This is a genomic window from Phyllobacterium sp. LjRoot231 (assembly GCF_964253365.1).
In the GTDB taxonomy this organism is placed as follows: Bacteria; Pseudomonadota; Alphaproteobacteria; order Rhizobiales; family Rhizobiaceae; genus Phyllobacterium.
In genome coordinates, this window is record NZ_CAXUQT020000004.1 from 342,040 (window position 1) to 397,213 (window position 55,174).

A 55,174-nucleotide genomic window follows, 5' to 3' on the forward strand; every position below is an offset into this window, starting at 1 on the left:
CTCTCATGACTGTCATGGGGATGAGAAAGCATAGAGGCACATCGCCGACTTTACATCGGCGTCATCTGATTTCAACCTGACCGGTGTGCCGCGATCCGATCGGACGACGATTGATCATGCTCTCATCCACGGATTGGTTACCGCATTTCCCATTTTCGTCGCGGGCCTTCCTCTGTCTAAGGGACGGGCATGAGCTACAAAGAGCTCGCCCTATCGTACGGCGAGGGTTTCCCATCATGCCTGGATACCGCGGCACGCCGGTCAGGTTACTTTCGCAAAAGGTCGGCTCTCCTTTCAATTCCTTCCAGACGTTACGAGCTTTTATCCCTGAACATATGTTGGCCTAACCCGCCTGCTGACGTCCCAAACAAATCCGGCCAGTTCGCGAGCAATGGCGGTGATCACCTTCGGCTGCGGTTTGCCAAGGGCCGACAACCGTCGGTAGCGCTGGCAGAGTCGGGCTTGCGCCTTCCATGCTATAGCGCGGATCTCCTCGGGGAGACCCTCGGCCCGCGTCCTGTAACGCTTTGCTCTCATGACTGTCATGGGGATGAGAGCATGATCAATCGTCGTCCGATCGGATCGCGGCACACCGGTCAGGTTGAAATCAGATGACGCCGATGTAAAGTCGGCGATGTGCCTCTATGCTTTCTCATCCCCATGACAGTCATGAGAGCGTATGATTTGGCACAGTTCTTGTCGTCGCCCCTTTAGGGAGAGTAGTGGCTGAACACAAAATCTTTTGAGCTATCGAGCTTCTTGTGACACGCAAAACAGGAGTTCAAAAGCGGCTGGCTCTGGTTCGCGATGCCGTTCTCGAACTGTCCGTAGCCCCAGCCGCCACTATGTGCATACTTCTTCGAGTCTTTCACACTGATCTGGACATTCGTCGGATTTCCGGCCACGAAGGATTGCGGCGCCGGGAACAGGGTGTCGTTTTCCGCGGATGATTGATATACGTAGGCCAAGCGCGCGATCACCGATCCATCGGGAAAGGGTCGGGTTCGCTCGCGGAAAGCCTTCACGGCGACGTCATTTCCAAGGATCGCGCGTATGTCGTTATTCTTTCCCGCTTCGTGGGCCACCGTTATCATCTGCCAGGCGCGGTATTCTCCCGGGAGGCCGACGCCGTAAATCGGTGAGACGCTGTCGGTCACGCCACCGGTGGCGGTGACGGAGAGGTAAATCGCCGTGATGCCTAATGATAGCAAACGGAAATCAGTGAGTTTTCGCATTTTTAACTCCCGTAGAAGACCGCGTTGCGGGACCCTGAATTCACATTGCTGCCGCTGATCGTCGGTCCGACTTGGCCGCCTGCTTCAGGGGCGCTTTCGTTGGTGTAGATGATCGATACGGTCCGAGCGGCAAGGCTCCGCCACCGACGATCTGGACGACCACGAACGTGGATAAGGCAACCAGCGAAGTGCTCCTGGGCGTGTCCAGCAGGCCGGTCGCGACTGCAGGGTTTGCGATCGACCGGTCGGCGTTGAAACGATGGCAGCTATCAACCAGAGTCCGACGGCGAACGGCCCTACCAGCTTGCTGGCAGTCCAGTCGACTTTCCCCGTCGCCACTGCATGATGATGTTGTAGGATTGTAGTGGCCGCTCGAGACCGCGCCGAAAGCCAGGGTCAGGCTGATCAAACTGCCGGCTATCGCCATCGCCGATGACAATTGCAAGCTGCTGTCGTGGCGGCCTGAACCGACTACGGCTACCATAAGCATCGTCCCGACGCCCTCCGCCAGCGCTCGCTATGCTACAGGTATCGTGCCGTCGTCCTCGACGAAGCACCTTTGCGAGGCTCTGCCGACTGTCCTCAGATGTGCGCGGCCCATCTTGCCTCCACGGTGTCCATCTTCACTGCGAGTTCCTCGGGGGTTATCAGCCCTTTCTGGAATGCGATGTTCGCGAAGGCCGTGATCCATCTCTCGTAGTAGGAAAGCTTACCAACCAAGTCCGAACCCAATGACTCGACGCCGCGTCGTTTCTCTTCGGTGTTGATGATCTTGTGAAAGTCGAGGACGTCCGCCAGCGCGTGGCAACGTTTCTCCCAGGGCAGAAGTTCGTGCTCGACCCTTTCGATCTTCGATGCCTCGAGCCCGCCGATGTCGTTTGGCAGACGCCTCACGAATTGTTCGCTGCCGTTCATGCCGCAACTCCCGCAGTTGGCGTTTTGATCTGGATGACGCCGATCATCGCATCGCGGGTGACGAGGGAAGCGAGCTGTTCCTCGTCAAGATCGTCGGTTCCAGCCGGACGCATCGGTAGAACCAGATATCTCTGGATGGCGGTGGAATCGCTGACGTGGATTTCGACCTCGCTGGGAATAATCGTGTCGAATTCTTCGAGCACCTTCCGAGGCTCGTAGACCGCGCGTGCCCTATAGGGCTTCAGCTTGTACCAGTCGGGCGGGAGTCCAAGGACCGGCCGCGGGTAGCACGAACACAGGGTGCAGACGATGAGGTTGTGGACCTTCGGCGTGTTCTCCAGCACGATCAGCTCGGTATTGTCGTAGAAGGTGATCCCCAGCTCTTCACAGGCGGTTCGGCCGTTTTGAAGGAGACGTCTTTTGAACTCCCTATCCGTCCAGGCTCTCGCAATAACCTTCGCACCGAGTGCCGGGTTTCTGGAATCGAGCACTTCGATCTGCCGCCGCATTTCGCCCGCAGTAAAGTAGCCCTTTTCGATCATGAGCTCCTGAAACGCCGTCTCCATGGCGTCGTAATAGCCGGGCGCTTCCGGCGCAACGATCGGAGCATGATCGTGGTCATGTCCATGGTCGGGGTCTTCATGTTCGGTCATACTGAAACTCCCTCCAGCCATGTCTCGAACACTTCGATCCGAAGACTGTCATGCGACGAACCCGCGTAGTCGCTCCAGATCGAAGTCATCGGCACGGCAATTCGATAGTAGTGACGGACGCCGCCAGCGTTTCGGCCGAACGCCTCTTCCTCGTTGTTAACCGCCTTCGGCTCCATGACCGCCTCGACGACCGCCGTCTTGCCGCGCAGGTAGGTCGGCACCCGGTAGTGCCCCACCGGTGCACGGTCTGAAACCTTGACCGACTGCCCGACCACAAATACGGGCAGCTCGCCGAAGGCCGGCACGACGCTCTCTATCTTCCTTGTGGGTGTAGGGGCGGACTTCATCCGATCCTCCAAAAAGTTCTCAAGAGAGACTACGGGGACGACGCCAGGCGATATTTCGAATTCGTGCGATGGCGTGGTGGACGACGACCATCGCGCTAAACCACGCGCTCACGATGTTGCTGATGACGAGGATATTCATGTCTCACGGAGGAATGAGCAGATGACCAAGTCGTCCATCCAGCACCTGGACCGGCGCCGATTGCGCCTCAGGAACTGCTCCATGGTCCGTCCTCCTCTTCTTCTGATGACGCTCTACTTCGTACGCGCGGAAGCAGGGCGCGACCCCGTTCATCCAGGGAGACGCCGTTCACGACGGCCGGCGCCTGCTCGGCTTTCTGTGCCATTGAGGTGGACGCCATAGAGACTTTTGCTCGCAGGAATGCGGTCCGGACTGGTCTTCGCGCTGCACGCCTTTTCGTTCCCATGCGTCTACTTCGAAGCTTCAGCAGGTCCTCCTAAACCTCATGCTCAATAGGCCGAAGCGATGACGGACAACGAACATGGAGCACCATCAGCGTGATCAGCGAGAACCGCGGCTTCCGTTCCGTGGTCGTCCGCGTCGAGGACGACAACGGTCTTGGCCTCGACTCCATTGCATCGGAGCGTATTTTCGAAGCATTCTACCAAGCCGGAGGGGACCGGCATGGGCCTAGCGACCTGCCGGGTCTATCATACGAGGCGCATGCGGGACTCTGTCGGCTCGACCGCTGGGGTCTGGAGGACGGCTCCGAATTCGCAATGCCGAACGCAAGGGGGGCAAATGAACCGTAAGCAACGTGAGGACACCTCCGCGCAAGTCGTCATCATCGAAGACGACGACGGCGTCCGTGAATCGCTAGTCGGTCTGCTGCGTTCCATGAAGTTCAACGCCATCGCATTCGCCTCGGCAACGGAGTTCTCGTCGAGGGGACAGTTGGCATCTGTCGGCTGCATGATCCTCGATGTCCGGCTCCCTGGCCAGAGCGGCATCGAGTTCTACGAGGAAGTGCGCGCCCGCGGTTTCCACAGGCCAGTAATTTTCATGAGCGGCCATGCCGACGTGCCTATCGCCGTACGGGCAATGAAGGCAGGCGCTGTCGAATTCCTGACGAAACCGGTACGCGAGCAGGATCTTCTGGACGCAGTCCACGCGGCGATGAAGCGGGACAGCCGCTCCACGATGAAGGAGGAAGCTGCCTTGAGGGCCCGCGCCGACTTCGCGACGCTGACGAAACGTGAGCAGGAAGTTTTGGTCCGCGTGGTGGAGGGGCAGCGCAACAAGCAGATCTCAGCAGCGCTCGGAATTACCGAGGCCACGGTCAAACTGCACCGGGGGAACGTGATGCAGAAGATGCACGTGCAAACGCTACCAGAGCTGGTGCGTCATTACGATCTATTGGAGCTGGGCGAGCGGATCCATACCTCCACCAAAGGCTAGGTTTGATAGAAGATTTCCAGACGTTAGTCGCATTGCGAGCGCCCAACCCCGGTCATAGGATTACAGCGATAGGATCGATTGATGATTGATGCGTCGAACACCTCCCTAGTGGTTTGCGTCGAGGACGACGAGCCCGTCCGCGACGCGCTCAGGGGACTACTGCGCGCGTCCGGCATGCGGGTGGCCGCCTTCGCCTCGGCCGAAGAATTCCTCGCTTCCACGGAGTTGCAGACGGCAGCCTGCCTAGTCACGGACATCCAGCTCGGAGGAATTTCTGGTCTGGACCTGCTCGACAAGTTGTCGGGGATGACCAGAAGGATTCCATCGATCCTTATCACCGCGCACTCTGACGTCGCAATTGGCGATCGTGCCAGGAGTTCAGGGGCGCTTAGGATCTTTCTGAAGCCCGTCAGTCCGACGGACTTGCTGGAGGCCATCCGGACTGCTCTGGCAAGCGACCCGGCTCCAACGGTGTGAGAGTTCTCACGCCACCGGCGATCGCACCAGTATCTCACGACAACTAACTCGACTTGATCGCCCCTCCAGCGGAAAGTTGTCTGCGCGATGAATGACGTCACGCGAATGTCCGGGCGGCAGACCATCGAAGCAATCCAGCTTGGAGGGGCTGCCATGACGGACGCCGTCGACATGATCCATCTGGCCTTGACCGGAGGAGCTGGCATTAATTACGCACTTCAATACCTGGCCGTCGCGGCGACGGCAGGAAGGATGCCTGCCGAAGGCGCCTCGGCCCAGACCGCTCGGGACATCAAGGGGCCATCTCCCCTGATCGCCATCGAGAATGAGCCGACGCCGAAACTTATCGTCGATCCGCCCCTGCCGGAGCCCCTGTCGCGCGGTCTGGTCTTTATCCAGTACCGGACGGAAAACATTCGTGTAGTCCCGGTCTTCGGAAAGGGTGCGCTTGAGATCTCGCCTCGCATCGGGCACGTCCACGTGACCGTCGACGATCTGCCGTGGCATTTCGTGGATGCGAGTGGAGAGACGCTGATCGTTGTCGGTTTGCCGGCCGGGGAACATAAGGTTCTTGTCCAATTGGCCGATCCCACGCATCGCGTGATCACGGAGAAGACGGTCAGCTTCCTTGTGCCGGAGAAGAAAATAGCCTGAAAAAATCAAGCTTCCAAAGGCAATCGCATTTGTACGCGCCGTGCCCGCAGTAGGCCTGGCTCCTCTCAGATCGGCGATCTCAGAAGAACAGGCCTCGTGCTCGCGAGGGCGTGTTCTTCTGAAACAGTGGGTACGAACATGGCATGGCGAATCCCTAGGTTGCCGGATTGCCTTCCAGGGATCTAGATCTTCTCAAGCGGCTTCGCGCTCGACTTTCGGGAAGTCGACGTCGGTCTTAAAGACCTCGTTCATGTAGTTGGTGAAGGTGTTCGCGGCGACGTGCGCGACGATCTCCAGGAGTTCGCCGTCATCGAAGCCAGCGGCCTTGAGGGCCTCCACTTCCTGTTCGTAGACGCCGCCCCTGGCTTCCGCGACCTTGACCGCGAACTTCACTGCAGCGTCGGCCCTTGCCTCGGACGACCCGCCGCGGCGGGCTGCGGCAATCTCTTCGAGACTAAGTTTGGTCACGTGAGTGCCAGTGTATGTATGCGCGGCAAGACAATACTCGCAGCCGTTCTTCTGGGCGATCGCCAGCGCGATCCGCTCGCGGATCTTCTTGTCCAGCTTGCCCTTGCCGAGTGCTCCATTGAGTGCTGCGTAGGCCTCGAGGACGGCCGGGCTGTTAGACATCATACGGAAGACGTTAGGCAGGGCGCCGATCTGTTTCTTGATAGCCTCCAGCGTCGGCTTGGAAGCTTCCGGCGCCGCCTCGAGTGTTGCGGGAATTGGAATTCGAGCCATTTTGCAATCTCCTTGGTTGCATCGGTTACTGTAATCGGGCTGCACCGAGCCCGTCGTCAATGCAGATCGTGCGGAAGGAATCATTCCGGCTAGTGCGGCAGGTGTTCGATGACGGTAGAGCCGTTGACCATCCGCTCTGCGCTGCATGGCACCACGGCAGAGCGATGGAAGTCCCGCCATTTCCGCGGCGTGACCGCAGTGATCCTTTTGAAGACGGTCGTAAAGTGCGGCTGGTTCTGGAAACCCGTCTGCAAGGCGATCTCAACGAGAGCCAGATCGGTGCAAATCAGCAGCTTGGCCGCGGCCTGAATCCGCGTCCGTAAAAGGAACTCGTGGGCGCTCATCGAGGTGGCCGCCTTAAACGTGGCCGCGAAATGCGCTCGCGAGAACCCCGCGACATCCGCGAGCTCCTCCAGCGACATCCTCTGATCGAGGCGCGATTGCGCGTAGCGTCTGACACGGTTTAGTCGCCATGCGGAAAGAGGATGTACGCGCGGAAGGCACCGATAGCGTTCGAACGCCAACCTTGAGAAGTCCCGAGTGAGCTCGCTTCTCCTCGCGGGCGAACTTTCGGAAATCTCACCGACGAGTTCCACCAGGCGGATGTCGCGGATGTTGAAACGTCCTCCAACAACCGAGCAGGGACCTCGACAAGGCTCCTTTAGAAAGGTGAGCACATACAGACAGGCGTCGGACGGCAGCTCGACGGCGATAGGATCCGGGCCTTCGACAAAGGTGATGCTGTCCTCAACCATCAGTCCTTGAAAAAGCACGCGGCCCTTCTGCTCGAGGCGCAGCTCTGAGTCGCGGGCTGCGACGACGAACGTCCCGACGCCGGAACCCAGCGAGGTAGTGATGGCCCGGTTTCCGTTTTCCCGGGTCAGCTTGGCTAGAGAGACGTTCGGGTCGGCGACGCTATAGTGCTCGACTTGCAGACAGTCGTCGATGTTTTTGAAGACATCACGGGTCCTTCCCACGCACACCTTAGGGGCGATATCGGTCTGCATACGGTTGCTCCTCATGAAAAAGGGCGCGAATTATTGGCTGTCGTATTGCCGGGCTACTTGTCGGCGGCGGCCCTCTCGATCATCGCGGACACCAAATCGGGATGGGAGATCATCACCACATGTGACGCGCCCTTAACCCCGAGGGTTTCCTTGGCGCCCGCACGCTTCGCCATGAACTCATGAAGCTCGGCCGGGATGTTCTTGTCGGCGGTGCCGTAGATGAAGTGCGAGGGCAGTTTCTTCCAAGAGGGGTCTCCCGAAGGATCGTTCAGGGCCTCGGCCGTGACCGGACGCTGTTCCGCGCCCATAAGCGCGGCTTGCGATTCCGGAACGTCAGCGGCGAACTGCTTCCAGAACTTGCTCTGCAAAATGTAGAGATCGTGCTTCCCATCCGGCTGGACGACCGGGAGTGCCAAAGCGTCGCCCAGCGTGCCCGTGGGAAATTTCTTGCCAAGCCCGCTCGCGCTTTCCCCGGTGTCAGGCGCAAGGCCGGCCACGAAGACCAAAGACTTGACGTTCGTGCCTTCGACGACGACGTCAGTGATGACAGAGCCACCGTACGAATGGCCTACCAGGATGACTGGGCCATCGATGGACTTCAGGACTGCCGAGACGTAGTCGGCGTCATACTGCAACCCGCGCAACGGGTTCGCCACGGCTACGACAGGATAGCCGTCCTTAACCAGCTTGGCCGCGACGCCGTCCCAGCTCGCCGATTCCGCGAAAGCGCCGTGGACGAGAACGATCGTCGGCTTCGATGCCGCGATCGCGCTCTGGCTCAAGAAGAGAGCCGCGACTATTGCCGAACTGGACAACCACTTGTTCATGGGAAGTCACCTGACTTGGCGCTTCGCGACCGTGGGGCGAAGGCGCTCGGGTTACGTTCTCTAAAACCTACTATGCGGTGGCCTACGCATGTTGTGAGATGTCGAGATGTGTTGTGAGAAGTGGTGGGGAGTTCGACGCGACTGTCACAAGGCTATTATATTTTGCTCCTACGAGAAGATGCTGCGACGTCATCTGCTTGTCCTGCTCCTGCTTTCCCTTACCCAGATCACAGGCTGGGGCGTGGTCGGCGTTGTGCCCGTGATCGCAACGCAAGTTGCACCGCTATCGCTTTGCCAATGAACCTTATCAACGCGCTGGCCCCGCCGGTTCTCGCGTCGCTACTGGGGGGATCGGTGCGCAGGGCGTTTTCCGCCGCTCTCGGCATCTTGAGCGTGGCAGCCCTCGCGGTTCTATTGTTACTGAGCGGCATGAGGATGCGTCCAGCGAATCGCTCAACTAGACATCACACGCCCCGATCGCCTGATCCACCGCATTGAGCAGATCCTGATGCCGCACCGGCTTCGTCAAGAACTCGACCGCGCCCGCCTTCATCGCCCGGACTGACATTTGTATGTCAGCATGGCCGCTGATGAAGATGATCGGGTAGCGCATTCCGGTCTTCAACAGATCGGCCTGAAAGTCCAAGCCACTTCTACCGGGCAGGCATACGTCGAGAATAAGGCAATCGGGCTGATCGGCGTGTGCGCTTTCTTGATAGACCTTCACGGATTCGAAAGACGCGACCCCGAGGCCGACCGATCGTAGTAGCGTGGATATCGAGCGCCGGACGCTTTCGTCGTCCTCGATCAGGACGATGTACGGCGCCGTAGTCTTTGTCATCGCGGGGGTGTCGATCTTCGAAAATTCCTTTGACTGTATCGCTTCGAACCGCACCTCGCTTTCAAGCAAGACGTCGTCCCTGATCAGCATGTACCCCCTCCTGACGATGGTCTTGATCATGTGGCCTTGACTACCCAACGCTCGCCTCAAGGACTTCACCTGGAAACGGAGATTGCACTCCTCGACCACCATCGACGGCCAGACCTCGTCAAGGATCTCGTCCTTGCTGACGATTCCGCCGTTGGACTTCAACAGGACCATCAGAAGATCGAACGCCCGCCCGCCGATTTCCTGCGGACGTCCGTCCATCAAGAGCTGTCGGGAATGAGGGATGGCGCAGAACCGGCCGAAGCGAATGGCATGGTCCGCGGCTCCAGGCTTCGTCTGGCTTGAGGATGGCGATGTGAAGGCATCTAATGAATTCGGATGTTCGAGCGTATCATTGAACTGTACTTGCATGGCTGACTCCCCGTCGGCTGCAATTGGTCATCGCGTTGCTGAAGATCGGCGTCTTACAAATCTGTTCCCGCATCTTGCGGGAGGGGATCCTCAAATGCTTGCGATTGAAACGAAAGTCTAGCTCCGGCCCTGCAAGCAAACAATCCGACCTATGGCCAGTCCGACCCCGACAAAGTCGTGAAGAACTAGACCAAGGTCTAGGAATGCGAACGACTTGGCGAAGTTCGTTGGCATGAGACCTCACGCAAACTCACGACGCCTTACGACAACTAGCTCGTCGTTTGTGTTCGTCGAGCGTAGCAATGATTTGGAAAATCAGCGACGTAACGAGCGGCCGCACTCGCGTCCTCATTTGGAAGAACCGGAGGCTGAAATGAACAGATTCATGAGCAGGACGGCATTTGTCATAGCGATCGCGTTGTCCGCGTCGACGGCTCTGCCGGCCACGTCCTATGCAGCGAAGAAGGTCGTTGCCGCACATAAGCTCGTCGTCCCGCAGATCACCTACCATACGGTGGACGTCGACGGCACGACCGTCTTCTACCGCGAGGCCGGCCCCGCCGACGCACCCGTCGTGCTCCTCCTTCACGGGTTCCCGACGTCTTCCCACATGTTCAGGAACTTGATCCCGATCCTCGCTGACAAATATCACGTCATCGCGCCGGACTATCCAGGCTTCGGACAGAGCGCGGCGCCCGACCACACCAAGTTCGCCTACACGTTCGGGCATTACGCCGATATCGTCGACGGCCTTCTGGGCAAGCTGAACGTCAGTGAATACGCGATGTACGTCATGGACTACGGCGCTCCGGTCGGATACCGCCTCGCGCTCAAGCATCCCGACCGCGTGTCGGCGCTGATCGTCCAGAACGGCAACGCCTACGACGAGGGTCTCAAGGAATTCTGGGATCCGATCAAAGTTTACTGGAAGAGCGACACACCCGCCAACCGCGAAGCGTTGTCGGTCCTCGTCGCTCCTGAGACGACGAAGTTCCAGTACACCGACGGCATGAGTGACATCGCGTACATCGATCCCGATAACTGGGGCCACGACCAGCCGCTGCTCGACCGTACCGGCAACAAGGACATCCAGCTCGACCTGTTCCACGACTACGGGACCAACGTGCCCCTCTATCCGAAATTCCAGCAATTCTTCCGGGATAAGAAACCGCCGACCCTGATCGTCTGGGGCAAGAACGACAAGATCTTCCCCGCCGACGGCGCGTCCCCCTATCTGCGCGACCTTCCGCACGCCGAGATGCATCTACTCGACACTGGGCACTTCGCACTGGAGGACAAGCTTCCGGAAATGGCGCCGCTGATCCACGACTTCCTCGATCGAAAACTCAGCCGGGACTAGATCGAGGCACCAATTCACCGCGACTTTCCAACAAGATGGAGCCGGAAATGAACAAGCACGATTACGCACTCTCAAGACGCGGTTTCTGCCTTTGCTGCCTTGGTGGCGCGACGTTCGCGGCCACGGGCGGCTGGCTCACTCCGCCGGAAGTCTTTGCCGCTGCCAAAAGTCTTGTCGTCCAGATCCGCGAAGCCGCCGCCGCCGCCGACATTACTACGACCAAACTGCGGGGAGGCATCAGCGCGCTCTCCGGTTCAGGAGGGAATGTAGCCGTCCTCGTCGGAGACGACGGCAAGGTCCTTGTCGACGCCGGGATCACGGCGACCCGTCCACGCATTGAGAAGGCGCTCGCCAATCTCGGTCCGCAGCCGATAAAACATCTGATCAATTCGCACTGGCACTTCGACCATACGGACGGGAACGAGTGGCTAAACTCGGAGGGCGCCATGATCATGGCCCACCCGAACACGCTGAAGCACCTAACGGTCGCCACCCGCGTTGTGGACTGGGACTTCGACTTCCCGGCGTCGCCGAAGAGCGCACTGCCGACGATGCTGATGAAAGGCGACGAAGAGACGCTGAAGCTCAACGGCCAGACGATCGCGCTGAAGCACTACGGCCCCGCCCACACTGACAGCGACATCTCGGTCTTCTTCCAGGAGGCGAACGTCGTCCACGTGGCCGACACTTTCTGGAACGGCGTATATCCGTTCATAGACTACTCGACGGGCGGCAGCATCGACGGACAGATCAATGCCGCCGAGGCCAACGTCAAGATGGTGGACGACCAGACGATCGTCGTTCCCGGACATGGCGAGATCGGCAACAAGAAGGACCTGATCGCCTGGCGGGACATGCTGGTCGGCATCAGGGAAAACGTTGCCAAGCTGAAGAAGGATGGTCGAACCGTTGAAGAAACGGTCGCCGCGAAGCCGACGGAAAAGTGGGACGCCGTTTTCGGCAACTGGGCGATCTCGCCGGCGCTGTTCAGCCGCCTTGTCTACGAAGGCGTCTGAGAGGAAACTCCTCGCGGCGGCGCCCGGCCGCCGATCCACAAGGAGGGCAGGCGGCCGTGGAGACCGAAAAGCATATCTCGAGCGACGTCGCCTTTTCACCGTCGGTGAAGGGGATCCAGACGCGAAAAGGATCGCGCCGGTCCTATGCCCGCATCGAGGACCGCGGCGGATGGGCGACGTCGATAACCCCCGATCTGAAGGATTTCATCGAGAAGCAGATCAGCATTTTCATGGCCACGGCCAACAAGGAATGCCAGCCGTATATCCAGCACCGGGGGGGCCCGCCTGGATTCCTTCGCGTCATAGACGAGACCACGCTGGGATTCGCGGACTACGTTGGCAATCGGCAATACATCACTCAGGGAAACCTCGTCGACAACCACAAGGCCCAGCTTTTCCTGATCGATTACGGCGGCCGCTCGCGAGTGAAGATCTGGGGGACCGCGCGCGTCGTTGAAGACGACCCGGCGCTCCTCGAGCAGTTGATGCCTAAAGGGTATCAGGCCAGACCGGAGCAGGTCATCCTCTTTCATGTTGAGGCTTGGGACTCCAACTGCCCGCAGCATATTCCGCTTCGGTTCGAGGCTGACGAAGTCTTGAAGGCGATAGAGAGCAGGGACTCGCGGATAAAGGAACTGGAGGCCGAGATCGCCGCCCTAAAGTCCGCGGCGGCTTCCAGCGTTCGATAGTGCTACTCGAAAGAACTAAGACATGACTCGCCCGCCGCGCGGATCCGTTTCTCATATATACAAGTTTCGATCGTGCCCGGCTATCCTCCGGATTACTCTTTCTTGGATGACGGAGGTCGGAGGGTGAAGCTGAAGGTGCTGCCTTTCAGCTTTTCAGTGGTCACCCATATATGCCCGCCATGCGCCTCGATGATGGACCGGCAGATGGATAGACCCATGCCGATGCCGGTCGCCTTGGTGGTGAAGAACGCCTCGAAAGCCCGTTCGGCCGTGTCTGGATCGAGACCGACGCCGTTGTCAGACACGCTCACCTGGATGAGCCCGTCGCTTAACCGCTTGGTGACGACGCGGAGGACCCTCCGCTCGGCTTCCAGCGACGTCATCGCGTCCGCGCCGTTCATGACCAGGTTGATCAGGACCTGCTGGAGCTGGATGCGATCGCCCGTAACCGCGTCGGCGGGGTTGTCATAGACGGTCTCGACGACGACACCTTTCTGGCGAAGCTCGCTCTTCGTCAACTGCAGGACTTCTTCGATCACACTACGGATACTCAGGAGTTCCATCTTCGGCCGGGAATTTCTCGCCAGAGCGAGTATCCCACTCAGTATCTCTCCCCCGCGATGGCCGTCCCTGATCACCCAGCCGATCGCCTGCGTCGCCTCTTCGATATTGGGGGGCTTGCCTCCAAGCCAACTCATGGCGGCGGCTGCGTTCGTGACGATCGCCATCAGGGGCTGGTTCATTTCGTGGGCGACGGAGACGGCAAGTTCGCCGATCGCGGTGAGACGGCTCATGCGTGCAAGGTCCTCCTTGGATCTACGCAGCGCTTGCGCCGTCTCGTTCCGCTGGGTCATGTCCCGGAACACCAGTACCGCGCCCTTCATGTCCCCACGAGAGTCGATGATGGGCGCACCCGACACGTCGATTATCGATTCCGACCCGGTCCTGGACCGTAGGGTGTACTGGTTGCCGATTGCGAGATCGACCTCGCGACCGAGTATTTCCGAGACCGGGTCGCCGACGAGTTCACGGCCCTCGTCGACCAACTGGAAAACTTCCGAGACTGATTTTTCGGCCGCGTCCTTTTGCATCCAGCCCGTGAGCTTTTCCGCCACTGGGTTGATAAAGGTCAGGCGGCCCTTGTCATCGGTCGAGATGACGGCGTCGCCAATACTCGAGAGCGTCGCCGCGTAGCGCCTCTCACTTTCCTGTATCCGGTCTTGAGCGGCTTTGGATTCCGTTAGATCGCGCACGGTTCCGACATATTCGACCACGTCGCCCGAGGCGTCCCGCACGATGCGGGTTCGGCTTTCCACGAATGCGGTAACTCCGCCTGGCAGGAGTATCCGTCCTTCAGCATATGTGTCTCGCCCGTTGGCAAACGCGGGATCCAGGGCCTGGATGGAAGCTCTGTCATCTGGATGTACGCGTTCGACCATGGCAGCGAATGTTGGCGGGCCAGATTCCTCCACGAACCCGAAGATCCTCGCACATTCTTCCGACCATGAGAACGTGTTGCTGCCGGGCTGCCACGACCAACTTCCCGTGCGGCTCATCTTCTGCCCTTCCGCGAGAGCGGCGGCCGTGCGGGCGATCTCGCGCTCGGCGTCCTTCAAGTCTTCCACGTCGATGTTGATGCCGTACCACCGAATGACCTTGCCGCCTTCGTCGCGGATCGGCACCGCTCGAATGAGAAAGGAGCGAGCCTCGCCGTCTGCACGCATCATTCGTGTTTCGACCTCTCCGGGCACCTCCTGAGTGAGCGAACGCATCCACACGTCCATGACTTTTTGCATGTCGTCGGGATGGAATACGCGCGTGTAGCCGAAGCCTGAGGATTCCTCCTCGGTTAAGCCGAAATATTCGGACCATTCCCTGTTTGCCGCCTCGAGGGTTCCATCGGGTCTCGTGTGCCAGGCGTGTGCGGGAAGCATGTCCCAGGACAATCTCAGCTCTCGTTCTGCGAGACGGGCGCGTTCGCGGGCTTGCTCGAGATCCGCCTGCAAGGTCGTCTTGTCGATCCGCTCGGCGGCGAACGAAGCGAGCATTTCGAACTCGCCGCGAAACTGCGCGTCGATCCCCTGGGCTGCCGTGCTTTCAAGTTTCAATATGGCGAGAAGTCGGTCGCCTCCATGCAGCGGCACGAACAGGTAGGTCGGCCCTGTGGTGGAGATTGCCGTGATCGAACCCGATTGCTTGGTTTGAAGTTCTGAAATCACCGCAGAGGGGACATCGGGATCGGGGCTTTCATCGGATACGAACGCCACCTCAGCCTTGTCGACGCACCCGTACGCGAGACATGCCTTTGCGAGGGCGTCGGCGATCCCATCTCGGTCCGCGTCGGCGGATAGCGCTAGGAGCATTCGCAGGCCTGCCTTTAGGTCCATGACGCAGTTCCGCAGAAGGTGGCACCCGAGCGCCAGAGTAGCAGGAAGCAAAATATGGGCAAGCTGTCCGCCGTTTTCGTTAAAGTACGATGGCGGACAGGGGTGAACTAAGTGCTTCTCGACAGGATCGGAAACGGGTGTCTACAATGACTTGCAACGCAGTCGAGCGGGAGGCCAGGCAGACATGGAAGATCCCTATCCGCCACTATCGCCGCTGAAGACGGGCTTCCGCGGGCTGTGCCCTAGATGCGGTCGGGGCCACCTGTTCGACGGTTTCCTGACTTTGCGAAAGACGTGCGAGGTCTGTGGCTTGGACTACTCGTTTGCTGATCCGGCAGACGGCCCGGCATTCTTCGTCATTTGCTTCGCCTGCGTTCCGACTGTCCTGCTGTCGGTCTGGCTTGCGGTCGCCCACCAGGCGTCGATCTGGACCCAGATCTTCGTGACTGGGCCCTTCATGATCCTGACGTGCATCCCGCCCTTGCGCCCTCTCAAGGGATGGCTTGTCGCCAGCCAATACTTCTACAAGGCCGAGGAGGGGAAGCTATCCCGACAGGATGACGCCAATCGCGACTAAGGAGGAGCTGCTTATGGCATCGAAATCCATCGAGCATCGCACGACCCACGCCTTCGACGAGACGCTCGAAACGGTCACAAGAGCGATACGGAAGGCTGGAATGACTATCTTCGCCGAGATCGATCATGCGAAGGCGGCACGAGAAAACGGGTTGTCGATGCCGGAGACCCGAGTTTTGGTATACGGCAATCCGAAGGCTGGAACGCCCGTCATGCTGGACGCGCCGATGACCGCCCTCGATCTGCCACCGCGCATTCTCGTCCGCGAGCTTCCGGGCCACAGGTCCGCGATCGCATTTCACCCGATGGCAGAAATGTTCGAAGCGTTGGGGGCGAAGGGCGAAGATGCGGCCCGGTTTGATGCGGTTCAGCAGATGATAGCCGACGAAGCCTGCCGCGCTTGTCCGACCAGAACTCTCGATCAGAAGGGCGCTGCGCCGCATCGTTGAAAACGAAGGAGAACTCGATGGGCTACTCTCTCAATGGGACGTGACGGGTGGTGCGCGTGGTCTCGGCGCCGCTGTGGCTCTTGCTCTCGCCAATGAAGCCTTGGACGTTGCGATCAGTTACGAGAAGTCTACTGAGCGAGCGGAAGCTGTGGTCGCGCAGATCGAAAGGCGCGGACGCGATACAGTCCGACCAAGGCGCCCCGTCGACTGCGGAACTGCTCATCACCAAGATTGTCGATCGTCTCGGAAAACTCGACATACTTGTGAACAACGCCGCTGTCGCCTGGCAGGGCAGGAGGATCGACGATCCGGGCATTGACAACTCCGCAATGGACCGACAGTGGACGATCAACGTGAACGGAGTTGTCGCCAATATCAGAGCGGCATCGAAGGTTCTTCCCGAGGGCGGCCGCATCATCTCGGTCGGCTCCGGCGTCGGCACTCGCGCGGGGTTTCCGGGAACTCCAGACTACGCAGGTACCAAGGCCGCTCTCATCGGATACTCCAAAGGCGTCGCCCGTGACCTTGGACCTGGAAAGATTACCGTGAACGTCGTGCAGGCGGGAATCATGGCGACGGACATGCTGGCGGGTTCGGAGGACAAGCTGCCGGCTGGCATTCTGGACCTCCACGCGCTCGGAAGGATTGCCACGGTGGAGGAAGTGTCGGCCGGGATCGTATTCCTCGCAAGTCCGGGGGGCGAGTTACGTGACGGGATCGGTGCTGGACGTGAACGGCGGCTATCTGGCGGCCTAGCCCGGCAAGACTTGATCCAAACCAGACTTTTTCGAAAGACCGGCCCCGGTCGAAACGCAACAATCATGCCGTTCGATGAACGAGCGGCGGATGTTTCGCGCGTCAAAGACCGACGTTTCAGTGCCGCCCATAGCGGTCTCGAACGTCGTCAGTCAAAGGTTATGGAGGATCGCTCAAGTGACATCGAAGTCAGCTATTTCCCTTACGAGGCGAGACGCCCTTCTTGCGGGATCCGCTGTCGCGATCGCGCTAGCAGTTGCCCCGTCGGCCTCAGCCGCTACCAAGCCGAAACAATCACCAACGGAGGACAAGTTCATGGGAACTGTGAAAGTGAAGGACGGAACCGAGATCTTCTACAAGGACTGGGGTCCGAAGGAGGCGCAGCCGATCGTCTTCCACCACGGCTGGCCACTCAGCGGGGATGACTGGGACAACCAAATGCTCTTCTTTCTCGGGGAAGGGTTCCGGGTCATTGCACACGACCGCCGTGGTCATGGCCGCTCGTCGCAAAGCCGGACCGGTCATGAGATGGATACCTATGCGGCCGACGTCGCGGAAGTGGCGGAAGCGCTCGATCTCAAGAACGCCGTCCACATCGGCCACTCGACGGGAGGCGGCGAGGTCGTCCATTACGTCGCGCGGGCGCAGCCGGGACGAGTAGCCAAGGCGGTCATCGCCGGAGCCGTCCCACCCGTGATGTTGAAATCCGACAAGAACCCCGGCGGCCTGCCGATCGACGTGTTCGACGGTCTCCGCCAGGCGCTAGCCGCCAACCGGGCGCAGTTCTACATCGACGTTCCGACCGGCCCATTCTACGGCTTCAATCGGCCGGACGCCAAGATCTCGCAGGGCCTGATCAACAACTGGTGGCGGCAGGGCATGATGGGCGCCGCGAATGCCCACTACGAATGCATCAAGGCCTTCTCGGAGACCGACTTTACCGAAGATCTAAAGAAGATAGATGTGCCGGTATTCGTGATGCATGGCACCGACGACCAGATCGTCCCCTACCAGGACGCCGCCCTGCTGTCGGTCAAGCTGCTGAAGAATGGGACGCTGAAGACCTACGACGGCTATCCGCATGGCATGTTGTCGACGCATCCCGAGGTGTTGAATCCGGACATCCTGGCATTCATCAAAGGATGACACGAAAGGCGGAGCCAGCGAGCGTCTGGCCCCGCAACGCCCCCGGCCATTGCCTCCTCTGACATCTGGCCGCAACTTCGCACGCACCTCTTCTAACGCTAACTCACAAGCTCTTCCTGCAACTCCTTAGCCTTCCATAAGTCCCGAGAGTACCGTCCCAGCCATCACAAAGAGTTCACGTTGCCATAGGAGATGAACATGCGACTCCAGGGAAAGATCGCCGTCGTTACCGGTGCCAACAGCGGCATCGGTCTTGCGACCGCAAAGCGATTTGCAGAGGAGGGCGCTCGCGTCTTCATGACCGGCCGGCGCAGGGAGCAACTTGACGACGCCGTCCGCGAAGTCGGTCAGAACGCCCGAGGTGTCCAAGGTGACATCGCAAACCTCGGCGATCTCGACCGACTATACGAGATCGTAAAGGCCGAGGCCGGCCACCTGGACATCGTATTCGCGAACGCCGGGGGCGGGGAGTTCGCACCACTCGGCGCGATAACCGAGGAGCACTACGACCGGACATTCGACATCAACGTCAAGGGCACGCTCTTCACCGTTCAGAAGGCTCTGCCTCTTCTCAAGGACGGCGGCTCCGTCATTCTGACGGGCTCGACGGCTGCCTCGACAGGTATTCCGGCCTTCAGCGTCTACGGCGCGACGAAGGCCGCCATCCGCAGCTTTGCCCGCAACTGGATCCTAGACCTCGCTCCACGCGGTATCCGGGTGAACGTGCTCGCGCCCGGCGCGACGTCCACACCCGGCTGGCATGATCTCGCAACTTCGGAGGAGATGAAGAAGGAAATGATGCGACTGACATTGGCGGGCATTCCTCTCGGCCGCATGGGCGTCCCTCGGGAAATCGCGAACGCCGCGCTATTCCTCGCCTCCGATGAGAGCAGCTTCGTTAACGGATGCGAACTTTTTGCGGACGGGGGATCGGCGCAGATCTAGGAAACCGATCTCGTTCCGCCAAGGCCAACCTAGGTTGCGGAGAATTTTTTGTACCACGATCACAAAGGAATGTTCTAGGATCACCGTCACCTGTTCGGAAGGATGCGACCGGTGATTCAAGGCGGGTCGAACTGGGCATCCGTTGAGGGTTGGGCAGCTCGGAGCATCGTGAAGGACATGTCTCGATACCAGCCACAGCTACTGCGGGAGGACGGGGCCTTCGCCCTTTACCGAGGCTGGTCCGAGGAAGGAAACACCTCCGTTCTTCTGGTCGCCCCCGTTTCGGCGAATGAAGCCGGAGAAGGCCTCCATCGTCTTGAACATGAACTTACCCTCGCGGAAAAACTCGACGTGTCCTGGGCAGCGAAGCCTTTGGCGCTCGAGCGTCACGACGGGCGGCCGTTTCTTGTGCTGTCGGACGACGGCGGGGAACCTATGAGCAACCTGCTCGGGAAGCCTTTCGAAACCGAGCGGTTCATGGTCATCGCGATTAATGCGGCGGCAGTACTTCGAGAGGCTCACGCTCTCGGCATCGTCCATAAGGATGTCAGGCCCGACAATCTTCTCGTCGACCCTTCCGGAAGGGTCTGGTTGACGGGGTTCGGCAAGGCTGGTCCGGCGACGCCCAAGGACCAGCCAGTTATTCCCCCGTCCGCCGTCGGCGATCTCGCCTACATCTCGCCTGAACAGACCGGGCGGGTGAAGCGGTCGGTCGACGCACGCAGCGATCTTTATTCGCTCGGCGTCGTCCTCTACCAAATCTTGACCGGGGAGCTGCCATTCGTCGCCACGGACGCGATGGAATGGATACATGCGCATGTCGCCAGACAACCGATCCCACCCGGTCAACGACATGAACAGGTTCCGCCCGCGCTAGAGGCCATCGTCCAGAAGCTTCTCGCGAAGAAGCCGGAGGAGCGATACCAGACGGCTGCGGGACTTGAAGCCGACCTGAAGCGCTGTTTGGACAGTTGGGCACAGAGCGGCCGCATTCAGCAGTTCGAGGTCGCAACCAACGATGCCGGCGACCGGCTGCGCGTGCCTGAAGGGCTTTACGGTCGCTCCCGTCAAAACGACACCATTGCAGCGGCATTCGAGCGGGTGCGATCTTCCGGCAGGGCGGAAGTCGTGCTGGTCTCCGGGCCTGCGGGGGTAGGTAAATCCTCCGTCGTGCACGAATTGCGGAAGAAGCGCTTTCCGCAGGCAGGCCTCTTCGCCTCGGGAAAGTTCGACCAATACACCCGCGACATACCGTATGCGACGATAGCGCAGGCTTTCAGGGGGCTTGTGAGGCAGATCCTAGGCTCTGGGGACGCAGACCTCGCACGTTGGCGAAAGGCCTTGGTTGACGCCCTCGGCCCTAACGGACAGCTCATGGTGAACCTTGTTCCGGAGCTCGCCCTTGTTATCGGCGAGCACCTTCCGGCGCCCGATCTTCCACCCCAGGAAGCGAAGGCTCGCTTCGATCTGATCTTCCGCCGATTCCTGAATGTATTCGCCGTACCGAACCGCCCACTGGTTCTGTTCATCGACGACGTACAGTGGCTGGACGCGGCTACGATAGAGCTTCTTGAGCGGATCACGGTTGAACCCGACGTCACCGATCTTCTCCTAATTTGCGCCTACCGAGACGACGAGGTCCCTCCGGAACATCCATTTAGCGCCACGCGAGAGGCGATGCGAAGCGCGCCAATCGACGTACAGGAAGAGCATCTTCTGCCGCTTACCTTGAAGGACCTGGAGCACCTCTTGGCGGACGCGCTCCAGTCGGAAGAAGAGTTGGTCACACCCCTGGCGAAGCTGGTTCTCCACAAAACGGAGGGCAATCCCTTCTTCGTACTGCAGTTCCGGCCACCCAGCACTGCTCCAATGATAGGATCAACATGACACTTCATCAGAACCTTATTGCCGGCGAGTGGGTTGGCTCGGAAGGGGTTGCCAACATTAACCCATCGGACACGAACGATGTGGTGGGGGAATATGCCCGTGCGTCCGCCGAGGATGCCAATAGTGCGGTGGCTGCGGCCAAGGCTGCGTTTCCCGAGTGGTCGCGGTCGGGCATCCTGGAGCGTCATGCGATCCTGAAGAAGGCGGCCGACGAGATCCTGGCGCGAAAGGAAGAACTTGGGCGGTTGCTGTCGCGCGAGGAAGGTAAGACGCTCGCAGAGGGCATCGGCGAGACAGTGCGGGCCGGCCAGATCTTCGAGTTCTTCGCCGGCGAAGCCCTGCGGCTGGTTGGTGAAGTTTTGCCTTCGGTGCGGCCGAACATCGGCGTCGAGATCACCCGCGAGCCGGTCGGCGTCGTCGGCATCATCACACCATGGAACTTTCCCATCGCCATTCCCGCCTGGAAGATCGCACCGGCGCTCTGTTATGGCAACACCGTCGTGTTCAAGCCAGCGGAGCTGGTGCCGGGCTGTGCCTGGGCGATTGTCGACATATTGCATCGCGCTGGCTTGCCGAAGGGCGTGCTCAACCTCGTTATGGGCAAGGGCTCGGTTGTTGGTCATTTCATGCTGGACAGCCCAGATGTACAGGCGATCACGTTCACCGGTTCCATCGGAACTGGCAAGCGGGTCGCGGCGGCCTCGATCGAGTACAACCGCAAGTTCCAGCTGGAAATGGGCGGCAAGAATCCGTTCGTCGTGCTGGATGATGCGGATCTGAATGTTGCCGTGGAAGCGGCCGTCAACTGTGCCTTCTTCTCGACCGGCCAGCGCTGCACGACGTCCTCGCGCATCATCGTGACGGAAGGCATTCACGACCGGTTCGTCGCCGCCGTCGGCGAGCGGCTGAAGGCCATCGTCGTTGATAATGCGCTCAAGGCCGGCACCCATATCGGCCCGGTGGTGGACGAGAGCCAGCTGAAGCAGGACACGGACTATATTGAGATCGGCAAGTCCGAAGGCGCAAAGCTTGCCTTTGGGGGCGATATCCTGAAGCGCGACACACCCGGCTTCTATCTGCAACCGGCACTGTTCACCGAGGCGACCAACCAGATGCGCATCAGCCGCGAAGAGATCTTCGGCCCCGTCGCTTCCGTCATCCGGGTGAAGGACTACGACGAGGCGCTCGCCACCGCCAACGACACGCCCTTCGGCCTATCGTCGGGCATCGCTACCACGAGCCTAAAGCACGCGACGCACTTCAAGCGCCATGCGGAAGCCGGCATGGTGATGGTCAACCTGCCGACCGCCGGCGTCGACTTCCACGTCCCTTTCGGCGGCCGCAAGGGCTCGTCCTACGGTCCGCGCGAGCAGGGCAAGTTCGCGGCCGAGTTCTACACTACCGTCAAGACAGCCTATACGCTGGCTTGAAATGACTGTGCGACCGCTTTCACGAGAAGCCCTATTCTGAGCGATTTCTGATGATGGAATCGTATTGTAGATATTCAGGCACCAATCAACATCGGGCTAAAAATCAGCTATTATCGGCATTTTCAAACGAACAATTGCCCGTGTCGATACTGTACAGAAGATCGGCAAATGCATCGACGTCGGTCCGAGCTGGGCCATCACGCCACAAGCGCAACTCGACTATTCTTTCGTTAACATCAATGACCCCCCATCCTTTCGGCGCGGATGTTTCCCTCAACGGTGGAGACAGTGCATTGAGCTGTTTCAGGGAACCTAATCTGTCTACAAGGTGTTTCACTTGCGATGGAACTAATTGATTTTTCGATTCGAACCGGTTTCGCCCGTCGAACATACACGGCGTCATATACATGTGCATCGTTCTCAGCGACTGCGTGCCCAGGGAGAAGAACATAACAAAGATGCAAGATACAACACTCGATGAATTCACTGACAAGGTTGACCGTTTTGAAAAGAACCTGAAACGTCGGCTGGATATCGTCAAGGCTCGCAGATTGCTGGCACCAGACCAAACAGCGAGATCGGACAGGTTTGATGAGAAAATGAAGCAGATTCAGTTGAAAGCAAAATGCATGGCGTCGCAAACTGTTGACTGGGAACTCCGTAAACTCGAAATTCAAAATGATATGCTGCTCCTGACCAACAGTTTTGATCATTGGGCACGTCGATTGGATTGTGGGTTCAACAAAAGGAAATGACCGTGCTGGTCTTGTCACATTCACATTTTCAGCGGTTCTCGGCAAACTGCACGCCAAGTCGCGGAGAAGCTGCCGCCATCGCCCGCAATTCTGGTGTAATCGGACGATAACGAGGGAAGCAGCCGCTCCATCCCATTAGCAGTCATTCGGAACAGCCGTCCCTACCGAATTGTTATGGTTCAGGTAGCGTGGATTCATACTTGTTCGGTCGCTTTCAATACGCTCATTGGCACTCCTATCATTCGAGTGCCAATGAGCGTACAAAGGCTGAGTGGACCACATTGTGCTGGCCACAGAAAGAGTTCCCACATGAAATTCCGGCCACTTCACGACCGCGTCGTCATTCGGCGCGCCGAAGGCGATATGAAATCCAAGGGCGGGATCATTATTCCCGACAATGCCAAGGAAAAACCGCAGGATATCGTCGAGACGAAGTAGCCTGCAGGAACAGCGCCCCGTGTGGGCGAAGACCGCCGCTACTTATTTCAAGAATGAACTGGACCAATCATCATGTCTGCCAAAGAAATCAAATTTTCCGTTGACGCCCGCGACAGAATTCTGCGCGGTGTCGAAATTCTCAACAACGCCGTCAAGGTGACGCTTGGTCCGAAAGGCCGCAATGTGATCATCGACCGCTCGTTCGGCGCGCCCCGCATTACCAAGGACGGCGTGACCGTCGCCAAGGAAATCGAGCTTTCCGACAAGTTCGAGAACATGGGCGCACAGATGGTGCGCGAAGTGGCATCAAAGACCAACGACGTTGCGGGCGACGGCACCACCACCGCAACGGTGCTTGCGGCTTCCATTTTGCGCGAGGGGGCCAAACTCGTTGCTGCCGGAATGAACCCGATGGATTTGAAGCGCGGTATCGACCTTGCTGTTGTTGCCGTCGTCAAGGACATCCAGGCCCAGGCAAAGAAAGTCGAGTCTTCGGAAGAGATCGCTCAGGTCGGCACGATCGCCGCCAATGGCGACGCCACAGTGGGCACAATGATCGCCAAGGCGATGAAAAAGGTCGGCAATGAAGGCGTGATCACCGTCGAGGAAGCGAAAAGCACCGAAACGGAACTCGAGGTCGTCGAGGGCATGCAGTTCGACCGTGGCTATCTCTCGCCTTATTTTGTCACCAATGCCGAGAAGATGCGGGTGGAACTCGAAGATGCCTACATCCTTCTCCACGAGAAGAAGCTCGGCAACCTTCAGGCGCTGCTGCCAATCCTCGAATCCGTGGTCCAGAGCGGAAAGCCGCTACTGATCATCTCCGAGGACGTTGAAGGCGAAGCTTTGGCAACCCTCGTCGTTAACAAGCTGCGCGGCGGCCTCAAGGTCGCCGCCGTCAAGGCACCAGGCTTCGGCGATCGTCGCAAGGCCATGCTGGAAGACATAGCAATCCTCACCGGCGGCCAGGTGATCTCCGAGGATCTCGGCATTAAGCTCGAGAATGTCACGATCGACATGCTCGGACAGGCAAAACGCCTGCTCATCGACAAGGAAACCACCACAATCGTCGATGGCTCCGGGGACAAAGCTGGCATCGCGGCTCGTATCCAGCAAATCCGGACGCAGATGGAGGAGACCACCTCGGACTATGACAAGGAAAAGCTCCAGGAACGGCTGGCGAAACTCTCCGGTGGTGTTGCGGTCATTCGTGTTGGTGGCGCAACCGAAATCGAAGTGAAGGAAAAGAAGGACCGCATTGATGATGCGCTGAACGCGACACGTGCGGCGGTGGAAGAGGGAATCGTCGCGGGTGGTGGCGTGGCACTTCTGCGCGCCAAGGCAGCTTTGACCGCTCTCAGTGGTGCAAATGCTGACGTGACGGCGGGTATATCAATTGTTCTGAAAGCATTGGAAGCGCCTCTCCGGCAGATCGCCGAGAATTCCGGTGCCGAGGGATCGATCGTGGTTGGTGAACTTCTGAAGAGCAAGCAGCCCAATCAGGGGTTCAACGCGCAGACCGAGCTCTATGTCGATATGATCGAGGCAGGCATCGTCGATCCGGCCAAGGTCGTTCGAACGGCCCTGCAGGATGCCGGCTCGATCGCTGGGCTCCTGATCACGGCAGAAGCCATGATCGCCGATGTTTCGCCGATCGAGGAAAAGGCCGCATGAGGTTTGTTGCATTAAACGAGTTGATGGGTCAGGCATAGAGCTGTATCACTGGCCCATTGAATTTTGGAGCATTGATGCGTGCAAACGCGTCAACGCGCCTCTCTTTCAAAACTGGATAGAAGCGGGCATCGTGCACATGCACGATGCTCAAGTGTTGTTGCTACAAGGAAGGTTCATGATGGCCACTGGTACCGTTAAATGGTTCAATTCCACCAAGGGTTTTGGTTTTATCCAGCCCGATGATGGGGGCACCGATGCGTTCGTTCATATCTCCGCTGTGGAACGCGCCGGTTTGCGCGAAATCGTCGAAGGTCAGAAAATCAACTATGAGCTGGTTCGCGACAAAAAGTCGGGCAAGTTGTCAGCGGATCAGTTGAGCGCTGCGTAATCAGCGGCGGCCTTGCAATGGCCACAGTGATGGCATCATTGCGATAAAATATAAAACAAAGGCTGGGCTCGTGCCTGGCCTTTTTCATCGGCAATCGGTTTTAGAAGCAAAAACCATTGCATACCACCCATAGGACGACTATCGTTTGAAAAACCTCAAAGAATTGAGTGAACGCCGTGCAGCCGCAGCGCAGGCGAAGGAGCAGCTTCTCAAGAAGTTCGGGGCCGCGCCAAAACCGAGTGACCCCGATATGATTGCCAAACGCACCGAACGGGAAGCAATTGCCGCGGCACGTGAAGCCAGACGAGCAGATCGGGAACGATCAGTGCAGGAAGACCTCGCTCGTCGGACTGCAGAGGCTGACGCCATCGCTCGTGCCGCCTCAGCGGAGGCCGACGCACGCGAAGCTGACGCAAGAAATCGCATCGGACGCGTTCTTACCGATGAAGCCGAACGGAAGGCGGAACGCGATCGACGCTATGCTGCCCGCAAAGCCAAGCAACGCTGAATGCCGACAGAGCAAATCACCTAGTTGCCTACGGGCGCAAATCGGCAAGAGACGCGTTCACAGAAGGCTGATATCCACGTCAGTGAGCGAACCCCTCAGTCACGCTTCTTCATGAATTTCCTTAGATATAGATCAACGGACGGACCGACGAATTTGTCCTGCGCCAACTGGGTTTTTTCAGCGACCGCAATGATCGCTGCGATGATCTCGGAATTTCTCCAACCGGCATCACTCGCCGCGCCCAGCAGTTCCAACAAATGATCCTCGATTGCCTTCTGGCAATCTGCAAAACGTTCCGGATCGTATTTGTTCCTTTGAGGCGGCGGTATCACCAATCGTTTTGTCATCACGCCCTTCCGTTGCGGGCAACGGCCCAAGGCACCACGTAAGGTTGTTTATCCTTGGTGCATGCCAATCTTCCAAGGGATGCTGCTTTCAAGCAGGTTCTTGATTTCCTGCTGCATCATTTGCTGGAGAATCACGCGTCTGCCGGTGTTTTAAAACAGTTGCGGTCGCCGCTGCTCCAAATGCCGATGGCTTCAAGATTATCTTCCGTGGTCATCCGCTCGTATTTCTCTTCAGTGTCGCGGATACGGTACTGGAAGGAGCGGCCCAAAGGTGGAAGGGTCGCTAAAATCTGGAATATTGCACTTGTCTTCATCATCGCCCCACCGCCGCTTCGCATTCGGACCTGCTGACCGATTGCAAAACGATGGGGTGGTGTTTCGGGTGTCTTATAACGCCGGTGGACGTTCATTTGATTGTCTCCTGATCTTGCTTAAGTGCCGTCTCGAGTTCGGGGTAGTCGATCGCAACAAGTTGCGTTTTGCGCTGGTTGGAATTCCTGGCCGGGATGTGGATGAAAGTCGCAACGCGCTGGTAGGCGAGCCAGGTCAGACCTTCGATCATTTCCTCGTCCTCATCGATATCATAGTCGCCTGCTGGCTGAATCCCGTCCAATCCGCGCAAGGTAAAGGGTGCTGCGAAATGAGCGATTGAACGTCTGGTGCGCGTGGCCATGCCATTTCCTCTGCGGAACAAAGCTCGGATGAGAGCAACCATTGCGTGGCAAACAATGACACGCATAAGGATCGGCAGTTTGGAATGAGATTGGCGGGTCGAGGATTTTTGACGCCGCGAAGAGCCAAAGTGTGGCCAAAAGACGATGGAACAACAGTGTTCTTTAATTGCGCTTTAATTGCGGCTGAGGGGCACGCAGATCGATAATAAAACCAACGGAATAACTTCCGAGTCCAAATAAACTCCCGCTTTTTTTCATTTTGTGTTATTGTGATTTCAGGCCAGTTTATTTTAGACAAAGGAGGCTGCCATGAAAAACCTTAATCAGGTCCAACATTATTTCTACGATCACAAGATCGTTTCGTTAGCTTTGTTTGCCATCGCCATTGTGTCCCTGGTTTATTCAATACTCTTTGGGATCAGCTGGTAAATTCAGATCGATTGTCCACCCTCGGGCAATCGATCAACGAAAACTTGAGGCTCCGCAGTCCACAAGGTGGTTATTTTGACTATCTCTGAAATCAACAACGACCAGAACGCCATCGATATTGGCGTTTGGGAAAACGAAGGCGGAGCGCTTGGTCGCTTCAGCATGCATCATCATTATGGCCGTCGAATAGAGCCCAACCGATCGTGGACGGTCTATCACGTCTATACCGGACTTCCCGCCGATTTGGGCAAGCGTTCCACGACAGGACTTAACGAGACGACCGCTACCTCGATAATGTTATCGCTCAATACGAAGAATCTAGAGCGGCGTCCGGCCGCGAGGATCAAACTGGCATTGATCGACACCCCACCAATTTGTCTGCCTTGAGGATGATGATATGGCGCTGACTTTCCCCAACCGAAGCCGAAGCTATGATACGGCACACCAGCGCGTGCGCTTTCTCGGCTATGATGGATTGTTTGAGGTTCCGTTTTTCATCGAGGCCGCAGCATTCTCGAATGCCGGATCGAACATGGATTCAGAATTACCTCGCCGCATTTGATGCCGCGCGCGGTACGGTTCTCGACGTGGCACGGGAAGTTTATTCCTATGGTCACAAGAATATGTACGTTCTGACCCCGGCCGATTTTCAACGGGGCAATTAGCTAAAAACTTTATGATATGGATGCAGCAGTGCTCATGCAGCCGGCGCATCTTCTCGACCCTCAGGACAGGCGAGTTTGGGTGGTGTTTCGCTCATCGCCCGATTTCCCCGGTGTTCGAGCAATCGACAAGCCGATGCACTCGTAGATCGGAAAAAAAATACGTAAGCTGGCGCTCATCCCATTCGCCAGATGAACGATCGGTATCCACATCGAAAGCCGAACGGTTTTTCAGGGCGGTCATCAGCGGGCGGGTGCGCAGCGGCGACTTCGATAGTACGGTATCTCGCTCCGTGTTGGCACGGGAATGACAGGGTTTGACGAAAGAATCCTCAGCCCTACGACGGCAGGCGCCACACAGCATGGACCACCGATATTGTGGGCAAAGCTCTTGGGCTGAGTTCCCCCAGGAAATTTAACGTAGTATTCTGTTCCGGTGCCCAGACGGAAGGTTCTCAGGGCCGAATTCGTGCGTGAAATTCGAGGTTCCGTGCTACGAATAGCGTCTCGCGCGCAATCATGCGCTCTTGTCCATCAAAGATCGGACACCATCATGCAAATCCCCGTTTGGACCAAACCCGCTGTAACAGGTGCGGTCGCTGGCGCTGTTGCTATGGCTATCGTGGGATTCAGCTGGGGTGGCTGGGTCACTGGCGGCGGTGCCCGCAAATTTGCAAACGATCAATCGGTTTCTGCCATTACGCTGGCACTGACGCCCTATTGTCTCGAGCGCTCGAAGAGTGACCCGAAGTCAGTGGAAATCCTTGCGGAACTGAAGGCGGCTTCCTCGTATAGCCGCCGGGCAATTATCGAAAAGACGGGCTGGGCCACCGCACTTGGTACAGACCAACCAAATGCAGACCTTGCACAGGCATGCCAGCTTGAACTGAGCAAACCTGTTTGAATGTGTGGGGTCTGAAACCCCCATTGCAACTGTCGACGAGCGAGATAGTTAGCCTTGATTCATCCGGGCCACATGGCTCGTTGACTGTTTCTCGCAAAGACCATGACTAAGGGAACCGATGGAAATCCGGCTAAGAATTACAAACCATCCCAGTGGACGGAAAACGTTGGATGAAAAGAGGGGCGACAAGCCTTACGAACTTAAGTTCAGTAGACTTAATGCCGATGACTTTCAGAGAGATCTCAAACTGTACGAAAAGGAACTGACAGAGCAGGGAGCCGTCTTTTCCTATCAATGAAATGAACAGCGGCTTGCGCTTGTAGAAGCAGCTTACGAATGCCCGTTTCCAGGCCCCGGCTTCGACCTCCGTCCGAAATGACGGTTACATGGTGAGCCAAGATTTTGGTTCGAACAAGAATGATGGGCGATAGAATTTATTGAGTTTTGTTATTAGTCGCAGGACGACCGTTCGGATTCTTCCGGTCGCAAGGACTTGTAGTCGTTATCGGCAATTTCAACTAAACACTTCCATTTTTGTACAAACCATTACCCCGTTGGTCTCTTTTCACACAGAGACTGACCCTGAACCATTGGAGATCCGCCCAAGAGGTCAATCGCGCCGACAATCCTGGGCTGCGGACTGGACTCCTAATGATGTAAAGTCGAATATCTCTTTAGACGAGCGTCGTCCGCCCCCTCGGGGGCAATGCTGCGTCAAAACCCCGGTCGCGCACTCCTGCACTCAAGGGCTATCATCTGTTGCCAAGTGTTCGAGGCGATCTGCTCCATAAGCTCGGTCGTTACGAGGAGGCGCGTGCTGCGTTTGAGGCGGCAGCGGCTCTGGCGGACAACAGGCGCGAACATGACCTGCTCAAGCGACGCGTCGCCGAGGCAGCAGGTGCGCCGGCCGTCCAAAGGCCGTTGTAGCCTTCTGAGCACCAATCAAAAAGTGCGCTTATCGGCATTTTCAAACGAACAGTTATTGCCGCCTGCCGCATTGTATAGCTTACCCGTCGCCGGATCAGGGAGGATGGCCGCGAAACTGTCTCGTGTATGGCGACGAAATCGCCTTCAGCGACGATCAGGCCGGGCTCGTAGTAGACGGCCTGCGATAGGTCAGCGACGAGCACCTGCAACGCCTCGCGACCTTGGGGAATGTTGGGATTGTGCTGGATGTAATTTGGAGCGTAGAGGCGTGGCGTGTGGACGCCCGGAGTCTGTCCGGCGTCAAGTCAGGCAGGCATAACCCACTCCATCAAAGATCGAAATGCGTTCGTTTTCATATCCGCGCACCAACGCCCACGGAAGCTGTTTCCTCGAAATGTCTTGTTCGGCAACCGGAATATATGTTGTCTTGGGAAGACCAGAAGCGGATGCCTAACTTTCTCTGATCTCAAGCGGTCTTGATCGTGTGCTCTCCGCATCTGCGTGCATCAAACTCAGCTTGCAATTTGCTCCATCTGCCAAGAACTCGGGCGCACGAACTGCATTATTCCGATTCAATAGAAAAAACGGCTGTCAAAAAATGAGGCTCGGCGCCCGGTATGCCGATTTCCCCGGATAGTCCAGCTTATATTCGGGCTCTGATTACCGACTCAAGGATTTTTGAATCGTTGGCAATGCCTGATCGGCGCCCCATCTCAAGCAGAATGAGACCCGGCGGAGTGGGCCTCCAAACGGGAGGACCGGGTCTCACCGCCAAGGGTAAGGTCCTTGACGGTCAATTTGTGGTCTGCGACGCCGAATTTGTCAATTATTTCTCTGCCCTTGCGTCTAAGCCGGATACGAGCGCGTCGTCGCGTCCGTCGTTCCGCAAAACGTTGCTTCGACGCCCCCCGCGAATGCCGCGCAAAATCTAAAGCGCTTCATCAGCGGGATGGTGAATTGTCCGCTTGCCACAACATTGGCAACGCCTGTGCCGGAGATTGTTCCCATGAGCGTGGAGGAGAGGATGCAGACTTGTGCCCGACCGCCACGCACACTTCCGACCAGTCCAAGTGCGAAATCATTGAAGAGCGCAATCATGACTGCGCGTTCGAGAGAGGTGGCGAACCCGACGAAGATGAAGATATAGACCGCGGAAACATAGATCGGCGTGCGATAGGTTTCTTCGGTGCCGTAGGCGGGGTTGTTGATGATCTGGTGGTACGGATAGCCCGATGGACAAAGGGATCAGGCAGATATTGGCCTGTGAAGCAATAAGCCAAGAATATGAACGCTATGATCGGCAGCGGGCCTGCCGCCTCGAAGACGAGCACAATGAGAATGACGCCGACTGCGAGATCGACAGGGTCATTGACCAATCTTGACGAGTAGGCCTCTGAGGGCGCGCGGTGTCGGAAATCTTGGGCTCGTCAATTGAAGTAGGAAGCGAGCGAAGAGCCCGCTTCGAAGTGGGGTAATCCGAAGCCGCTTTTGCCGGCAAAGAAAGGACAATTGCTGCACCTGCTAACAGGGCAAATTGCGTGATTTTCGACATCACCATTGGCATCTTCGCTTTCATTTCTTTGAAATGTACATTTTCCAAATAGATAGCAAAAAGAATAATGAAACGCCAAACATGATCTACTACTAAAATATTAAGTTATGTGACAGGGTAATTGCTCAGGATACGTCAATTAAATTTAATTGCTTACTGCGGTGCACTGGTTGTATATTGCGACGCAGCAAATATAAAGTGATAATCATGCTTGCCTAATGTAATTCTTTCTCCTATCGTCAACTTGTTTCCGGCTTCAAGGACGTCACCGTCCAAGGGAGTGGTGGCAGTCTTCGTAGGCCAAGCGAGGTGGGCAGTAATGGTGCCCTCTGCGCGCCTGGCTTAGGTCGTGACACGCTGCCGGAAATACTTCCCCCATTTGCATGAGCTAATTGCGCGGACCCGCAACTCTCGAACGGCTTCGTTCGTTGGTTCATTGATAGAACTTAGGGAGGACTCAAAATGCGTGTACACAAGAATTTAATTGCAATTGCATTGGCTACGACGGCCATGTCGTTCTCGTTGGCGGCAGGTGCCTTAGCCAATGACGACCTGCAGGGCCTGATTTCTGATTCGAAGAACTGGGCGATCCCGACTGGCGACTACGCCAACACACGATACTCAAAACTCAACAAGATCACCAAGGACAACGTCAAAAACCTTCAGGTCGCCTGGACGTTTTCGACCGGCGTGTTGCGCGGCCACGAAGGAGGCCCGCTCATCATCGGCGATGTGATGTATGTTCATGCGCCATATCCGAACACCGTCTATGCGCTTGACCTGAATAATGATGGCAAAATCCTCTGGAAATATGAGCCCAAGCAGGACGCAAACGTCATTCCCATCATGTGCTGCGATACCGTTAATCGCGGCGTAGCCTACGGCGACGGCAAGATCTTTCTGAATCAGGCCGACACCACACTCGTAGCCCTTGACGCCAAGACAGGCAAGCCCGCGTGGTCCGTGAAGAACGGCGAGGCGTCAGACGGTAGTAAGGGTGAATCGGGCACTTCTGCGCCGATGGTCGTGAAAGACAAGGTCATTGTCGGTATTTCCGGCGCTGAATTTGGTGTTCGCGGTGCGTTGACCGCTTACAACATCAAGGACGGCAAGCAGGCCTGGCGTGCGTGGTCGATGGGTTCCGACAAGGAAACATTGATCGATCCGAAGAAGACCACCCAACTCGGCAAGCCGGTTGGAGCGGATTCCGGCACCAACACCTGGGAAGGTGATCAGTGGAAAATCGGCGGCGGGACAACTTGGGGTTGGTATTCGTACGATCCCAAGCTGAACCTGATCTATTACGGCACCGGCAATCCGTCTACCTGGAACCCCAGCCAGCGTCCCGGCGACAACCGCTGGTCCATGACCATCATGGCCCGCGATGCCGACACGGGCATGGCGAAATGGCTCTACCAGATGACCCCGCACGACGAGTGGGATTATGACGGTATCAATGAAATGATCCTCGCGGATGGCATCAAGATCGATGGCAAGGACCGCGATGTTCTCGTCCACTTCGATCGGAACGGCTTTGCCTATACGATGGATCGTGCAACCGGTGAGCTCCTGGTCGCAAAGAAATACGACCCGGCAGTCAACTGGGCGACCGAAGTCGACATGAAAAAGGACAGCAAGACCTACGGCCGTCCGAAGGTCGTAGATAAGTATTCAACATCAAAAGAGGACGTCAATGCGACGGGCATCTGCCCGGCGGCTCTTGGTACCAAAGACCAGCAGCCGGCAGCCTATTCGCCAAAGACCAAGCTTTTCTACGTTCCGACAAACCATGTCTGCATGGATTACGAGCCCTACAAGGTCAGTTATACCGCCGGTCAGCCTTATGTCGGCGCAACTCTGTCCATGTATCCAGCTCCGAACAGCCATGGCGGCATGGGTAACTTCATCGCATGGGATGCAGCGAAGGGTGAAATTGTCTGGTCCAAACCCGAACAGTTCTCGGTCTGGTCAGGCGCTTTGGCAACCGATGGCGATGTCGTCTTCTACGGAACGCTTGAGGGCTATCTGAAGGCAGTCGATAAGAACGGCAAGGAACTTTACAAGTTCAAGACACCGTCCGGTATCATCGGTAACGTCACTACATACGAACATAAGGGCAAACAATATGTTGCCGTTCTGTCCGGTATTGGCGGATGGGCTGGTATCGGACTTGCCGCTGGCTTGACGAAGCCGAATGAAGGCCTTGGTGCAGTCGGCGGTTATGCCGCTCTTTCCGACTACACGGCCTTGGGCGGTCAGCTGACCGTCTTCACCGTCCCCGAATAAAGGGACGAAGCGGACACAAGTTTGCTTATGCAAGCTTTGAATAGAGGGTGCCCGGTTTCAACCAGGCCGGGCCCCTTGTGTCACCTGACTCACAAATCACACCACTTGAAATAGTCGTTTGTGCGCCATACAAAATCGTGTGGCAAAGATAGTTCGGAGACCGATATTCGATGCGGGGCATGATCTGACGCCTGGCCGCGGCATAGGAGCCGAGCTTGTCGGTGATCAGACGCTTCGGTGCGAGGCGCTGCTTCTTGAGCAGCCTTATCAGTAATCGCTTCGCTGCCTTTGTGTTGCGCCGGTTCTGCATGATTTTGGTCTGCCCCCATCGGGTGATCCGGGGTTACTGTTAGTGCATGTTTGGTCTGAAGCGCTTGGAGTCGGTGGTCCGGATGCAGCGCTAGCCTTCGACGGCAATTGACCCAGTTGGGTCCTGTGAAGTTACTGCCCGCAAAGCATATTCCAGGGGCGCGATGTTTCCAAGGGCCATGTGAGGGCGACTGACGTTGTAGTCGATTCTCCATGCTTCGATCAGTGCCCTGGCTTCAGCGATCGTCGCAAACCAGTGCACATTCAGGCATTCATCCCGAAATGACCCGTTGAAGCTCTCGATGAAGGCATTGTCCGTTGGTTTGCCCGGGCGGGAGAAGTCGATCCGTGTGCCATGATGATAAGCCCAAAGATCGACAAGGTGTCCGGTGAACTCGGCACCATTGTCAGCAAACAGGTATGTTGGCGCGCCGCGTTGTTTGACCAGGCGATTGAGAACCTCGACGACATGTTCACCGCGCAGCCTTTGGCCAACCTCGATGGCCAGGCTTTCCCGACTAAAGACATCGATCACCGTCAAGGCGCGGAACTTCTGTCCATTGCCGAGCTGGTCGTGGACGAAGTCAAGGGTCCATGCCTGGTTAGGTCTTGTGGGTTGGTGCCGTGCTTGCCTGTGTACGAGCATTTTGCGTCGGCGCGGTTGTTTGCTGCGTAAAGCCAGCCCTTCTTCGCGGTAGAGCCGATAGACAAGGTTGCGTCCGACACTCCAGCCGTCACGCCTCAGCATGACATGCACGCGACGGTAGCCATAGCGGATCCGGGTCCGGACAATGTCCCGCATGCGTTGGCGCAGTTCCGTCCTTGGATCTTTTCTGCTCGGCTTGCGCTGGGTCGATCGATGCTGGCGCGTCAAACAACAGGCCCGCCGCTGGCTGTAGCCGTGACACGCCGTCACGTAGGCAACAACTTCTTTCATGAGCGCTGGCCGGGGAATTTTTTTGACAGAACATCCTGCAGCACAGCTTTGTCGAGGCTCAGTTCGGCCACCAGTTTCTTCAGCCGGGCATTCTCGTCAAGCACAAGCTTCAACTCGCGAACCTGATCCGATTCCAGCCCGGCATACTGCTTCTTCCAACGATAAAACGTCTGTTCGGATATGCCGACCTGCCGGATCAGATCAGCGACCGGCAGACCAAGCTCCGCCTGCTTCAATACCGCGACAATCTGCTCGACTGAAAACCGTTTCTTCTTCATGGCAAACCTCCTTTCAACACGAGGGAAATCCGCCGAAAAACTAACACCAGATAGGGGCCACTTTCACCATGTCACATCAAGACTATGCCGTTCGTCCTGATAACCGCAGGCACATTGATTATCGCTGCCTGGCTCTTCCGGAGACGATTGGAGTAACCGCCTGGCTCACGCGAATTTGTTTCAGACGTTACATTCGCGGCGCATTTTCGAGGCAATCAGTCAGCATGATGCCGCTTCCTATCTTGGGAACGAGGATATTCCAGATGACCCGCAAAATAGATGCCGAACCCGACTATATTCGTGAATGCGCCAATGCCGCCGACGATCTAGGCGGGAAGTATGTCGCCGCCGCGGCTATATTTGGACTTGTCATGGCCGCACTGATCCTTCCCGATGTTCTGACCAACCCCGACCCTATCGCGCCGGCCTATGCCAACGTGACCGATCGACCTGACGCGCCGACCGGGAATAGGCTCATGGCAAGTTGGAACAATCAGAGGGCGGACGGTGTAGCTTACAAATGTGACCTCTAACGCCATAGACGCTGCGTGCCGGCGAGATTGCCGGCACGAAACGCGTCCGGTTAAAGCCACCTCGGCGAAGTCGTCGGTAGATTTGGCAAGCTCGCGCCATGCTGCCATCTCGGTTTCCGGGGTTGTCACATTAACTCAGTAAAGAGGTATTTTCATCGCGCCGCGCCGATTTCTTGACGCGCGAACCCTTTGATTTTCGGTGCCCAAGACTTTCCGCTTGACGAGTAGATTGCAGTATTTCGCGTTAATGTGACAACCCCGTTGCGAAAGGTGACCTCAGAGGCCGGAAGGTTTCTGCGCCAAAATCCAGACTTGCGCATTACTATCAATATCGTGGCGGCCGATCTTTGCAATACGAACCCGACCAAGTTCGACACAATCGCCTGCGCCAACGGGTTCCTACGCAAGGAAAGGATGCAAGATGAAATGGATACTTTTCAGACTGGGCGTGTTCCGCCTTCTTCGGTATGATCGGAATGTGCCGCAGGCCTGGCGTGCCAGCCAGTATTTTCGTCACTATATGAGGCACGGCTATTCGCCTGTCGAGGCAGTCGAGTACGATAGATACTGTCGAAATGTTATTAAATGGCGATAGCGGCCAGTTATAGTGGTAATGCTTCTGACCGGCCGAACTTTATTGCTCGAATAGCGCCTCAGGCTACGCACGCGACTTAATATGTTCAATCAAACCAAGGGCTATTGCCGCTGGTACTGCGATTGTAGAATTAGGGGAACCAATCAAAGTCGGCAAAAATTAGCTATTATCGGCATTTTCAAAGGAACGTTTATCAACGAGTTTCTGTTTTGAATAAACGCTGAAATCCGAGTGTAGTTTCATGAGATTTCTCCTTGCAGCTTGCTTTCTCTATGCGGCCGGGGTGTCGGCGATCGCCCAAGATCCGCATTCTCCACAGACCGATGACGAAGGGCCCGCACCCGAGGAGTGCCGAGCCGAACCGGAAGGGCAGGGCGGAATTGATCAAGGCAAGGACGCAGCCGAGCATGATACGGCGGTTCTCGAACGATGCAAGGGCGTGTTAAAACCGCCGCCGCCGGGCGACTCAGAGATGGTTGCACCGACCCCACGTGTCGGCACCACACCGGTGATCCCGCCCGACTCGGTGCCCGAGCAGCCACCGGTCCCTGATCATCCCTAACGGCACGTGTCGCCGATCGGAGGATCAGACAGATGAATCGCGGTAGTCCGAGCCCTGAACGAATTGTCACCGTCTTTGGCGGTACCGGCTTTTTGGGGCGCAGGATCGTCAGACGGCTCCTGGAAAAAGACTTCACCGTCCGCGCTGTATCCCGACATCCGGAACGGGTGGCCGCGCTGTTCTCGTCGGATGCGAGGGCTCCGGAAGCCGTCCGGGCAGACATCCTGGATCCCGCCGCGGTGACCTTGGCCGTCGCCGGTTCGCACGCGGTCGTGAATGCCGTCAGCCTCTATGTCGAACATGGAAATCGAACGTTTGAGCGGGTGCATGTGAAGGCAGCGGCGGATCTCGCCGCAGCGTCGCGCAATTGCAGGGTTGAGCAGTTCATTCAGATATCGGGGATCGGCTCCGATCCCCGATCGGAATCGAGTTACATCCGTGCACGCGGGCGAGGGGAACACGCCGTGGCGAGCACATTTCCAAGCGTCATCATCCGTCCGTCCGTCATGACAGGCCCGGACGACACCTTCCTTACTGTCCTTGTCAGGCTGATACGCGTCCTGCCTGTCTATCCGCTGTTTGGTAATGGCGGAACACGGCTTCAACCGGTCTATGTGGGAGACGTCGCGGAAGCCATAAGCTGTCTGATCGATCGCAATGACCCCGGAGGTTCCTCCATCTTCGAATTCGGCGGCCCGCACGTCTACACCTATGAGGAACTGCTTCGGGAGATTGCCTCGCAACTCGATATCCGTATCAGGCTGACACCGATGCCGTTTGCCGTGTGGAACGTCTTGGCGCGCGTGGCGGAATTCTTTCCCGGCGCTCCCCTCACACGCAACCAGATCGATCTCATGCGCCATGACAACGTGGCAGCAGCTGACCTGCCTGGTTTGAGCGAGCTCAACATCGTACCGCGCGCCATCCGTGAGGTGATCCGCATGATCGAACAAGCGAACAGATCGGCTGCGTGACACAGACAAGAACAGGTCACGGTCTCCGCACCTATATCGACGGTTGTTACGAGGACGATAAGCACACTGATCACCATCCCATTGATCCGATCACCGGCGTACCCGTCGCGTGAATTATGGAACTTGGCCCAATCGGCCCGAATTCCTATATGCTTAGCGGAAAGCAATTGGAGGAAGAATGTCATACCACGTGCAGTTCATGAAGGATGATACCGAAGTCGGTTCGACGCCGTGGCCCGGCAATTTGGAATCGGCCAAGAGGTTCGCCAAAGAGCAGTTGGGAATTAAGAACACAACATTGGGCGCGACATCGGCCCGCGTCTTTGATGTCTCTACGCAGACGGTCGTATACACGTTTCCGGAGAATTGCCCACTGGACCTAAAGGCCAGAAGCGCCCCGCCGACGTGATCGGCAATGCCGTGAAGGTCATGCGTATTGCTGCCAGCCAAGAAGCCGACAACGTGATTGACGATGGCAAAGACCCTGCCGCCAAGGCTCTCGGCGCGAAGGGCGGGAAGAAGCGCGCCGAAAATATGACGCCTGAGCGGCTCGCGGAGATCGCGCGGAAGGCGGCAGAAAAGCGATGGAAAAAAGATAGCTAAATCATACCCAGAATACCGCTGCCGGCACTGTAAACTTAACGCTGCGACAGCCGCGACGATGCAGGGAAGTGATTTTGGCCCGACCTTAGGCAACCGTCGCATGTGTGATTTCGTTCCATGCAGCCATGGCTGCGCTGCGCAGATCGCGATGGTCGAAAGATGAAAGCTCGTGGCGGGGAAAGTGAAACAAATTGGCGATCGGATCATGGATAGAAGTGAAACGCTGTAGCTGTCGCGTCGACTTGAAACGTTTCATGATCCGCTCGCGTCGTCGGATCGGTTGATGTGAATTCTCCGCCCGGTTGTTCAAGCCCTTGTGTGAGCGATGTTCCACACTCGGCATGACCTGCCGCTTCGCAGCATCGTACGATCGAAGCTTGTCGGTGATCATGACACGTGGCACCTGGCCCGGCGGAACCGCTTTCCACCGCCGTCGAACGCGGTGGAAATGACGACGCTCGCGGTGGCGCTGTGCTGCAGGACAGACCGATAGGTTGGCTTGCCATCATAGGCTCCGTCGGCTGTGAACTGGCCAATCTCGCCGTCGATCTGGCTGAGCAACGGTTCCACCTGGGAAGGATCATCCGTGCCCTGATCGGTCAGCCTTTGGGCAATGATCTCGCCACTATTGGCATCCACTGCCAGATGGAGCTTGCGCCAGTGGCGGCGCGATCTGACGCCATGTTTCTCCTCAAGCCACTGCCCGGCGCCGTACACTTTCAATCCCGTGCTGTCGACCAGCACGTGCAGCGGGCCGTCCGCCAGGAGCGGGTTTCGTCGGGCGGGTGGCTTCCACTGCTGTGCCCGACGGCTCAGCGTCGTATGATCGGGGACGGGTATATCAAGTCCCATAAGATCGAACACCGAATTCATGAGCCCTTCGGTCTGGCGCAGCCGCATTCCGAACACACAGCCCAGGGTCAGGGCCGTTTCGATGGCAAGATCGGAATAGCGGGGTTGACCACCTCGCGTCTTTCGCCGTGGTGCACGCCATCCGGCCAATGCTTCCGGCGTCATCCAGAGTGTCAGGCTGCCACGCCGACGCAGGCCTGCCTCGTACTGCGGCCAATTCGTCACCCTGAATTTCATCTTTGCGATGTGATGACGACGATCGGCGTTGTGTTTGTACGGCATGGCACTCGGATCAAGCTGATTGCGATCCTGTTTGCCTATCGCCGAACCGTTCAGAAATTATTTACGCACCAAAGCCTCATAGATGGCAAATCACCTGAGGAATGCGCGGATCACGTGGGTTATAGCCTTGTCTCGTCCCTTCGAAACTATGCCCAGTTATGGTCAGCGCGGTTATCTTGGAAATATGAAACGCGCGCCAGCCTTCGCCGTTTCCTCCTGACAATTGCCAGGCACTCAAGGTTAAATCCCTATTGCTGTCGTAACCGGCAAGATGCGGCTCAACAGTCCTCACGTGATCGTCGTATGTGAACCTAATCAGCTTGCGTTGCCGGATAGCTTCGCAAATCGATATATGTCCAGTCATGGTGGCCTCCCACAGCTGACATGATGCCTCCCAAAAATCAAAGAGTCGATAGCCGTCCATTGGGCGGCTTTTTCTATGGAGCATACCCATGCCAAGAAGCCCGACAGGCAATTCCAGCATTCCGATCACGTTTGTTCCGAATACGCCTGCGAAGGCGACGGAGGTAAATGCTGATTTCACGGATGTCGCCGCGCAGCTGACTGACTCCCTGTCCCGCTCCGGCAAGGGTGGCATGCAGGCAGCCCTCGATATGGGCGGGTACAAGGTCCAGAACACGGGTGCACCGGCAGCAAGCGGTGACGTTGTCACCAAAGGCTTTGCCGACGCCACCTATGCAACGTCTACCACATTGGCAGACTATGTCCTCAAGGCCACGCCTGCCATGACGGGCAATCCGACGATCACCAATGCACAGCCGGGTATCCAGCTTGTCGAAACCGATCAGTCGAACAAGAACTGGTATATCCTTGGCACCGCAGCCTCGTTCGTTATTACTGAGACCGACACGGCTACAGTCCGGCTTTCCATCGCTCCCGGTGGCGTCGTCAATATTCCCGGCTCCCTCACCCTCGGCACGAAGCTGGCTGTCGCTCAAGGCGGTTCAGGCGCTTCCGACGCTGCAGGAGCTCGTACCAACTTCGGCCTTGGCACCATGGCAACGCAGGATGCCAGCAACGTCAGCATCAGCGGTGGTAATATCGGTTGTGTCGCAAATTTTGATGATAGACGCGATAGATTTTGTTTGGCAGCCAGCAGTCACGCTGCCAGCATGTCGAATTGTTCGGCCAGAGACGGATTTGGATTAAAGGCAAATCTTGCCTGTCGTTTGCGCATCATGTGGATCAGTTCGACTCCGGACAGGATAATCTCTGCCGTCTTTAGCGACTTAAATCCAAGCATCGGTCGGATGCGGCGTTTGATCCTTCTATGATCCTGCTCAATGCGGTTGTTGAGGTATTTACTCGTCCTGATTGTGATTGGCTTTTGTTCATTCCTGCCATATCCGCCCTTCAGCCGATCGGTCATATCGCAGAAGATGATCGCTTCGCGGTTTGTCTGGCTGCCATCAATGACAACACGATCAGGGCGGCCATGGCGCAGGAGTGCTTTCCTGAAGAAGCGCTTTGCAGCGGCAAGATCTCGGTGCTCATTGAAGAAAAACTCGACTGTGTCACCAACGCTGTCGATGGCGCGATCGATCATCCATTTGCCTCGAACTTTGACGTATGTCTCATCCACATGCCATTTGCCGGTCACAGCGCGTTTGCGCCTGTTGAACTGTTCAAGCAGTAGTGGAGAAAAGCGCAAAACCCATCGATGCACGGTCGAATGATCGACATGGATATTGCGCTCTTGCATCATTTCTTCCAGATCGCGCAGACTCAAGCCGTAGGCGAGGTACCAGCGCACGCACAGCAGAATGATTGATCGGTCGAAATGGCGGCCTTTGAACATCTGATCTCTCCGAAGTTTCATCGGAGATACTTAGATTGCGCTCCCTTACGGAAGTGTTTGCGACAAAGCCCGTTCAACTGCCTTCTTGTACAATTCTATCAAATCCTCGCGCCAACCCATCTGGAGTTCCTCCTGTCCCGCCGCGTCCGAAAATAGCAGACTTCACAACCCGACACGACAACCCACCACGGAGCGGCTGAGGGAATACGCCTTTCGGTGGATGGCCAGATGGCCACACATACGGCACCCCGGAACGGGTGTAATCTCTTCGTCACACTGGCCGCAAAGGCACCCTCACCAAAAAAATACTCGCTTTTGTGGTCGGCTCATTGGGTGGAGATGAGGCAAGACGGTGGCGCGTGTGCCTATCTCTCCTCCCTTTTCTGGCCGCGATCAGCTAGGCTCATAGGGCTATTTTGGGGCTTCCGGCCAATGGATGTTCAAGCCCCACTCGCCACGGTAATGGTCGAAGAGTGGCGGTCCCTTGTCGTCCGTCACGATCGGGAGGTTGCGGTATTTGAGGCTGTCCCATCCTATCAGCATGTCATTGATAAGCTTACCTAGGTCCTCTAGGGCCTGTCGTGCGTGGCGCTCATTGCGGGTGTAGACATCGATCGTGAGCGTCTCATCGTTCCTTGCAATCTTGTGAACGTAAACCATCGTCTCAACGTTCTCGTCGGCTATGAACGGCGGCACTGGATCGTAAACCGATTTATCTGCCATGATCTCCTCCTGTATCCCCCTCGTGGGGGAACGTAGCAGAGAACGGCCTACAGGGGCAGACTGAAGCCCCCTACGGCGCGGCTGGGGATCATCTGCCCGGTGCTGGTTTCTACAACAAGGAAGCGTGGCGTGGCGTCGGCTTCACCTCTCTCGAGGATTTCCTTCACCGCTTCTGGGAAGCTTATTTCGCACCGATGGACCCCAACAATCTGATCTGGATGGGTTGGAAGTGGCGACATGGCGACGTCAGCCGTCACACCGGAGGCGACCTTGCGGCGGCACTTGGCCGGATCAAGGCGAAGACCTACGTGGTTCCGTTCTCGGGCGACATGTTCTTTCCGCCAGCTGATTGCGAGGCGGAGCAAAAGCTTATTCCCAACGGCAAGTTCAGGGTTGTCGACAGCCTCTGGGCCCATTTCGCGATGTTCTGCATGACAGAGTCGGATCGGGACCAGATTGATGCCTGTATCCGAGACCTGTTGGAGGAACGCGTTGACTGAAGGTGTTGATTGAACGCCTGCAGCACGCCCGGAGGGATCTCGGGCGTGCTGTGAGGACGAGGCTTACAGCATGTTCTGCCACTTTCGACGGCCCGTAACTAACGGAAAGGGGGGTTGTCACATTAACGCGAAATACTGCAATCTACTCGTCAAGCGGAAAGTCTTGGGCACTGAAAATCAATGGGTTAGCGCGTCAAGAATCGGCGCGGCGCGATGAAAATACCTCTTTACTGAGTTAATGTGACAACCCCCGAACAACATAAGCAGAAGTAGCTAGGAACGGTCCAGTTTTATCAACGTTTCTGGCCATGCGCGATTTGCCATTTCCTTATGTGACCATTTTGACCGATCAACCCGGGAAGGCGCGAAGCATATGCTCGGTGGAGGAAGCGGCAGAATGGCTCTTCATGTACTGGCCGATTGAAAAGGGCGAAAAGCTGAGGGAGGCCCGCCAGGCGTGTCGTGACGCACTGGAAGGCCGGATTACCTGTACGAAGGCGAGAGAGGCCTTTATCGAGGCCGCGCGGGAAGCCGACATATATATCGAACAGAAACACCTCTAGCTCTCGCCGTCCAGCTTGTGTTCGCTGCAATACCATTCCTGGCCATACCGCTTTTCAAATCCGAATGATCCCCACGACTCGCAGCCAGGGGTGCATACAGTAATGCTCGAACAGCCCAGCCGGAGCTTTCTCCATGTGCTCAGGGGGCACCGTAAACTTAACCTGATATATTTCGCGTTTGGGCGCTTTTGTGACTTTGTAGCTGATCTCATGCCGCTTGTAGGCATGCGATTTCGCGCCACGCATCCATGGCAGCGTTGCGACAAGCGCGATGGTCGGATGAAGTTAACTTGTTGCGTGGAAAGTGGTGGAGATTGGCGATGGGATCATGAATGGAAACGAAGCGTTGAAGCTGCCGAGTTGATTTGAATCGCTTCATGATCTTTTCTCGTCGTCGAATTGGCTGGTGCGAATTCTCCGCCCGGTTGTTGAGCCCCTTATGCTGGCGGTGATCGCAAACGGTCAGACCAATCTGCCGGCATTGTAAACTTAACCAGTTGGCGATGTTTCTTTGTGAATTTGAGTGATGACCGAGGTTGGTGATCTACTCTATCGCCGTCACCGTTTTCCAGCTGAGGTTATCGCCGAGGCGGTGTGGCTGTACTTCCGCTTCCCGCTCAGTCTTCGTATGGTCGAAGACATGCTTGCCTACAAGGGCATAATCGTCACACACCAGACGATCCGCACATGGGCGGAAAAGTTCGGGCGGGGCTACGCCAATAAGATCCGCAGACGTACGCCACGCCTTGGCGACAAGTGGCACCTTGATGAAGCTGTCGTTTCGATCAGGGGCAGGAAACACTGGCTCTGGCGCGCCGTCGATCAGGATGGTTTTGTATTGGACGTCTTGTACAAAGCCACAGGAATACCAAGGCCGCCAAACGCTTGATCCGCAAGCTGCTTAAGAAACAAGGTTGTGTGCCGCGTGTCATGGTGACGGACAAACTCAGATCCTATGCGGCTGGCAACAGGCAGATTGGTCTGACCGTTTGCGATCACCGCCAGCATAAGGGGCTCAACAACCGGGCGGAGAATTCGCACCAGCCAATTCGACGACGAGAAAAGATCATGAAGCGATTCAAATCAACTCGGCAGCTTCAACGCTTCGTTTCCATTCATGATCCCATCGCCAATCTCCACCACTTTCCACGCAACAAGTTAACTTCATCCGACCATCGCGCTTGTCGCAACGCTGCCATGGATGCGTGGCGCGAAATCGCATGCCTACAAGCGGCATGAGATCAGCTACAAAGTCACAAAAGCGCCCAAACGCGAAATATATCAGGTTAAGTTTACGGTGCCCGTCAGCTCCATCAGTAGCAAGCTGCCTTACAACATCGCGCTCGGATAAAATGCCCTTGATGGCGCGGTTCCCATCGCACACAACAATCGCACCGATCTTGTGCTTCGCCAAAATCCCGATCGCATCGCCCGGAGTCGTTTGAGGCCTCGCGCTGAATACGTCGTAGCCCTTTCGTTCAAGAATCAATTTGACGGTCATGAGTATTCTCTCCTGATTTTGGTGACGGTCGTCCGAATCCCTGATCCTGTATTTTAACGCTAATTATTGTGCGCGCAGGAAGTTGCCAATTCAACCCCTTCTACGGCGCGATGGTAATACTTTCCGTTGAACGAAGTCTTCAAAAGGCAGTAGGTAATGCTCTTAGTACATTGCGTAAACTTCGTATGTCCGTTAACTTTACTGTGCCCGTTCTGTAAGACACTTTCTCCAGCACCGTGAGCGGAGGCGAGCAAGCCTGTCGGTGAGCTTGTTCCTCACCATTTCCTCGACTGTTCGTTGCGAAAACCTGGATTTTGATACAGCGCACAGATCAGTCCCAGCCTGCGTCAAAAATGAGAACTATCGCGACAGGAGACGCGTAAAATTGCAATATCGGTGGATCGAGCAATTCGCCGGAGGGTCGGCGGCCAGGGCGGCTGTTCGACGACCTGATGCACATGTCTGAGTATTCCGGTATCGTCTTGGGATGCTGCTCTGATGAAGGGTGTAGCTTATCGGATTCAGCGAAGCCCGAACCGTACTACGAAGGAGAATCGCCTTGTCACAAGACCCGAAAGCAAGTTTTCGCAGCGCAGCACTGGATTTCCACCAGTTCCCCAAGCCGGGCAAGATTGAGATCACGCCGAGCAAGCCGCTGGCCAATGCGCGCGATCTCGCGCTGGCCTATTCGCCGGGGGTTGCCGCCCCCTGCGAGGAGATCGCTGCTGATCCGGACAAGGCCTACGCCTACACGTCCAAGGGCAATCTTGTGGCCGTCATTTCCAATGGCACGGCCGTGTTGGGGCTGGGCAATATCGGCGCGCTGGCCAGCAAGCCAGTCATGGAAGGCAAGGCCGTTCTTTTTAAGAAATTCGCCGGGATCGACAGCATCGATATCGAGGTGAACGAAACCGACCCCAAGAAGTTTATCGAGATCGTTGCGCCGCTGGAACCAAGTTTCGGCGGCATCAATCTTGAAGATATCAAGGCCCCGGATTGCTTCGATATCGAAGAGAATCTGAGGGCGCGGATGAATATCCCCGTGTTCCACGATGATCAGCACGGTACGGCGATCATTGTTGCTGCGGCCGTTCTCAATGCCATGAAGCTCGTTGGAAAAAACATCGCCGACGTGAAGATTTGCACATCGGGTGCGGGTGCGGCAGCAATTGCGTGCATGAACATGCTGGTGACTGTTGGGGCACGGCGGGAGAACATTTACTTGGCCGACCGTCAGGGCCTCGTGACCAAGAAGCGCGTGAATTCCGTGGATCGCTGGCGCGGCGCGTTTGCGCAGGACACGGATGCAACCGAACTGGCTGAAATCATGGCAGGGGCCGACATCTACGTTGGTCTATCCGCAGCGGGCGCCTTGAAACCGGAAATGATCCGCGAGATGGCGCGCGATCCCTTGATCCTGGCGCTCTCGAACCCGATTCCGGAAATCATGCCGGAACTGGCAATCGCCGAACGGCCCGATGCGATGATCTGTACCGGGAGATCCGACTATCCCAATCAGGTCAACAATGTGCTGTGTTTTCCGTTTATCTTCCGCGGCGCGCTGGATGCGGGCGCAACCACAATCAACGATGAGATGAAGCGGGCAGCCGCTTCCGCTATCGCGCAATTGGCGCACGAGCCCGTTCTGGAATCCATGGGAAGCGAGGCGCCGGCTACTTTCGGCAGTGGCTATCTCATTCCATCGCCGTTTGATCAGCGTTTGATTTTGCGCATTGCTCCAGCGGTGGCGCAAGCCGCGATGGAGAGCGGGGTATCGCGCCGTCCCATCCAGGACATGCGCGCCTATCAGGACAGCCTGAAGCGTTTCGTCTTCCGGTCGGGATTGGTCATGAAACCAATGATCGAACGCGCCCAAGGGCAAGGTAAACGCATTGCGTTTGCCGATGGTGAGGACGAGCGTGTGTTGCGCGCCACCCAGGTGATACTGGAAGAAGCCATCGGGTGGCCCATTCTCATCGGCCGCCCCTCGGTCATCGAACAACGGATAGAGCGTTTCGGCCTGACAATTAAACCCGATCGCGATTTCGACATCATCAACCCGGAAGACGATCCGCGCTACCGCGACTATGTCAGTCTTTTTCACAACCTTGTCGGACGCAAGGGGGTAACACTCGACACAGCCCGCACACTTGTGCGCACCAATACCACCGTGATCGGTGCCTTGGCTGTCAATCGCGGCGAGGCCGACGCTCTGATATGCGGATTGCAGGGAAGCTTCATCAAACATGCACGTGATATTCGCTCGATCATCGGACTGGCCGATGATTCTGCACAGCTGTCGGCACTGTCGATGTTGATCATGTCCAAGGGCGTGTTCTTCCTTGCCGATACCTACATGAACATCGACCCCAGTGCCGAAGAGATCGTCCAGATCGCATTGCAGGCTCGCGATCATCTCAAACGTTTCAACATCGATGCCAAGGCGGCATTGCTGAGCTATTCGAATTTTGGCTCGCGGGACGGGGCGTCTTCGGAAAAGATGCGCGCGGTCTATTCTCAGCTGAAGAAAGCCGCGCCCGATCTGCTCGTTGAAGGGGAAATGCAGGGAGACCTTGCCATCAACGGTGCGTTGCGTGAGCGTTATTTGTCTCAAACGGCCTTTCAGGGCGAGGCAAACCTGTTGATCTTTCCGTCGCTGGAAGCTGCGAACGTCTCCATGACATTGCTCACGGAACTGAACAATGCCCTGGCGGTAGGCCCCATTCTGATGGGAACCAAACGCCCGGCGCACATCCTTGCTCCAACAGTAACCAGTCGAGGTATTGTGAACATGTCGGCCATCGCGGCTGCTGAAGCTTTGGAAGCCTGACGCGTTAATTGAATGTTCTGCAGGGAAAGATGCGCGGGAGAGATACCCCGATGTGGCTGCATATGGCACGCCTTTGCGGATGCCCCGGACATTTCCCCTTTGTCAATCCCGAGGGAGTCCGCATAATTGCACTATGACTAACTTGTCCCGAAAGACCTACCTGCTAACCTTTGCTCAAACCGTTATTGGTGGGGAAACACTACGGCATGACTTCGTTGTGATGGCCGACGGCGTAATCATAGGTCGAATCAAGGTGATTGCGAAGGGCCCGAATGAAGGTCGCTGGGGATGGTCGTTTCTGCTGGGGCACCTCGACTTTCGTTATAGGGGTGTGGACGGCGATGCAGCGACAAAACAGGAAGCCGCCCAACAGGTGAAATTCTGGTTTCAAGAATATCTGGAAACTCCATCACTTCACGGCGGCGGATTGGGTCTTGAACCCGAGGAATGGCCTCCGGATGAACGATCAATGCAGCTCAGGATACTGCGGGTTAGCGACCCAGACCTGCACACAAAAGTCATCGAAGGATTACGAACTGGGATAATAGAGCGACATCTTGGAGCAGGTGCGAATTTTTCTTAAATGCCGAATACTTTCGGTTCTGATGATGGCGGGGTGGGTGCACTCCCAACGGCATCGATGCGCCAGAATGGAGGCGTTGATCACCACTAAAAGGAGGCGTTTGTTCCATCAGAACCCTTTCGTGGAACCTCACCGAAGTGTGCCACAATGGTGCCGGTCACGTCAGGAGTATAATTGGCAGAATGAGCAGGATCGCGCCAATGAGTAATGTGATCGAGTAGCCAATGATAATGTTCTTTGGTCGCGGTGCCGGATGAGGTGGTGCGTCCCAATCATATTTCATGGCAACGTCGTTTCTCACTGAAATCTCATTGAGCGCGTACGCTGTACCAATCGCGCTGCACTCAAACTCGTACATCAAATGAACATTGAGTTAATGGGTGGCAACATACGTGGATGCGGAAGGTCTATCGGCCGAACACCCGACCTAGTAACAAAACCACCGGTGTCAATATCAAGAATATGATGACGTAGATCCATATGGGGGTGAGGTATGGATGGTAATCATCCTTGGAGCCAAGTTTATCACGCTTCATACAACTGTCCTCGTTCCAAATTTAATACGACTACGCCTCCCAAGTTTCTGAGATATACTGACATGGACCTATTTGTGGCACAGGACGCTGCGCCAGACACTTTATTGCCAAGCACGGCTCAATCCGGCCTTTAGATCATCGAGAACCGGCACGATCGCCAGCGTCAAAAGGATGACGGCAAGTACCAGGGATGCCGCGAAGCCGAGATGTTTGAAGCCGATCGCACCCGCAACGCCTCCGATAAAGAACAACGCAACGAGTGAAGCCAGCAATTTCAGCTTCCTGCGGTCAGCCCTGACGAAGGGTTTGTCAGGATCGTGGCGTGATGCGTTCCAATAGAAGAGCTTGCCAAGTTCGATACCCATGTCGGTCACCAGCCCGGTGACGTGGGTGGTCCGAATTCTGGCGCCGGAGAGTTTGGTGATGATGGCGTTTTGCAGGCCCATGATAAAGCAAAGCAGCATCACGGTTGCCGGCACGAACAACCACTCGTGCTGTCCGAGATTGCTGCCGAGCAAGCCGAAGCAAAGCAGCAGTACCGCCTCAAACACAAGCGGCAGGGCATATTCCCCCTGCAGGTTCAGGCGGCGGCCCCAGTTGACCAGCACCGCGGAACAGGCCGCGCCGGCGACAAAAGACAGGAAGGCTGCCAGTCCGGCAAACACCAGGTCAATCTCGCCGAGAGTCAGATTGTCGGCCATGGAGGAAACGATACCGGACATATGCGACGTGTATTGATGGACCGCCACAAAGCCGCCGGCGTTGACGGCTCCAGCGACAAAGGTCAGGAATCGCGCCAGATGCCGATCGGCCTTCTCAAACCGTTCCTTTCCTGCAAGCCTGCGCAAATATGGAATCATCGTTCAAACAGCATCGAATAGCGCTAACAGGTGTAGCAGGGCAGGACACACATCGAAACAAGCTCATCGTTGGATTCTGGATCGAAGAGATGGGATTGCTGGAAAATATCACGAGACACTGCCGAAACCGATATTTTTGACATCTAGTTGAGTTTTTGCGGCGGATGGCGAAACCTCACGCCTCGGCCGCCGCTATCACTGCGTGCACGCTCGCCGATCAACTCGATACCCGCCCGGTCGAGTGCATTGACGACCTTCATCAGGCTGTCGACGATACCCCGGACATCACCTTCGCTTGCTTCCATTCTCTGAATGGTAGGCACAGAAACGCCTGCCATTTCCGCCAAGGTTTTCTGGTCGACGCCGAGAAGCGCACGTGCCGCCCGAAGTTGGTTTGCTGTAATCATAGTGGCATCCATGCGGATAGGTGAATAATCATATAATTCACTCTATCACTGATGTCTGAAACATCAACATGAAATGATAAAATATGCACCCCCTCTTGGCAGAAAGGACGGCAGACGTTATCATATATCCATGACTCAACGCTATAAACCACAGCAAGGGCCCGACGAAACCTGGACGGTCATTGACGCGCAAACCGAACGGGTCGCCGAAATGGGCAGTCGTACCATCATTGGCATGAACCAGCACGATGCCGAGGAAATTGCTGAGCTTCTGAACATACTGGAAGCGCACAAACAAAGGGCTGAATCCGATCCAGGCTGCTGAAGCAGCCCACCACCCGTTTCGATCACAACTTACCGCCCCCCACAACGATAGTGAACAACAGGAACGTGATGAAACCACAGAAGAGGCCGTTTGCAGTCGAGATCAAGCACAGTCGCCGAAGCCAGAAATCAGCTGCGGGCTCGATCTGGGGCGATGTCGATTTGACCGCCTATGAGCTATCAGACATCGATCCAGAGGTTCCCGCCGGAAAGCCGGAGGTTCCGGCAGACCTTGTCACGGCCGAGCTAGAGGCCGTTGCCAACAAGGCGGCAAGCGAAGGCACCATATTGAATAGGGAACCACCCGCACCATCGTCTGTCGGTTTGGTCAAGGCTAATGGCCTTTACTACGTTCGGGTCTATGACAACGGTGCGAAGCACGAACTGATCGGGCCGTTTAGAACACGTGAACAGGCCCAAGCCGAAGCCGCCAAATGGATTAAGCGCTTCAAATCAGAACCTCAGCAATAATCCCGCCTGCCGCGAGTGGCGGTTTCCAGCGTCTAAATCCACAGCAGGATGAAGAGTACCAATACCGCTATTGGCGCCACGATACTCAATATGAGAAGTGTGTCGTATCCGATATCTTCCCAATCCCTGGGGTGCTCATGTTTGTCAGGAAATGCCATGTTTATGCCCTCCATTTTTTGGAGTGCATTCTACCACTATCGCGCATGGAAAGCGTGGTGATCTAAAGGTCTATATCCTAAAATTCTGATGCGTAAGCGTTCTCAAGATATCCAAAGCAAACGGATGTCCGCAATCCATCGGCCTCCTATACGCCAAGCGTTACAACCCGTTCGCTTGTCTCGATTGGCGCGCTGTCTTGGGAAAATGGAATGCCGAGCGCCGTCCAGACTTCGACCAATGCGTCTTTCAGCTCGACCACGAGTTCATTGGAAATGGAATGGCATAGGCGTGATGCGCGGACGTTCCGTGCCGCGTGGTACGGTCGGATAATTGATCGGCTGAATGTAGATGCCATGAAGCTCGAGAAGACGGTCGCTGGCCTGCTTGCACAGTTCGGGATCGCCGATATGAATCGGAACAATATGCGTCTCTGACTTTCATCACCGGCAGGTTGGCCTGCGCAAGCACATCTTTGGTAAGCTGTGCCGGACATTGATGCATCCGGCGCAGCGTTGGTGCGTGGATATTTTGTCAACGGTTTGGATATAGTCAGTCTGGATCGCAATCAGCCTGATCCGAGCCATGCCGTACAAACACAACGCAGATCGTCGTCACCACATACCGAAGACGAAATTCAGGGTGACGAACTGGCGGGAATACGAAGCGGGGGCGATGTCACGGTAATCTAAATTGTGGGCAACAATACCCGCAGCTCTGATTTCAGGCGATCGCTCCAGTTACAGCTTTCCACTCTGCCATGGCTTTGAGCCTGTGTAGATGGATAGCGAAAGCGGTGCGGTTGTGGTGGGACGGAACGAACAGATTGCGCAAGGTGGCGAAGATTGAAACGAAGCGTTGCAGTCCTCCCGGCGACCGAAACCCCTGCATGGACCATTCCCGTTTTCGTAACGGCACGTGGGAATTCTCGGCCCGGTTGTTCAGCCCTTTGTGAGAGCGATGTTCGACATGGGGCATGATCTGCCGCTTCGCTGCACCATAGGATCGCAGCTTATCGGTGATGATGCGCTTGGGAGGCAAGCCTTGCTGTTTCAACAGACGCATCAGCAATCGCCTGGCAGCCTTGGTATTGCGGCGGCTCTGTATGATCTCGTCAAGGACATAGCCGTCTTGGTCAACGGCGCGCCACAGATAGTGCTTCCTGCCCGAAATGGAGATCACCATTTCATCAAGATGCCAGACATCGTTCCGCGACCCCCGCTTGCGGCGCAGCCGACGGGCATAGTCCGGTCCGAACTTGTTCCCCCAGCGGCGGATGGTTTCATAGGATACCGATATGCCACGCTCCAAAAGCATTTCCTCGACCAGGCGCAAGCTTAACGGGAACCGGTAATACAGCCACACTGCATGAGCGATGATCTGGGGTGGAAAACGATGGCGCTTATAGCAGACGGCAGGCTGGTTCATGCCCATCCTTTTATGCCAAACTCGCTGAACCAAAGTTAATGTGACAACCCCCGCCGAAGGCCGAAGCCGAAGCCATGGCACGCAAGATGCTCGACCGAGTGGGGCTTGGCCACAAATACGACGCCTTTCCTGACGAACTGTCCGGCGGACAGCAACAGCGCGTCGCCATCGCACGTGCGCTTGCGATGCAGCCTATCGCCTTGCTCTGCGATGAAATCACCTCGGCGCTCGATCCGGAACTCGTGGCTGAGGTTCTGGGTGTGGTGCGTGAACTCGCCGCGGAGGGCATGACCCTGCTGATGGTGACGCATGAAATGAAATTCGCCCGCGACGTCTGCAGCCGGGTCGTCTTCATGCATCAGGGCCGTGTGCACGAGATTGGAAGACCAGAGGAGGTCTTTGCCGATCCGAAGACACCGGAACTGAAGCAGTTTTTGGGAGTGGTTGCCACCGATCGTGCGGGATCGTCGTGCGGATGATCGGTTCTGTTGCAACTTTTCGATTACCGTTTGTGTGGCATTGAATATCTGACGAAAACGCAGACGTTCAGATGTTCAAAGGCCGTCAATTCGATCGATCTGTGAACCTGCTTTGTGTGCGCTGGTATCTGGCTTATGGACTGAGCCTGCGCAACTAGAAAGAGATGATGGCCGAGCGCGGCATCAGTGTGGATCATTCTACCATTCATCGATGGGTTATCCATTTTTCACCGTGGCTGATGAAACGCTACAGCTTGCGCAAGCGTAAGGTATCCAGAGCAAAGTTTCGGGGACAATGGATGTATCTTTACCGTGCCATCGACAGTCTCGGCGATACGGTTGAATTCAGGTTTAGCGAACACAGAGATCTCCGGGCAGCGAAACGCTTCTTCAAGCAGGCATTGCAACGACACGGACAGCCGGAACGTGTTGTCATCGACGGTAGCCAAACGAATCAGGAAGCTATCGTTTCATGCGACACCACATATCGCCTGCAGACCAAGGCGAAGCATCCGACAAAATCGATCGTTATTCGCAAAAGTCAATATCTGAACAATCGGATCGAGCAGGATCATCGCGCTATCAAAAGGCGTGTTCGGCCAATGCTTGGCCTCAAATCCATGACATCGGCCAGTATCACTTTATCCGGCATCGAAATGATTCATATGATGCGAAAGCGACAGGCGAGATTTGCCTTCAATCCAGATCCGTCATTGGCCGAGCAGTTTGAAAATCCTCGCCGCGTAATCTCAAGATCATTGATGTAAACCGCCCACCCTCAGCGAAGTTTGCAACACAACCCCTGGGACACCCTTGTCCCAAAAAATATAACCCGCAGCCATGTCTCCACAAGTGTCCCAAAACTCGGCGTTGGTGCGCGGATATGGGAGCAGGTGCAATTCGATCTTTGATGCCGTCTGTTATGGCTGTCTGTTTTTGCGGCGGAATCCGGGCGTCCGGTTGCCAGCATGCGGTTGAGAACGGCGCAGCCGATGGCAACTTCAGTCTGTTGAGCCGTAAAACACCGTGCACGCAGACGCGGTCCGATCAGCGCCTTGTAGCGCCCCATGGCGGTTTCGATCAGGGCGCGTTTGCCGTAGCCGGTAGCCGCCTGTCAGTTCATCCGTCTGTCGCACTGCACTAAATCGTAAGAATGCGGCCGTTCATGCTTGACTGCTGCACTTAATTTGAGAATGACGTCGCTTGGATTCTGAAATTCACTGCAACATTGAGACTTCAGGCGCTGCGGGAGCCATTAGGCTATCTACCGGAAATTACTGGAGCATTTTGAAGACAGTGACGCCTGGACGCTCACACCTATCAGCAACGAGCAAGAGCCGACATTGTGAGGATCGTTTCTCAAATTAACTGCAGTGGTCAGCACCGAATTCTCAAATAAACTGCACGTTCTCAAATTAAGTGCAAAGCTAACTCATTGAAATCACAGACTCGGCATTCTCATCATTAACTGCAGCGCGACATAGGCACCGTGACATTTCAGGAAAACAACGAATGCCTTTCCGTCAGTAAAAAACGGACTGCCGACAGCGTTTTGCCCCAACATCGGCTCCGTCACGACTGCTTCGTCGATCCGCTTGGCGCATTTTGTTCGCGACAGATCGGACTTGAGCGACTCTCGCTCGCGATCCACCGCTGGATCGATTTGGTGGATCAGCAGCCCTGTTCCTCCGGCTGTTTGAGCTTCTCGGTCGAAGTGCACCGTACCAACCCAAACCGCATTGCCGGCGACGCGAAAGGCGGTATCCCACACATGAAGGTGATGACGCTCGCGGGCCGATCCCATCGGGTCCACATGCTGGAAGCCTCGCCGATTGGGTTGGCCTTGCCAGAACGTCGGCAGCCCAGGTGCACGAGGAGGGGGTTCATTGCGAAGCTCCGCAATTAGCAAACGCCAACTGCTTCCAAACGAGATGCGATCCGTCGGCTCCCACCCGGCGTCCAGGAAGGCCTTCGTTAGATCGGCCTCACTGCCCACCAGTATGACGTTGATCGGCTCCATTGGCCGGCCAACGATATCCTCGCTGAACCGCGGCGCAGCAGCAAACAATCCCGACGGGAAGTCGCTTGTCGTCAAGTCCACGGCTGTCGCTACTGATGCGTGTCGTACGACGAGCGGGTGCAAATAGCTGAAGACCACGACAACACCGATCCAGACGATGATGAAAAGGCTAGCAAGTCGCCCAGCCCAGGTGGGGCTGTGTAGAGGAACCTCGGGTTTGGATGCTTGTGAAACACTGAACGAAGTGATGATGACCGCCAGCCAGGCTGCACCGAGAGCGAAGCTGGCCAG

Annotated in this window: 53 protein-coding genes and 17 pseudogenes (1 of these 70 cut by a window edge); 39 read left to right on the plus strand and 31 right to left on the minus strand. The window is 56.6% G+C overall.

All coding sequences use genetic code 11. The features are described from left to right. Positions 1-321: 321 nt before the first annotated feature. From ACSQ3H_RS30235 to ACSQ3H_RS30260, 6 genes and pseudogenes are all read right to left on the minus strand, one after another. A pseudogene (locus ACSQ3H_RS30235) lies at positions 322-513 on the minus strand (IS110 family transposase); the annotation flags it as partial. 197 nt (positions 514-710) lie between these two features. Then, positions 711-1,235, minus strand: a complete 525-nt coding sequence (locus ACSQ3H_RS30240) for a cytochrome P460 family protein (RefSeq protein ID WP_436120719.1) — start codon at positions 1,233-1,235, stop codon at positions 711-713. A gap of 40 nt (positions 1,236-1,275) precedes the next feature. Then, a complete protein-coding gene (locus ACSQ3H_RS30245) occupies positions 1,276-1,719 on the minus strand; it encodes a hypothetical protein (protein ID WP_436120720.1) in 444 nt (147 codons plus the stop codon). Positions 1,720-1,817: 98 nt separating this feature from the next. Next, positions 1,818-2,150, minus strand: a complete 333-nt coding sequence (locus tag ACSQ3H_RS30250) for a nitrile hydratase (protein WP_436120721.1) — start codon at positions 2,148-2,150, stop codon at positions 1,818-1,820. Beyond that, positions 2,147-2,803, minus strand: coding sequence for a nitrile hydratase subunit alpha (locus ACSQ3H_RS30255; protein WP_436120722.1), 657 nt, complete (start codon positions 2,801-2,803; stop codon positions 2,147-2,149). Before ACSQ3H_RS30255 ends, ACSQ3H_RS30250 begins: the two co-directional genes overlap by 4 nt. Further along, positions 2,800-3,150 carry an SH3-like domain-containing protein gene (locus ACSQ3H_RS30260; protein WP_436120723.1) on the minus strand — a complete coding sequence of 117 codons (351 nt, stop codon included), beginning with the start codon at positions 3,148-3,150 and terminating at the stop codon, positions 2,800-2,802. The genes ACSQ3H_RS30255 and ACSQ3H_RS30260 overlap by 4 nt, the downstream gene beginning before the upstream one ends. Positions 3,151-3,666: 516 nt before the next feature. Between ACSQ3H_RS30260 and ACSQ3H_RS30265 the strand changes: the two genes are divergently transcribed. From ACSQ3H_RS30265 to ACSQ3H_RS30280, 4 genes are all read left to right on the plus strand, one after another. Continuing rightward, on the plus strand, positions 3,667-3,921 hold the full coding sequence (locus ACSQ3H_RS30265; protein WP_436120724.1) for a hypothetical protein: 255 nt from the start codon (positions 3,667-3,669) through the stop codon (positions 3,919-3,921). Beyond that, on the plus strand, positions 3,911-4,567 hold the full coding sequence (locus ACSQ3H_RS30270; protein WP_436120725.1) for a response regulator transcription factor: 657 nt from the start codon (positions 3,911-3,913) through the stop codon (positions 4,565-4,567). Before ACSQ3H_RS30265 ends, ACSQ3H_RS30270 begins: the two co-directional genes overlap by 11 nt. 81 nt (positions 4,568-4,648) lie before the next feature. Then, positions 4,649-5,044, plus strand: coding sequence for a response regulator transcription factor (locus tag ACSQ3H_RS30275; protein ID WP_436120726.1), 396 nt, complete (start codon positions 4,649-4,651; stop codon positions 5,042-5,044). A 171-nt stretch (positions 5,045-5,215) separates the two neighbouring features. Further along, positions 5,216-5,698 (plus strand): DUF6130 family protein, encoded by a 483-nt coding sequence (locus tag ACSQ3H_RS30280; RefSeq protein ID WP_436120832.1) that lies wholly within the window; start codon positions 5,216-5,218, stop codon positions 5,696-5,698. A gap of 192 nt (positions 5,699-5,890) precedes the next feature. Here the strand turns inward: ACSQ3H_RS30280 and ACSQ3H_RS30285 are convergent, their stop codons facing one another. The 3 genes from ACSQ3H_RS30285 to ACSQ3H_RS30295 all read right to left on the minus strand — a co-directional run bounded on the left by ACSQ3H_RS30285 (position 5,891) and on the right by ACSQ3H_RS30295 (position 8,273). After that, entirely contained in the window at positions 5,891-6,439 is a 549-nt protein-coding gene (locus ACSQ3H_RS30285; protein ID WP_436120727.1) for a carboxymuconolactone decarboxylase family protein, read from the minus strand. A gap of 89 nt (positions 6,440-6,528) precedes the next feature. Next, the gene (locus ACSQ3H_RS30290; RefSeq protein ID WP_436120728.1) at positions 6,529-7,446 is read right to left on the minus strand and encodes a helix-turn-helix domain-containing protein; all 918 of its coding nucleotides are present in this window, start codon (positions 7,444-7,446) and stop codon (positions 6,529-6,531) included. Positions 7,447-7,499: 53 nt separating this feature from the next. After that, a complete protein-coding gene (locus tag ACSQ3H_RS30295; protein ID WP_436120729.1) occupies positions 7,500-8,273 on the minus strand; it encodes an alpha/beta fold hydrolase in 774 nt (257 codons plus the stop codon). Positions 8,274-8,451: 178 nt separating this feature from the next. Between ACSQ3H_RS30295 and ACSQ3H_RS30300 the strand changes: the two genes are divergently transcribed. Beyond that, positions 8,452-8,574, plus strand: coding sequence for a hypothetical protein (locus ACSQ3H_RS30300; RefSeq protein ID WP_436120730.1), 123 nt, complete (start codon positions 8,452-8,454; stop codon positions 8,572-8,574). 156 nt (positions 8,575-8,730) lie between these two features. Here ACSQ3H_RS30300 and ACSQ3H_RS30305 read toward each other — a convergent pair whose 3' ends face one another. Continuing rightward, a complete protein-coding gene (locus ACSQ3H_RS30305) occupies positions 8,731-9,573 on the minus strand; it encodes a response regulator (RefSeq protein WP_436120731.1) in 843 nt (280 codons plus the stop codon). A 373-nt stretch (positions 9,574-9,946) separates the two neighbouring features. Here ACSQ3H_RS30305 and ACSQ3H_RS30310 point away from each other — a divergent pair, with 373 nt between their 5' ends. The 3 genes from ACSQ3H_RS30310 to ACSQ3H_RS30320 are packed head-to-tail and all read left to right on the plus strand — an operon-like array spanning position 9,947 to position 12,638. After that, the gene (locus ACSQ3H_RS30310; RefSeq protein ID WP_436120732.1) at positions 9,947-10,933 is read left to right on the plus strand and encodes an alpha/beta fold hydrolase; all 987 of its coding nucleotides are present in this window, start codon (positions 9,947-9,949) and stop codon (positions 10,931-10,933) included. A gap of 47 nt (positions 10,934-10,980) precedes the next feature. Further along, positions 10,981-11,949, plus strand: a complete 969-nt coding sequence (locus ACSQ3H_RS30315) for an MBL fold metallo-hydrolase (RefSeq protein WP_436120733.1) — start codon at positions 10,981-10,983, stop codon at positions 11,947-11,949. A 56-nt stretch (positions 11,950-12,005) separates the two neighbouring features. Further along, a complete protein-coding gene (locus tag ACSQ3H_RS30320) occupies positions 12,006-12,638 on the plus strand; it encodes a pyridoxamine 5'-phosphate oxidase family protein (protein ID WP_436120734.1) in 633 nt (210 codons plus the stop codon). Positions 12,639-12,730: 92 nt separating this feature from the next. Here ACSQ3H_RS30320 and ACSQ3H_RS30325 read toward each other — a convergent pair whose 3' ends face one another. Next, positions 12,731-15,025 carry a PAS domain S-box protein gene (locus ACSQ3H_RS30325; protein WP_436120735.1) on the minus strand — a complete coding sequence of 765 codons (2,295 nt, stop codon included), beginning with the start codon at positions 15,023-15,025 and terminating at the stop codon, positions 12,731-12,733. A gap of 184 nt (positions 15,026-15,209) precedes the next feature. Between ACSQ3H_RS30325 and ACSQ3H_RS30330 the strand changes: the two genes are divergently transcribed. The 12 genes and pseudogenes from ACSQ3H_RS30330 to ACSQ3H_RS30385 all read left to right on the plus strand — a co-directional run bounded on the left by ACSQ3H_RS30330 (position 15,210) and on the right by ACSQ3H_RS30385 (position 25,977). Next, positions 15,210-15,602, plus strand: a complete 393-nt coding sequence (locus ACSQ3H_RS30330; RefSeq protein WP_436120736.1) for a DUF983 domain-containing protein — start codon at positions 15,210-15,212, stop codon at positions 15,600-15,602. A 13-nt stretch (positions 15,603-15,615) separates the two neighbouring features. After that, positions 15,616-16,050 (plus strand): DUF302 domain-containing protein, encoded by a 435-nt coding sequence (locus ACSQ3H_RS30335; RefSeq protein ID WP_436120737.1) that lies wholly within the window; start codon positions 15,616-15,618, stop codon positions 16,048-16,050. A 40-nt stretch (positions 16,051-16,090) separates the two neighbouring features. Beyond that, positions 16,091-16,806, plus strand: a pseudogene (locus ACSQ3H_RS30340) (SDR family NAD(P)-dependent oxidoreductase). A 315-nt stretch (positions 16,807-17,121) separates the two neighbouring features. Then, the gene (locus ACSQ3H_RS30345; RefSeq protein ID WP_436120833.1) at positions 17,122-17,952 is read left to right on the plus strand and encodes an alpha/beta fold hydrolase; all 831 of its coding nucleotides are present in this window, start codon (positions 17,122-17,124) and stop codon (positions 17,950-17,952) included. 192 nt (positions 17,953-18,144) lie between these two features. Further along, complete coding sequence (locus ACSQ3H_RS30350) at positions 18,145-18,897, plus strand: SDR family NAD(P)-dependent oxidoreductase (protein ID WP_436120738.1); 753 nt, start codon at positions 18,145-18,147, stop codon at positions 18,895-18,897. A 177-nt stretch (positions 18,898-19,074) separates the two neighbouring features. Then, positions 19,075-20,784 carry an ATP-binding protein gene (locus ACSQ3H_RS30355; protein WP_436120739.1) on the plus strand — a complete coding sequence of 570 codons (1,710 nt, stop codon included), beginning with the start codon at positions 19,075-19,077 and terminating at the stop codon, positions 20,782-20,784. Further along, positions 20,781-22,214 (plus strand): aldehyde dehydrogenase family protein, encoded by a 1,434-nt coding sequence (locus tag ACSQ3H_RS30360; protein WP_436120740.1) that lies wholly within the window; start codon positions 20,781-20,783, stop codon positions 22,212-22,214. The genes ACSQ3H_RS30355 and ACSQ3H_RS30360 overlap by 4 nt, the downstream gene beginning before the upstream one ends. A 458-nt stretch (positions 22,215-22,672) precedes the next feature. Then, positions 22,673-22,969 (plus strand): hypothetical protein, encoded by a 297-nt coding sequence (locus ACSQ3H_RS30365; RefSeq protein WP_436120741.1) that lies wholly within the window; start codon positions 22,673-22,675, stop codon positions 22,967-22,969. A gap of 309 nt (positions 22,970-23,278) precedes the next feature. Beyond that, positions 23,279-23,389, plus strand: a pseudogene (locus ACSQ3H_RS30370) (co-chaperone GroES); the annotation flags it as partial. 90 nt (positions 23,390-23,479) lie between these two features. Continuing rightward, positions 23,480-25,081: a chaperonin GroEL gene (groL, locus tag ACSQ3H_RS30375; RefSeq protein WP_436120742.1), complete on the plus strand. Its 1,602-nt coding sequence runs from the start codon at positions 23,480-23,482 to the stop codon at positions 25,079-25,081. A gap of 178 nt (positions 25,082-25,259) precedes the next feature. After that, positions 25,260-25,469: a cold-shock protein gene (locus ACSQ3H_RS30380; RefSeq protein WP_436120834.1), complete on the plus strand. Its 210-nt coding sequence runs from the start codon at positions 25,260-25,262 to the stop codon at positions 25,467-25,469. Positions 25,470-25,614: 145 nt separating this feature from the next. After that, on the plus strand, positions 25,615-25,977 hold the full coding sequence (locus tag ACSQ3H_RS30385) for a DUF6481 family protein (RefSeq protein ID WP_436120743.1): 363 nt from the start codon (positions 25,615-25,617) through the stop codon (positions 25,975-25,977). A gap of 95 nt (positions 25,978-26,072) precedes the next feature. Here the strand turns inward: ACSQ3H_RS30385 and ACSQ3H_RS30390 are convergent, their stop codons facing one another. The 3 genes from ACSQ3H_RS30390 to ACSQ3H_RS30400 form a co-directional block, all read right to left on the minus strand. Further along, positions 26,073-26,324, minus strand: coding sequence for a hypothetical protein (locus tag ACSQ3H_RS30390; RefSeq protein WP_436120744.1), 252 nt, complete (start codon positions 26,322-26,324; stop codon positions 26,073-26,075). A 131-nt stretch (positions 26,325-26,455) separates the two neighbouring features. Then, entirely contained in the window at positions 26,456-26,734 is a 279-nt protein-coding gene (locus ACSQ3H_RS30395) for a hypothetical protein (RefSeq protein ID WP_436120745.1), read from the minus strand. After that, entirely contained in the window at positions 26,731-26,997 is a 267-nt protein-coding gene (locus tag ACSQ3H_RS30400) for a hypothetical protein (protein ID WP_436120746.1), read from the minus strand. The genes ACSQ3H_RS30395 and ACSQ3H_RS30400 overlap by 4 nt, the downstream gene beginning before the upstream one ends. A gap of 505 nt (positions 26,998-27,502) precedes the next feature. On the opposite strand from ACSQ3H_RS30400, the gene ACSQ3H_RS30405 reads away from it, so the two are divergent. From ACSQ3H_RS30405 to ACSQ3H_RS30420, 4 genes and pseudogenes are all read left to right on the plus strand, one after another. Then, entirely contained in the window at positions 27,503-27,814 is a 312-nt protein-coding gene (locus ACSQ3H_RS30405; RefSeq protein ID WP_436120747.1) for a hypothetical protein, read from the plus strand. Between the two features lie 10 nt (positions 27,815-27,824). Next, positions 27,825-28,092: pseudogene (locus ACSQ3H_RS30410) on the plus strand (DUF1488 domain-containing protein). A gap of 550 nt (positions 28,093-28,642) precedes the next feature. After that, positions 28,643-28,993: a hypothetical protein gene (locus ACSQ3H_RS30415; RefSeq protein ID WP_436120748.1), complete on the plus strand. Its 351-nt coding sequence runs from the start codon at positions 28,643-28,645 to the stop codon at positions 28,991-28,993. 759 nt (positions 28,994-29,752) lie between these two features. Continuing rightward, on the plus strand, positions 29,753-29,920 hold the full coding sequence (locus tag ACSQ3H_RS30420) for a tetratricopeptide repeat protein (protein ID WP_436120749.1): 168 nt from the start codon (positions 29,753-29,755) through the stop codon (positions 29,918-29,920). An 891-nt stretch (positions 29,921-30,811) separates the two neighbouring features. Here ACSQ3H_RS30420 and ACSQ3H_RS30425 read toward each other — a convergent pair. Next, a pseudogene (locus ACSQ3H_RS30425) lies at positions 30,812-31,278 on the minus strand (TRAP transporter large permease subunit); the annotation flags it as partial. A gap of 704 nt (positions 31,279-31,982) precedes the next feature. On the opposite strand from ACSQ3H_RS30425, the gene xoxF5 reads away from it, so the two are divergent. Then, positions 31,983-33,758, plus strand: a complete 1,776-nt coding sequence (gene xoxF5 / locus ACSQ3H_RS30430; protein WP_436120835.1) for a lanthanide-dependent methanol dehydrogenase XoxF5 — start codon at positions 31,983-31,985, stop codon at positions 33,756-33,758. Positions 33,759-33,915: 157 nt separating this feature from the next. Here the strand turns inward: xoxF5 and ACSQ3H_RS30435 are convergent. Further along, positions 33,916-34,074: pseudogene (locus ACSQ3H_RS30435) on the minus strand (DDE-type integrase/transposase/recombinase); the annotation flags it as partial. Between the two features lie 84 nt (positions 34,075-34,158). After that, positions 34,159-35,282, minus strand: a protein-coding gene (locus ACSQ3H_RS30440; RefSeq protein ID WP_436120750.1) for an IS3 family transposase whose coding sequence is annotated in 2 segments (ribosomal slippage) — positions 34,159-35,018 and positions 35,018-35,282 — 1,125 coding nt in all. Because the reading frame shifts where the segments join, the coding sequence is not laid out codon by codon here. Positions 35,283-35,545: 263 nt separating this feature from the next. Between ACSQ3H_RS30440 and ACSQ3H_RS30445 the strand changes: the two genes are divergently transcribed. From ACSQ3H_RS30445 to ACSQ3H_RS30460, 4 genes are all read left to right on the plus strand, one after another. Further along, the gene (locus tag ACSQ3H_RS30445) at positions 35,546-35,815 is read left to right on the plus strand and encodes a hypothetical protein (RefSeq protein ID WP_436120751.1); all 270 of its coding nucleotides are present in this window, start codon (positions 35,546-35,548) and stop codon (positions 35,813-35,815) included. Between the two features lie 836 nt (positions 35,816-36,651). Next, positions 36,652-36,972, plus strand: coding sequence for a hypothetical protein (locus ACSQ3H_RS30450; RefSeq protein ID WP_436120752.1), 321 nt, complete (start codon positions 36,652-36,654; stop codon positions 36,970-36,972). A 32-nt stretch (positions 36,973-37,004) separates the two neighbouring features. After that, positions 37,005-37,946: a complex I NDUFA9 subunit family protein gene (locus tag ACSQ3H_RS30455; protein ID WP_436120753.1), complete on the plus strand. Its 942-nt coding sequence runs from the start codon at positions 37,005-37,007 to the stop codon at positions 37,944-37,946. A 405-nt stretch (positions 37,947-38,351) separates the two neighbouring features. Continuing rightward, a complete protein-coding gene (locus ACSQ3H_RS30460) occupies positions 38,352-38,549 on the plus strand; it encodes an RNA-binding protein (protein WP_436118889.1) in 198 nt (65 codons plus the stop codon). An 85-nt stretch (positions 38,550-38,634) separates the two neighbouring features. Here the strand turns inward: ACSQ3H_RS30460 and ACSQ3H_RS30465 are convergent. The 5 genes and pseudogenes from ACSQ3H_RS30465 to ACSQ3H_RS30485 all read right to left on the minus strand — a co-directional run. After that, positions 38,635-38,967: pseudogene (locus ACSQ3H_RS30465) on the minus strand (DDE-type integrase/transposase/recombinase); the annotation flags it as partial. Continuing rightward, positions 38,933-39,683, minus strand: a pseudogene (locus ACSQ3H_RS30470) (IS5 family transposase); the annotation flags it as partial. The pseudogenes ACSQ3H_RS30465 and ACSQ3H_RS30470, both read right to left, overlap by 35 nt. Positions 39,684-39,759: 76 nt before the next feature. Then, the gene (locus tag ACSQ3H_RS30475; RefSeq protein WP_436120299.1) at positions 39,760-40,047 is read right to left on the minus strand and encodes a WYL domain-containing protein; all 288 of its coding nucleotides are present in this window, start codon (positions 40,045-40,047) and stop codon (positions 39,760-39,762) included. Positions 40,048-40,803: 756 nt separating this feature from the next. Then, positions 40,804-41,502: an IS6 family transposase gene (locus tag ACSQ3H_RS30480; RefSeq protein ID WP_436120754.1), complete on the minus strand. Its 699-nt coding sequence runs from the start codon at positions 41,500-41,502 to the stop codon at positions 40,804-40,806. Between the two features lie 411 nt (positions 41,503-41,913). Then, positions 41,914-42,225: a hypothetical protein gene (locus tag ACSQ3H_RS30485; protein ID WP_436120755.1), complete on the minus strand. Its 312-nt coding sequence runs from the start codon at positions 42,223-42,225 to the stop codon at positions 41,914-41,916. Between the two features lie 194 nt (positions 42,226-42,419). Here ACSQ3H_RS30485 and ACSQ3H_RS30490 point away from each other — a divergent pair, with 194 nt between their 5' ends. Both ACSQ3H_RS30490 and ACSQ3H_RS30495 read left to right on the plus strand, forming a co-directional pair. Beyond that, entirely contained in the window at positions 42,420-42,725 is a 306-nt protein-coding gene (locus ACSQ3H_RS30490; protein ID WP_436120756.1) for a hypothetical protein, read from the plus strand. Between the two features lie 341 nt (positions 42,726-43,066). Then, entirely contained in the window at positions 43,067-43,288 is a 222-nt protein-coding gene (locus ACSQ3H_RS30495; protein WP_436120757.1) for a DUF982 domain-containing protein, read from the plus strand. A 208-nt stretch (positions 43,289-43,496) separates the two neighbouring features. Here ACSQ3H_RS30495 and ACSQ3H_RS30500 read toward each other — a convergent pair. Next, positions 43,497-43,742: pseudogene (locus ACSQ3H_RS30500) on the minus strand (DDE-type integrase/transposase/recombinase); the annotation flags it as partial. A gap of 72 nt (positions 43,743-43,814) precedes the next feature. Here ACSQ3H_RS30500 and ACSQ3H_RS30505 point away from each other — a divergent pair. Next, positions 43,815-44,527: pseudogene (locus ACSQ3H_RS30505) on the plus strand (IS6 family transposase). Between the two features lie 79 nt (positions 44,528-44,606). Here the strand turns inward: ACSQ3H_RS30505 and ACSQ3H_RS30510 are convergent. Continuing rightward, positions 44,607-44,789 (minus strand): annotated as a pseudogene (locus ACSQ3H_RS30510) (CBS domain-containing protein); the annotation flags it as partial. A 553-nt stretch (positions 44,790-45,342) separates the two neighbouring features. On the opposite strand from ACSQ3H_RS30510, the gene ACSQ3H_RS30515 reads away from it, so the two are divergent. Next, on the plus strand, positions 45,343-47,619 hold the full coding sequence (locus tag ACSQ3H_RS30515) for an NADP-dependent malic enzyme (protein WP_436120836.1): 2,277 nt from the start codon (positions 45,343-45,345) through the stop codon (positions 47,617-47,619). A gap of 133 nt (positions 47,620-47,752) precedes the next feature. Beyond that, positions 47,753-48,202 carry a hypothetical protein gene (locus tag ACSQ3H_RS30520; RefSeq protein WP_436120758.1) on the plus strand — a complete coding sequence of 150 codons (450 nt, stop codon included), beginning with the start codon at positions 47,753-47,755 and terminating at the stop codon, positions 48,200-48,202. Between the two features lie 157 nt (positions 48,203-48,359). On the opposite strand, the gene ACSQ3H_RS30525 is transcribed toward ACSQ3H_RS30520, so the two are convergent. The 3 genes and pseudogenes from ACSQ3H_RS30525 to ACSQ3H_RS30535 all read right to left on the minus strand — a co-directional run bounded on the left by ACSQ3H_RS30525 (position 48,360) and on the right by ACSQ3H_RS30535 (position 50,005). Further along, positions 48,360-48,503: a hypothetical protein gene (locus ACSQ3H_RS30525; protein WP_436120759.1), complete on the minus strand. Its 144-nt coding sequence runs from the start codon at positions 48,501-48,503 to the stop codon at positions 48,360-48,362. 348 nt (positions 48,504-48,851) lie between these two features. After that, a pseudogene (locus ACSQ3H_RS30530) lies at positions 48,852-49,598 on the minus strand (YoaK family protein); the annotation flags it as partial. A 143-nt stretch (positions 49,599-49,741) separates the two neighbouring features. Then, positions 49,742-50,005, minus strand: a complete 264-nt coding sequence (locus ACSQ3H_RS30535; RefSeq protein ID WP_436120760.1) for a helix-turn-helix domain-containing protein — start codon at positions 50,003-50,005, stop codon at positions 49,742-49,744. 130 nt (positions 50,006-50,135) lie between these two features. Between ACSQ3H_RS30535 and ACSQ3H_RS30540 the strand changes: the two genes are divergently transcribed. Further along, the gene (locus ACSQ3H_RS30540) at positions 50,136-50,330 is read left to right on the plus strand and encodes a hypothetical protein (RefSeq protein ID WP_436120761.1); all 195 of its coding nucleotides are present in this window, start codon (positions 50,136-50,138) and stop codon (positions 50,328-50,330) included. Positions 50,331-50,398: 68 nt separating this feature from the next. Further along, the gene (locus ACSQ3H_RS30545) at positions 50,399-50,800 is read left to right on the plus strand and encodes a hypothetical protein (protein ID WP_436120762.1); all 402 of its coding nucleotides are present in this window, start codon (positions 50,399-50,401) and stop codon (positions 50,798-50,800) included. A 304-nt stretch (positions 50,801-51,104) separates the two neighbouring features. Here the strand turns inward: ACSQ3H_RS30545 and ACSQ3H_RS30550 are convergent. Then, positions 51,105-51,466: pseudogene (locus ACSQ3H_RS30550) on the minus strand (aminotransferase class I/II-fold pyridoxal phosphate-dependent enzyme); the annotation flags it as partial. 75 nt (positions 51,467-51,541) lie between these two features. Here ACSQ3H_RS30550 and ACSQ3H_RS30555 point away from each other — a divergent pair. Next, positions 51,542-51,640: pseudogene (locus ACSQ3H_RS30555) on the plus strand (IS5/IS1182 family transposase); the annotation flags it as partial. Between the two features lie 39 nt (positions 51,641-51,679). On the opposite strand, the gene ACSQ3H_RS30560 reads toward ACSQ3H_RS30555, so the two are convergent. Beyond that, the gene (locus tag ACSQ3H_RS30560) at positions 51,680-52,384 is read right to left on the minus strand and encodes an IS6 family transposase (protein WP_436120763.1); all 705 of its coding nucleotides are present in this window, start codon (positions 52,382-52,384) and stop codon (positions 51,680-51,682) included. A 53-nt stretch (positions 52,385-52,437) separates the two neighbouring features. Here ACSQ3H_RS30560 and ACSQ3H_RS30565 point away from each other — a divergent pair. Both ACSQ3H_RS30565 and ACSQ3H_RS30570 read left to right on the plus strand, forming a co-directional pair. Further along, a pseudogene (locus tag ACSQ3H_RS30565) lies at positions 52,438-52,863 on the plus strand (amino acid ABC transporter ATP-binding protein); the annotation flags it as partial. A 71-nt stretch (positions 52,864-52,934) separates the two neighbouring features. Further along, positions 52,935-53,630, plus strand: a pseudogene (locus tag ACSQ3H_RS30570) (IS6 family transposase). Between the two features lie 176 nt (positions 53,631-53,806). Here ACSQ3H_RS30570 and ACSQ3H_RS30575 read toward each other — a convergent pair. Both ACSQ3H_RS30575 and ACSQ3H_RS30580 read right to left on the minus strand, forming a co-directional pair. Further along, positions 53,807-53,977 (minus strand): annotated as a pseudogene (locus ACSQ3H_RS30575) (IS5/IS1182 family transposase); the annotation flags it as partial. 327 nt (positions 53,978-54,304) lie between these two features. Continuing rightward, on the minus strand, positions 54,305-55,174 hold the 3' portion of the coding sequence (locus tag ACSQ3H_RS30580) for an LssY C-terminal domain-containing protein (RefSeq protein WP_436120764.1). The gene runs 585 nt beyond the window's last position; the window shows 870 of its 1,455 coding nt (coding positions 586-1,455); the start codon falls outside the window, past its right edge; its stop codon occupies positions 54,305-54,307.

Excerpts from the sequence above, each read along its gene's own strand:
- ACSQ3H_RS30240 (WP_436120719.1), bottom strand. The coding sequence starts at position 1,235 with ATGCGAAAACTCACTGATTTCCGTTTGCTATCATTAGGCATCACGGCG.
- ACSQ3H_RS30245 (WP_436120720.1), bottom strand. The coding sequence starts at position 1,719 with ATGGTAGCCGTAGTCGGTTCAGGCCGCCACGACAGCAGCTTGCAATTG.
- ACSQ3H_RS30250 (WP_436120721.1), bottom strand. The coding sequence starts at position 2,150 with ATGAACGGCAGCGAACAATTCGTGAGGCGTCTGCCAAACGACATCGGC.
- ACSQ3H_RS30255 (WP_436120722.1), bottom strand. The coding sequence starts at position 2,803 with ATGACCGAACATGAAGACCCCGACCATGGACATGACCACGATCATGCT.
- ACSQ3H_RS30260 (WP_436120723.1), bottom strand. The coding sequence starts at position 3,150 with ATGAAGTCCGCCCCTACACCCACAAGGAAGATAGAGAGCGTCGTGCCG.
- ACSQ3H_RS30270 (WP_436120725.1), top strand. The coding sequence starts at position 3,911 with ATGAACCGTAAGCAACGTGAGGACACCTCCGCGCAAGTCGTCATCATC.
- ACSQ3H_RS30275 (WP_436120726.1), top strand. The coding sequence starts at position 4,649 with ATGATTGATGCGTCGAACACCTCCCTAGTGGTTTGCGTCGAGGACGAC.
- ACSQ3H_RS30280 (WP_436120832.1), top strand. The coding sequence starts at position 5,216 with ATGATCCATCTGGCCTTGACCGGAGGAGCTGGCATTAATTACGCACTT.
- ACSQ3H_RS30285 (WP_436120727.1), bottom strand. The coding sequence starts at position 6,439 with ATGGCTCGAATTCCAATTCCCGCAACACTCGAGGCGGCGCCGGAAGCT.
- ACSQ3H_RS30290 (WP_436120728.1), bottom strand. The coding sequence starts at position 7,446 with ATGCAGACCGATATCGCCCCTAAGGTGTGCGTGGGAAGGACCCGTGAT.
- ACSQ3H_RS30295 (WP_436120729.1), bottom strand. The coding sequence starts at position 8,273 with ATGAACAAGTGGTTGTCCAGTTCGGCAATAGTCGCGGCTCTCTTCTTG.
- ACSQ3H_RS30300 (WP_436120730.1), top strand. The coding sequence starts at position 8,452 with ATGCTGCGACGTCATCTGCTTGTCCTGCTCCTGCTTTCCCTTACCCAG.
- ACSQ3H_RS30305 (WP_436120731.1), bottom strand. The coding sequence starts at position 9,573 with ATGCAAGTACAGTTCAATGATACGCTCGAACATCCGAATTCATTAGAT.
- ACSQ3H_RS30310 (WP_436120732.1), top strand. The coding sequence starts at position 9,947 with ATGAACAGATTCATGAGCAGGACGGCATTTGTCATAGCGATCGCGTTG.
- ACSQ3H_RS30315 (WP_436120733.1), top strand. The coding sequence starts at position 10,981 with ATGAACAAGCACGATTACGCACTCTCAAGACGCGGTTTCTGCCTTTGC.
- ACSQ3H_RS30325 (WP_436120735.1), bottom strand. The coding sequence starts at position 15,025 with ATGGACCTAAAGGCAGGCCTGCGAATGCTCCTAGCGCTATCCGCCGAC.
- ACSQ3H_RS30330 (WP_436120736.1), top strand. The coding sequence starts at position 15,210 with ATGGAAGATCCCTATCCGCCACTATCGCCGCTGAAGACGGGCTTCCGC.
- ACSQ3H_RS30335 (WP_436120737.1), top strand. The coding sequence starts at position 15,616 with ATGGCATCGAAATCCATCGAGCATCGCACGACCCACGCCTTCGACGAG.
- ACSQ3H_RS30345 (WP_436120833.1), top strand. The coding sequence starts at position 17,122 with ATGGGAACTGTGAAAGTGAAGGACGGAACCGAGATCTTCTACAAGGAC.
- ACSQ3H_RS30350 (WP_436120738.1), top strand. The coding sequence starts at position 18,145 with ATGAACATGCGACTCCAGGGAAAGATCGCCGTCGTTACCGGTGCCAAC.
- ACSQ3H_RS30355 (WP_436120739.1), top strand. The coding sequence starts at position 19,075 with ATGTCTCGATACCAGCCACAGCTACTGCGGGAGGACGGGGCCTTCGCC.
- ACSQ3H_RS30360 (WP_436120740.1), top strand. The coding sequence starts at position 20,781 with ATGACACTTCATCAGAACCTTATTGCCGGCGAGTGGGTTGGCTCGGAA.
- ACSQ3H_RS30365 (WP_436120741.1), top strand. The coding sequence starts at position 22,673 with ATGCAAGATACAACACTCGATGAATTCACTGACAAGGTTGACCGTTTT.
- groL (WP_436120742.1), top strand. The coding sequence starts at position 23,480 with ATGTCTGCCAAAGAAATCAAATTTTCCGTTGACGCCCGCGACAGAATT.
- ACSQ3H_RS30380 (WP_436120834.1), top strand. The coding sequence starts at position 25,260 with ATGGCCACTGGTACCGTTAAATGGTTCAATTCCACCAAGGGTTTTGGT.
- ACSQ3H_RS30390 (WP_436120744.1), bottom strand. The coding sequence starts at position 26,324 with ATGACAAAACGATTGGTGATACCGCCGCCTCAAAGGAACAAATACGAT.
- ACSQ3H_RS30395 (WP_436120745.1), bottom strand. The coding sequence starts at position 26,734 with ATGAACGTCCACCGGCGTTATAAGACACCCGAAACACCACCCCATCGT.
- ACSQ3H_RS30400 (WP_436120746.1), bottom strand. The coding sequence starts at position 26,997 with ATGGCCACGCGCACCAGACGTTCAATCGCTCATTTCGCAGCACCCTTT.
- ACSQ3H_RS30415 (WP_436120748.1), top strand. The coding sequence starts at position 28,643 with ATGCAAATCCCCGTTTGGACCAAACCCGCTGTAACAGGTGCGGTCGCT.
- xoxF5 (WP_436120835.1), top strand. The coding sequence starts at position 31,983 with ATGTCGTTCTCGTTGGCGGCAGGTGCCTTAGCCAATGACGACCTGCAG.
- ACSQ3H_RS30445 (WP_436120751.1), top strand. The coding sequence starts at position 35,546 with ATGACCCGCAAAATAGATGCCGAACCCGACTATATTCGTGAATGCGCC.
- ACSQ3H_RS30450 (WP_436120752.1), top strand. The coding sequence starts at position 36,652 with ATGAGATTTCTCCTTGCAGCTTGCTTTCTCTATGCGGCCGGGGTGTCG.
- ACSQ3H_RS30455 (WP_436120753.1), top strand. The coding sequence starts at position 37,005 with ATGAATCGCGGTAGTCCGAGCCCTGAACGAATTGTCACCGTCTTTGGC.
- ACSQ3H_RS30475 (WP_436120299.1), bottom strand. The coding sequence starts at position 40,047 with ATGACTGGACATATATCGATTTGCGAAGCTATCCGGCAACGCAAGCTG.
- ACSQ3H_RS30480 (WP_436120754.1), bottom strand. The coding sequence starts at position 41,502 with ATGTTCAAAGGCCGCCATTTCGACCGATCAATCATTCTGCTGTGCGTG.
- ACSQ3H_RS30485 (WP_436120755.1), bottom strand. The coding sequence starts at position 42,225 with ATGGCAGATAAATCGGTTTACGATCCAGTGCCGCCGTTCATAGCCGAC.
- ACSQ3H_RS30490 (WP_436120756.1), top strand. The coding sequence starts at position 42,420 with ATGGACCCCAACAATCTGATCTGGATGGGTTGGAAGTGGCGACATGGC.
- ACSQ3H_RS30520 (WP_436120758.1), top strand. The coding sequence starts at position 47,753 with ATGACTAACTTGTCCCGAAAGACCTACCTGCTAACCTTTGCTCAAACC.
- ACSQ3H_RS30535 (WP_436120760.1), bottom strand. The coding sequence starts at position 50,005 with ATGATTACAGCAAACCAACTTCGGGCGGCACGTGCGCTTCTCGGCGTC.
- ACSQ3H_RS30540 (WP_436120761.1), top strand. The coding sequence starts at position 50,136 with ATGACTCAACGCTATAAACCACAGCAAGGGCCCGACGAAACCTGGACG.
- ACSQ3H_RS30545 (WP_436120762.1), top strand. The coding sequence starts at position 50,399 with ATGAAACCACAGAAGAGGCCGTTTGCAGTCGAGATCAAGCACAGTCGC.
- ACSQ3H_RS30560 (WP_436120763.1), bottom strand. The coding sequence starts at position 52,384 with ATGAACCAGCCTGCCGTCTGCTATAAGCGCCATCGTTTTCCACCCCAG.